Here is a 56,037-nt window from a genome sequence, read left to right on the forward strand (position 1 = left end):
GGCAGGCGAGGCCAAGTAGCCGACGAGCGGGGCGACATGCTCGGGGGCGAGCGGATCCAGCCCCTCGTCAGGCTCGGCGAAGCCGGCGAACACGTCCTCCGTCATACGCGTCCGGGCACGCGGACAGATGACGTTCGCCGTCACGCCGTACTTCGCGAGCGCCAGCGCCGTGGACGTGGTCAGCCCGACGATTCCGCCTTTCGCGGCGGCATAGTTGGGCTGGCCCGCCGAACCCGCGAGGAACGCCTCCGACGACGTGTTCACGATCCGCCCGTACACGGGCCCGTCGACGGTCTTGGAGCGGGCCCGCCAGTGCACGGACGCGAAGTGGATCGTGTTGAAGTGGCCTTTGAGGTGCACCCTGATGACCGAGTCCCACTCGTCCTCGGTCATCGAGAAGACCATCCGGTCGCGCAGGATGCCCGCGTTGTTGACCAGGATGTCGAGCTTCCCGAACTCGGCGACCGCCAACTCGACCAGTGCGCGGGCTTGTTCGTGGTCGGCGACGTCCCCGGTGTGGGCGACGGCACGGCCGCCCGCCGCGCAGATCTCGGCGGCGACCTCCTCGGCGGGTGTGGCCGACGCCTCGCCGGAGCCGTCCCGCCCGGGCTGCCCGTAGTCGTTGACGACGACGGCCGCGCCCAGGCGGGCGAGTTCGAGCGCCTCGGCCCGCCCGAGCCCGCGCCCCGCGCCGGTGACGATCGCGGTCAGCCCTTCAAGTGGCTGTGACATCAAGGTCCTTAGGTCCTGAGGGGTGTGGAGTGTCGCCTGTCGGGTGTGGGGTGTCAGATGTGGCGGGTCAGATCTCGATGCACGTACGCAGGGCGGTGCCGGTACGCATCTGGTCGAGCGCCTCGTTGATCTCGGCCAGCGGCACCCGGTGGGTGATCAGGCCCTCCAGGTCGATACGGCCGGCGCGCCACAGGGCGATGGTCCGCTCGTACGACCGCAGGACGTCCCCACCGCCGTACATCGAGGGCAGGATCCGCTTCTCGTCGAAGAACAGCTCGAACATGTTGAGCTGGAGGAAGTCGTCCATGGCGCCCGCGCCGACGACGACGAGCGTGCCGCCGCGGCGGGTGTGGTCGTAGGCGGTCCGAGCGGTGGCGGACCTGCCGACGACCTCGAAGACGTAGTCGAAACCCTCGCCGCCGGTCACCGACTGCTTGGCGTCGGCGAGTTCGTCCGGTGAGATCGCCTTCGTCGCACCGAACTTGAGCGCGGCCTCGCGGCGTGAGGCGACCGGGTCGACGGCGACGATCTCGGCGGCGCCCTTGAGCCGCGCGCCCTGGATCGCGGAGATGCCGACGCCGCCGCAGCCGATGACGGCGACCGACGAACCGGCCTCCACGTCAGCGGTGTTGAGGGCGGCACCGAGACCCGTGGTCACCCCGCAGCCGATGAGGGCCGCGATGTCGAAGGGCACGTCGTCGGGGATGGGGACCGCGCAGCCCGCGTCGACCACGACCTCCTCGGTGAAGGTGCCCGTGCCCGCGAAGCCGAATACATCGGAAGGGCTGCCGCCGGGGCGCTTGAAGTTGGGCGTGCCCGCGTTCATGAAGCCGGCCAGGCACAGTTCGGTCTGCCCGCGCTTGCAGGCGGGACAGACGCCGCAGGCCGGCAGCCAGCAGACGACGACCCGGTCACCGGCCTTCAAGTGGCCCACCCCGTCGCCGACTTCGACGATCTCGCCGGCGCCCTCGTGTCCGGGCACGAACGGCGCGGGCTGCGGCAGCACGCCGTTCATCGCGGACAGGTCCGAGTGGCACAGCCCGGTGGCCCGCACCCGGATCCTCACCTTGCCGGGCCCGAAGCCCACCGCCTCGACGTCGTCGAGGACTTCGAGCTTGTCCTGGCCTATCTCGTGCTGTACGGCTGCGCGCATGGTGCGGCTCCCCTCGGAAGATCCCCTCGAACGTGCTGGAGTGCTGGGAGTACTGGAGGTACTGGAGGTACTGGAGGTACTGGAGGTACTGGAGGTACTGGAGGTACTGGAGGTACTGGGACTGCTGGAGGTACTGGAGGTACTGGAGGTACTGGGAGTACTGGAGGTACTGGGACTGCTGGAGGTACTGGGACTGCTGGAGGTACTGGGACTGCTGGAGGTACTGGGACTGCTGGAGTATCGGGCTCAGGAGTGTTCGACGATCGTGTCGGCCAGCACCGGCGCGTCGTCCCGCTCCACCGCGCTCACCGCCACCTGGACCCCGCCCTCCCGCCGCCACATCCGGATGCGCAGGGTCTCGCTCGGGAAGACGACACCGGCGAAGCGTGTGGTGTACGAGCGGACGCAGGCCACATCCCCGCCGAGCAGCGTGTCGACGACCGCCTTGAGCGTCATGCCGTACGTGCACAGCCCGTGCAGGATCGGCCGGTCGAACCCGGCGAGCTTGGCGAACTCGGGGTCGGCGTGCAGGGGGTTCCAGTCGCCGCAGAGGCGGTAGAGCAGGGCCTGGTCCTCGCGGATCGGCCGCTCGACGGTCTTGTCCGGTGGGCCCGTCGGCGGTTCGAGACGCGTGGATGGTCCCCGGTCTCCTCCCCACCCGCCTTCTCCTCGTACGAAGATCTGGGCGTCGTTGGTCCAGAGCGGGCCGTCGGCGTCGGCGACCTCGGTGCGCATGACGAGGATCGCGGCCTTGCCCTTGTCGTAGACGGCCGCGATGCGCCCGGTGGCGAGCGCCTTGCCCTCGACCGGGATCGGGCGGTGCAGCCGGAGGGTCTGGCCGCCGTGCAGGACGCGGGCGAGGTCGACCTCGACGCCGGGCATGGAGAGGCCGCTGATCACGCCCGGTGAGCCGGCGCCCGCGACGGTGGCGAAGCTCGGCAGGACGTGCAGCCTGGATTCGAGGGTGTAGCGCAGCTCGTCGGGGTCGGTCGCGGGACTGTGTTTGTCAGGATTCCCGGCCGCGCCCACGCCCAGGTGGTAGAGCTGGACGTCCTTGTGACTCCAGGTGATCTCTCCGGTCCGGGGTTCGGCGGCGACGGCCTTGGCGGCGTCAATGGGCATGGGGCTCCTGATCGCTAGAGCGAGAGACCTCGGTGCGGCCGTCCGCACCGTCGGTCGCACCGAGGTCGACACTGGGCCGCGGAACCCGCCCGTTCTAGAACGCGTTCCAGTCCGGCGAACCCCTGTATAGCCCAGCGCCCAGCACTTGTGAAGACTACTGACGCCATGTCAGATCCGTGCGCCGGACCCGTGCACCAGACCCGTGTTGCACCAGACCCGTGCGCCGGACCCGTGCCAGATCCGTGCGCCTATGACATTTGTCCCGGCCGATTGCTGACAAGTGCATCTGCCGGGTCCGGCTCCCCGCTCATAGCGTCGTACCCATGAAACAGACGACTGGGACACCGTCCGCCGTGTCCTTCGCGGGGGCGGTCAAGAGCTTCGGGGACGTGCGCGCCGTGGCGGGGGTGGATCTGGAGATAGGGCGCGGCGAGACGGTCGCGCTGCTCGGGCGCAATGGCGCCGGGAAGTCGACGGCCATCTCGTTGCTGCTCGGCTTGAACGAGCCCGACGAGGGGTCGGTCGCGCTCTTCGGCGGGCGCCCGGAGGCCTCCGTGCGCGCCGGGCGGGTCGGCGCGATGCTGCAGGAGGCGCGGCCGGTGCCGCGCGTCACCGTCCAGGAGCTGGTCTCCTTCGTGGCCGGGCGCTACCCGGCGCCTTTGCCGGTGACCGAGGCGCTGGAGCTCGCGGGCATCGCGGAACTGGCGGGGCGGCGCGTTGACCGGCTCTCCGGCGGGCAGGCACAGCGGGTGCGGTTCGCGGTGGCGCTGGCCGGGAACCCCACGCTGATCGTGCTCGACGAGCCGACCGCCGCGCTGGACGTGGAGGCGCGGCGCGCCTTCTGGGAGTCGATGCGGGCGTATGCGCGACGCGGTCACACGGTGCTGTTCTCCACGCACTATCTGGAGGAGGCCGACGCGCACGCCGACCGGATCGTCGTCATCGACCGCGGGCGGATCGTCGCGGACGGCACCGGCGAGCAGCTCAAGCGGTCGGTGGGCGGCAATCTGGTCTCCTTCGACCTGGCGGGGCGTGGCACGGAGGGGCTGACCCTGCTGCCCGGCGTGGTCTCCGTGGAGGTGCGCGGGGACCAGGCCCGGCTGCGGTCGGACGACTCGGACGCGACGGTGATCGCGCTGGCCGAACTGGGGGCGATACGCGGCCTGGAGGTCGTCCCCGCGTCGCTGGACGACGCGTTCTTGGCGCTCACGTCAAGCGTTCTGGAGACGGTGTGATGCTGGACTATCTGCGGCTCGAAGTGCGCCGGACGCTGCGCGACACCGGATTCGTGATCGGCGGGATCGCGATGCCGGTGATGATGTACCTGCTGTTCACCAACCTCGGTGACGGTGATGACGGCAGCTGGAAGACCGCCTCGATGGTCGGCCTGGCCGCGTACGGCGCGGTGGGCTCGGCCCTGAACACCGGCGGCGGGGTCGCCGAGGACAAGGTGATCGGCTGGCTGCGGCAGCTGCGGGTGACGCCGATGACGCCGCGCGAGGTGGTGCTCGGGCGCGCGCTGACCGGCTCGGTGACCGTGCTGCCCGCGATCGCCGCGGTGCTGGCGGCGGGCGGCCTGGTCAACGGCGTACGCCTCGATGTCTGGCAGTGGGTGGCGATCGCGCTGCTCCTCTGGCTCGGCTCGATCCCCTTCACGCTGCTGGGGCTCGGCAACGGCTACCGGCTGACCGCGCAGACGACGGGCGTCGCCAACATGGTGTGCAACCTGGGGCTCGCAGTGATCGGCGGCCTGTGGTTCCCGCTCGCCCTCTTCCCGCACTGGCTGCGCTCCGTGTCGGCGTACACCCCCACGAACCGCTTCGCGCAGCTCGGCATATCGGTCGCGGACGGCCATGCTCCGGGCCTCGGCGCGGTGGCGGTACTGACGGCCTGGCTGCTGGCGTTCGGTTCGTACGCTGTGGTCTCGTACCGACGGTCCGCACGGACCGTCTGAACGGGGAGCGGGGACATGTCCTGGATACGAGGGGTCACCTGCCAGGTGAACGAGTGGCGGGCGGCGCGGGCGCGCTGGAAGGCCGACATGGAGCGGTTCAAGGCCGAGCAGCGGGCCGCCCGCAAGAGTGGCGGGAAGATGCCCGAGAATCCGGGCCCGCCGCCCACCGGCTTCGCACTGCTGCCGTGGCTGCTGATGGGCATGGGCGCTTTCTCCAACCTCCTCCAGGGCGAGACGCCGCAGCCCTGGATCGGCGGCCTGGGCCTGCTCACCTTCAACTCCCTCTACGTCTATGTGACGTTCCGCGCCTTCGTGAAGGAGACGCGCGAGTCCCGCTCCACGCGGGTGGCACTCGTCCTGATGGGCCTGGTCACCTGCGGGCTGGCCATCGGGTACGGCGGCAGCTGGCTGTACTTCTTCCCGCTGCTGGGGCTCGCCACCGGGGCCGTTCTGCGGGGCCCGTGGCTCGGTCAGATCGGCCTCGGCGTGACCGCGCTCGCGGCGGTGGTCTCCTTCTTCCGGGCAGGCTGGGACGCGGTGAACGTCGCGTACGGCACGTTCCTGTCGACGATGGTGACCGCCGCGATCCTCTCCCTCTCCGAGGCCGTACGCGAACTGCGCGCAGCCCGCGAGGAGTTGGCGCGCCGCGCCGTCGAGAAGGAACGGATGCGCTTCTCCCGCGACCTGCACGACCTGCTGGGCCACACGCTCTCCGTCATCGTGGTGAAGTCGGAGGCGGCCCGCCGGCTGGCCCCCCGCGACATGACGGCGGCACTGACGCAGATCACCGACATCGAGTCGGTCGGCCGCCAGGCCCTCACGGAGATCCGCGAGGCGGTCACCGGCTACCGCGAGGGCAGTCTCGCCACGGAACTGGACCGCGCCCGCTCGGCCCTGTCCGCGGCGGGCGTCGAGCCGGTCGTACGGCAGTCGGGCCCGCCCCTCGTCCCCCAGGCCGAGGCCCTCCTCGGCTGGGTGCTCCGCGAGGCGGTCACCAACGTCGTACGCCACAGCGCTGCGACCCGCTGCGACATCACCGTCGACGGCACCCCCGAACGCGTCCGCCTGACCATCAGCGACAACGGCACCGGCACCTCCACCGCCGAGCCCGTGGAGGGCATCGGCGGCACCGGCCTCAAGGGCCTCACCGAACGCCTCACCACGGCGGGCGGCTCACTGGAAGCGGGCCCGGTTGCCCGCGGCGGCTTCCAGGTGCGGGCGGAACTTCCGGTGGACGCGGCGGATGCGGCGGACATTTCAAGATCCCTCAGCCGAGACCTGCCTCACTCCGTCCACAACCTCTCCGGACAGAACACCTAGCCCGCTTGCCGGTCCCGCACTTCCTCGGCCACGGACGCGGCGGCGCGGACGAGCGCCGCCGTGGCCGTGGAACGGGACTGCTGCGGCCAGGCGATGACGAGGACCGAGGGCGGTGCGTCCGGGACCGGCCGATAGACGACGCCCGGGCGCGGATAGCGGGCGGCGACGGAGGCGGGCAGCAGCGGGACGACGTCGCCCAGTCCGACGAGCGTGAGCAGTTGGGCGAGGTCGCGGCCCTCGCCGCGGATCTCGTCCAGGTACCGGTGCACGTCGCCGGGGCGCAGACCGAGGTCGGCGAGGGTCAGACGGTCCCGGGCGGCGAGCGGGTGGGCGGCGGCGAGGGCCGCGACGCGCGGTTCGGCCGCCAGCGTCTCGGTGTCCAGGCCGGTGCGGTCGAAGGGCTCGTGGACCAGGGCCGCATCGGCTTCCCCCCGGCGCAGGAGTCGCGGCTGTTCCTGCCAGCCGCACAGCCGGACGGCGACCGGCACAGCCGCCGGCTCGGACGCGAAGCGCGCCAGGATCGGCTCCAGCAGTCCCGCGTCCCCGTCGGCCTTGACGGCCAGGACCAGCTTCGGCTCCGGGGCGGCCGCGCGCTGGGCCCGCCGCCCGGCGGCCTGCAGAGCGTCCAGGGCGATCCTCGCCTCCGCGAGGAGCACCGTTCCGGCCGGGGTCAGCGCCACGCTGTGGGTATTCCGCTCGAAGAGGGTGACGCCCATCTCCGTCTCCAACTGGCGGATCGCGCGGGACAGGGGCGGCGGGGAGATGCCCAGCCGCTCGGCGGCGCGGGCGAAGTTGAGCTCCTCGGCCACGGCGACGAAGTAGCGCAGCGGGCGGGATTCCACGCTCTCCCCCTCTCGTCGGCATTGCCCTGAGGGTAACCACTCAGTATTACCCTCAGGGTAACAATTGGGAGCGGATCGATCCTTCAGTTCGGGCGCGCCAAGCAGCAGGCTCGACGACATCCGTTGAAGCATCCCTCTTGGAGTTGTTCATGATCGTCGTCACCACCCCGACCGGCCAGATCGGCCGGCAGGTCCTCGACCGCCTCCTCGACGCCCCGGACGACACGGCGGGGATCCGGGTGATCGCCCGCGACCCAGCTCGCCTCTCCGAGCGGGTGCGCGAACACGTCGAGGTCGTACGGGGATCGCACGCCGATCCCGCCGTGCTGAAGGAGGCCTGCGCGGGAGCCGACCGCCTGTTCTGGCTGGTGCCCCCGACACCCGGGGCCTACAGCGTCGAGGGTCACTTCCGCGACTTCACCGAGCCACTGCGCGAGGCGATCGGGCGCCAGGGCGTCGAGCGAGTCGTCGGCGTCTCGACCCTGGGGCGCTCAGTGGCGAAGAACGCCGGGCAGATATCTGCGTCGCTCGCCATGGACGAGGCGATCGCGGCGACGGGTGTGCACTACCGGGCGCTGTGCCCGCCGTTCCTGATGGAGAACCTGCTGGGCCAGGCCGACTCCATCCGGAACGCGGGCGTGTTCTTCCTGGCGACGGCGGAGGACCGCGTTCTGCGCACCTGCGCCACCCGCGACATCGCCGCCACGGCGGCCCGGCTCCTGCTCGACGGCTCCTGGACCGGGCAGGACGACGTCCCGCTGGTCGGACCCGACGACCTGTCCCCCGAGGGCATGGCACGCGTCGTCTCCGAGGTGCTGGACCGCCCGGTGCGCGTCCAACGGACCAGCAGCGCGGACTACAAGGCGACGGCGCTGCGCTTCGGGGCGAGCGAGGCCTGGGCGCAGGGACTGGCCGACATGGTGGAGGCCCTGAACGACCAGGGCTTCTACGGTGCCGTCGAGCCGAGCACCCCCAAGTCCGCGCCCACCGGCTTCCGCCAGTGGTGCGAGGACGTACTCAGGCCGGCCGTCCTGGCCTAGGGCTCGCGGATCGGGCCGGCTCCAAGACGCGGATCGGGCCGGCTCCGAGACATGGCGCGCGACCACAACAACCGGCGTCGTCCTGGACACCACCGGCGGAGGCAACCCGGCCATCGGCCGCTGAACTCCAGTGCCGGCCCGCCGATGCGGACCACCAAGGGTGGGCAACCATGCACAGGCGGGCGGGGACTTCCGCTCCCCAACAACCCACCGCACCCACATCGGCAGCGGCCACCGCGACCTACCCTTGCCCCGTGAACGAGATGCCCCAGGACCACCGGCCCGCCAAGTCCATTCGTGTCCTGCTTGCCGAGGATCAGGGAATGATGCGGGGCGCGCTCGCTCTGCTGCTCGGGATGGAGGCGGACATCGAGGTGGTCGCGCAGGTGTCCGCGGGCGACGCGATCGTGGACGCGGCGTTGACGCATCGGCCGGATGTGGCGTTGCTGGACATCGAGTTGCCCGGGATCAGCGGTCTGGACGCCGCCGCCGAACTGCGCGAACAGGCGCCCGACTGCCGGGTGCTGATCCTCACCACCTTCGGGCGGCCCGGGTATCTGCGGCGGGCCATGGAGGCGGGGGCCGCGGGGTTCCTGGTCAAGGACGGGCCCGTGGAGGAGCTGGCCGAGGCGATCCGGCGAGTGCTGACCGGGGAGACGGTCATCGACCCGGCGCTCGCCGCGGCCGCGCTGAGCGCCGGGCCCAATCCGCTCACCGCCCGCGAGTGCGACGTACTGAAGGCCTCCGCGGACGGCGCCACCGTCGCCGACATCGCCGCCAAGCTCCACCTCTCCGAGTCGACCGTCCGCAACTACCTCTCCTCCGCCATCGGCAAGACGGGCACCCGCAACCGCATGGAGGCGATGCGGGAGGCCCGCCAGCAGGGGTGGCTGTAGCCCACGGCCGGCCTCAGGGGCCCGGCGTCGGAGCCGGGCTGCCCGCCCTCTCACTCACCTCACCCCGTCACCTTCACCGACTTGAAGGTCTTGCCCTCCGGCGCGAGGCACACGAACCAGTTGGGCTGGGAGCCCTCGACCGGGCGGATCATCGGCTTCAACTCCTGGCTGAAACCGGCGCCTTCGGGTGCCCTCGGGACCTGGGTCGTCGTGCCGTCGTCCCAGGTGCAGGTGACCTGCCGGGCGGTCGGGGCGACATCACCGATCACCAGCCGCTGGGGTGCGCCGGCCTTGGCGGAGTCACCCGTCGGCAGCGTCATCGCGGCGGACGTGAGGTCCGTGCTCGCCAGCTCGTCGCCCTTCTTGAACTCGCCCCACATCACCGTCTCCGCGTCGTCACCCACGATCCGGTGCACAAAGTGCCAGTCCTTGCCGATCAGGCCCTTGGCCTCCTTCACTCCCACCGGCCGCACCTGGTACTCGCCCATCGCCTCCCACTGGCGCTGTGCCTCCGCCTCGTTCTTCGGCGCCCCCCACACATCGATGGTGATGCTCCAGTCCTTGCCGTTGTCGCGTGCCCGCGCCAAGAGCGTTCGCTGCGGTGCGTACACATGCCGCTGCTCGGCCGTCGGCGGCTGGGTGGCGACCGGCGCGACACGCTTGCCGTCACCGCCCATCGCCCCGGCCAGCGCCAGCGTCCCCGTCGAACCGGCGATCACCAGCGCCGCGGCGGCCGCGACCGCCCAGCGGCGGGCCTTGCGGCGCCGTCCGCCGCGGACCACCGCCTGGTAGGGGGCTATACCGATCTCGACCTCGTCCGCGGCCTCGGCCAGCAGAAAGGCGATGTCCCTGTGTGTCGCCATGTCGTGGTTCGTCTCCCGGTCCGCGCTCATCACTTCCGCCCTCCGTACGTCACCATGTCGGCCAGGCCCGGTATGGCGCGGAGTTTCGCGATGCCCTTGGCCGCGTTGCTCTTCACCGCGCCCACCGAGCAGCCCATGGCCTGCGCCGCCTGGCTTTCGCTCAGGTCCTCCCAGTAGCGAAGGACCACCGCTTCGCGCTGGCGCGCGGGCAGTTGGGCCAGCGCCTTCAGCAGCGCGCTGCGGTCGTCGGCCTGGGCGATCCGGTCACCGCTGTCGGGCAGCTCGTGCGTGAGGCCCGAGTCGTCCTTCGGCGCGAGGAACTCCTTGAGCCTTCTGCGGTGTTTCCGGGCATGCGCGTTGATCATCACGCGCCGTACATACGCCTCCGGGTCGTCGGCCGCGGCGACTCTGCGCCAGGCCACGTACACCTGCTCCAGCGTCGACTGGACCAGGTCCTCCGCGGCGTGCTGCTCCCCCGCAAGGAGAAATGCCGTACGCATCAACCGCGGCCAGCGGCCGATGACAAAGCTCTGGAACTGCTCGTCCCGAGCCTGCTTCCGATCCCCCATGGGCACCTCCTAGATGTTCAAAGGAGTCCACGAGGATCGGATTTCGTTGCCCCGATTCCGGAAAATCCCGGAACTCAGCGCCGGGCCGTCTTCCGCGGCAGCCACGCCAGCATCACCACCGCCCCGCCCAGCAGCAGGACCCCGCTCGTGCGGAACGCCAGCGCGTACCCGGCCGTCAGGGCCTCCCCCGACGCGCTGTCCCCCGTCCTGGCCGCCGCGATCGTGGACATGACCGCCAGCCCGAGCGAACCGCCCATCGTGCGAGAGGTGTTGACCAGACCCGACACCAGCCCGGCGTCCCCCGGCGCCGCGCCCGAGGTCGCGAGCGAGGCCAGCGGTGTCGCGGCCAGGCCCCCGCCCGCCATCATCAGGATCCCCGGGAACATGATCGCCGTCAGATACGAGCCGTCCGCCGTCATCGTCGACTGCCAGCCGAAGCCCGCCGCGGCCACCAGCGTGCCGAGGACCGCCACATTGCGCGCCCCGACCACCGGCATGAAGCGCGGCGCCAACTTCGAGCCGAGGACCACCGCGAGCGAACTCGGCACCAGCGCGAGCCCGGCGCCCAGTGGCGTGTAGCCGAGCACGTTCTGCGCGTACAGCGTCATGAAGAACCACATACAGAACATCGCGGAGCCGCAGATGAACATGGCCGCGTTCGCCGACGACACCGCCCGCAGCCGCAGCAGCTTCAGCGGCATCAAGGGTGCCTTCGTCCGCGCCTCGACGACCAGGAAGAGTCCGATCAGGGTGAGGCCGGCGAGCAGCGGCACCAACGTCTCCGCCGCCGTCCACCCCTCGGACTCCGTCTGCACGATCCCGTATGCCAGGGTCGCCAGCCCCGCCGTCACCAGCAGCGCGCCCGGCAGGTCCAGGCGGCGCCCGTCCCCGGCCCGGCTCTCCACCAGCCAACGGGCGGCGCCGGTCAGCACCACCGCGCCGATGGGCACGTTGATGAGCAGCACCCACCGCCACGACAGCCCGTCGACCAGCAGGCCGCCGACGAGTCCGCCCGCCGCTCCGCCCCCGGCGCCCACGGCGGTCCAGGTCGCGATGGCCCGCGCGCGGGCGGCGCCTTCCGGGACGGCCGAGGTGAGGATCGTCAGCGTCGAGGGGGCGAGTACGGCGGCGCCCAGCCCCTGAACCGCCCGTGCGACCAGCAGCTGCCAGCCTTCCTGGGCCAGGCCGCCGCCGAGCGAGGCCAGCGTGAAGAGCGCCAGCCCCACCAGGAACATTCGCTTGCGCCCGTACAGATCGCCGGCGCGGCCGCCGAGCAGCATGAAGCCGGCGAAGGCGATCGAGTAGGCGTTCACCACCCACTGCAGGCCTGGGGCGCTCAGGTCGAGGTCGGTGCGCATGGACGGTAGCGCTACGTTGACGACGGACACGTCGAGTACGACCAGGAACTGGCCGGCGCACGCGAGCGCGACCACTACCCAGGTGGGTGGTGCGGTGCGTCCGGATATACGGGTGTCTTCGGCGGCTCGGAGCATGGGTGTCATGCTCTCAACCGGGTTACGGTCCTTGCACGGGATTTCGTCGGGATCCCCGATCCGGGGTCCGGGGTCCAGGGTCCAGGGTCCAGGGTTGGGTGTCTGGCTCGGGTGTCGGGCTCGGGCAGAAGCCGTTTTCGCCCCCTCCGCCCCTACCCGACCCGTACCTGGGGGCTCCGCCCCCAGACCCCCGTATCGGCCTAACGGCCTCGTCCTCAAACGCCGGACGGGCTAAGAATCCGCCGCAGCAACGTCACCACCGCCGCCCCGCCCAGTCCGATGTTGTGTGCGAGGCCGACCTGCGCGCCCGCCACCTGGCGGGCCCCCGCCTCGCCCCTCAACTGCCATACCAGCTCGGCCACTTGCGCGATTCCGGTCGCTCCCAGTGGATGGCCCTTGGAGATCAGTCCGCCTGAGGGGTTGACGACCCAGCGGCCGCCGTATGTCGTGGCGCCCGATGCGACGAGCTTGCCGGACTCGCCCTCTGCGCACATGCCGAGGGCCTCGTAGGTCAGCAGTTCGTTGATCGAGAAGCAGTCGTGCAGTTCTATGACGTCCACGTCCTCGATGCCGAGTCCGGACCGCTCGTACACCTGGCGGGCGGCCTCCCTCGACATGGGCTGTCCGACGACGTCGACGCAGGAGCCGGAGGCGAAGGACTCCTCGGTGTCGGTGGTCATCGCCTGGGCGACGATCTCGACGGCCTGGTGCGCCAACTCGTGCCGCTCGACGAACCGTTCGGAGACGACGACGGCCGCCGCCGCTCCGTCCGAGGTGGGTGAGCACTGGAGTTTGGTCAGCGGCCGGTGGACGGTCCGGGCGGCGAGGATCTCGTCGACGGAGTACACGTCCTGGAACTGGGCGTACTGGTTGTGCGCGGAGTGCCGGTGGTTCTTGGCGCCGACGGCCGCCAACTGCGCCTCCGTCGTCCCGTACTTCTCCATGTGCTCACGCGCCGCGTCGCCGAAGATCTGCGCGGTGGGCGGGGACATCTCGAAGCCGTGCCGGGCCGCCATCACGGCGTAGTGCCTGGCCACGGGGGAGGTCGCGAAGTCACCGCCGTCGGCCCCTCCCCCGAGCGCCCCCCGCTTCATCTTCTCGAACCCCAGCGCCAGTACGCAGTCGGCGCCACCGCCCTCGACGAACTGCCGCGCCAGCATCAACGCGGTCGATCCGGTCGCGCAGTTGTTGTTCACGTTGTAGACGGGCACGCCGGTCAGGCCCAGTTCGTAGGCGGCTCGCTGGCCCGCGGTGGAGGCCTGGAAGCAGTAGCCGACGGGGACCTGTTCCACATCGGCGTACGAAATCCCGGCGTCGGCAAGGGCGTTGGTGCCCGCCTCCTTCACCATGTCCCAGTACTGCCACTCCCGGGTCTCCGGCTTCTCGAACCTTGTCATGCCGACCCCGACGATGTACGCCTTCATGTGTTCCCTCTCAGTCCCTGGGCAGGCCGAGGATGCGCTCGGCGACGACATTGAGCTGGACCTGGGTGGTGCCGCCCGCGATGGTCAGGCAGCGGGAGAGCAGGAAGCCGTGCACGGCGCGCTCACCCGCGCCCTCGCGCAACGCTCCCGCCGGGCCGAGGAGTTCGAGTCCCAGCTCGGCGACCTTCTGCTGGTGCGCGGTCTGCACCAGTTTGCGTACGGAGGCGCCCGCGCCCGGCTCCACGCCGGACACCTGGCGCAGGGTCGTGCGCAGCCCGATGCAGGCCAGTGCGTGCGCCTCGGCGAGGAGAGCGCCGAGGCGCGCTCCCTCGATCTCGTCCGCCCGTGCGATCAGCGCCTCCAGACCGGAGTCGAAGGTCAGCTGGTCGGCCATGTGCACGCGTTCGTTGCCGAGCGTGTTGCGGGCGACGCGCCAGCCGTCGTCGACCTCGCCGACGACCGCGTCCGCGGGCAGCAGTACGTCGTCGAAGTAGACCTCGTTGAAGAGGGAGTCCCCGGTGATCTCCTTCAGGGGGCGGATGTCGATGCCGTCCGTGTTCTTCATGTCGACGACGAAGTAGGTGAGTCCCTTGTGCTGGGGAGCCGCCGGATTCGTCCGCGCGAGGAGGATCCCGTAGTCGGCCCACTGCGCCGAACTCGTCCACACCTTCTGCCCGTTGACTCGCCACCGTCCGTCGGCGGTCCGCTCGGCCCGGGTGCGCAGCGAGGCGAGGTCGGACCCGGCGCCCGGCTCCGAGAAGAGCTGGCACCAGAGCAGTTCCCCGCGCAGGGTGGGCAGCAAGTAGCGCTCCTGCTGCGCGGCGGTCCCGTACGCGATGAGGGACGGTACGACCCAGGTGGCGATCCCCAGATCGCTGATCCGTACGTCCGCCGCCGCCAACTCCTGCTGTACGGCGAGCTGTTGGACGGGACCGGCGCCCAGTCCGTACGGCGGGGGCAGGTGCGGGGCGGCGTACCCCGTGGGCGCGAGCAGCCGCCGTACGGCCGCCGATTCGAGCCCACGCGCGCCTTCGATCACCTCGCGGGCCTCCGCCCGGTACGCGGACGCCTGCTCCGGCAGCTCCAGGCGCAGCTCCCGTCGTACACCGTCCCGTGCGAGCCGGGCGGCCCGCCGCAGGTGTACGTCCCCGGCCCCGAGCAACTGCCGTGCCACCACCGCCCGGCGCAGATACAGATGGGCGTCGTGCTCCCAGGTGAACCCGATCCCGCCGAGGATCTGGATGCAGTCCTTGGCACAGGAGTACGCGGCGTCGAGCGCTACGCCGGCCGCGAGCGCGGACACCAACTCCCGTACATCAGCGGGCTCTCGCGCCGCCCTGGCCGCGTCCCACGTGAGCGCCCGTGCCTGTTCGAGCCGTACGAGCATGTCGGCGCACAGGTGCTTGACGCCCTGGAAGCGGCCGATGGGCCGGCCGAACTGTTCGCGGGCCTTGGCGTACTCGGCGGCGGTGTCCAGCGCCCACGCGGCGGTGCCGCAGGCGTCGGCGGCGAAGAGGACGGCGGCGAGGTCGCGGACCAGCGCCGCGTCGACGGCGAGGACGCGGTCGGCGGGGACCCGTACCCCTTGCGCCCGGACCTCGGCGGTGGCCCGCGTGGGATCAGCGCTCTCGTGGGGCCGTACGGCGAGATCGGTGGCGTCCACGGCCAGCCATACGGTCCCGTTCGCGCTCGAGGCCGCCAGGATCAGGAGGTCCGCGTCGGCGCCGGACAGCACGGGCGGCGCCGTCCCGTCGAGCACGTACCCGCCGTCCGCCGCGACGGCGGTCAGGGCCCCCTCGCCGAACGCCACGGCCGCTACGCGCTCCCCGCACCCCAGCGCCCGTACGAGATCGCCCGACCCCGCCGGCACCGACCCCGCCGGCACCGACCCCGCCAGCACCGCCGACGCCAGCACGCTCGCCACGTACGGCCCCGGTAACGCGGCCCGCGCGGCCTCCTCCGCGACGACGGCGAGGTCGACGAGATCGCCGCCGCCACCGCCGTACGCCTGGGGAAGGTGCACGGCGAGCAGCCCCTGCGCGGCGAGGCCGTCCCAGTACGACGGTCTGCCGCCGCCCGGCGCGTCGAGCAGTTTGCGGACTTCGTCGGGTGGCACGGCGCGCGCGATCCAGCCGCGTACGGCCTCGGCCAGTTCCCGCTGCTCCGGTGTGATCCCGATGCCCATGCGCGCCTCCCGAAGGCCCAAGGTTGGCCAAGGTGCGCGTCAGACTAGAACACGTTTCATTCTGACGGTAGGTCAGATTCTCACGAGAAGGTCAAGAATTCGTTAGTACGCCGAAGCATCGGAATAGTTGCCCGGGCGCACCGGGTTCACCTTGCACGTATCCCGCACGCATCGTCCCTCCCTCTTGCTCCTTGCTCCTTGCTCCTTGCTCCTTGAGCGCTTCTCCTTCCGGCCTGGAGGCCCCACGCAATGACGCACACGACGACCGACCAGCCCACGCGGAGGCCGAGCGGCGCGACCGTGCCGGTGCTCGCCTTCGCGGGCATCGTTGTCGCGGTGATGCAGACCCTGCTCGTCCCGGTCATCAAGGACCTGCCGACGCTGCTGAGCACGGCGCCCAGCAACGCCACCTGGGTGCTGACCTCGACTCTGCTCTCGGGCGCCGTGGCCACGCCGATCATGGGGCGCCTCGGCGACCTCTTCGGCAAGCGGCGCATGCTGATCGCCAGCCTCTCGGTGATGGTGGTCGGCGCCCTGATCAGCGCGGTGACCAGCTCACTGATGCCGATGATCGCGGGCCGTACGCTCCAGGGCTTCGCGATGGGCGCGATCCCACTGGGCATCGGTCTGATGCGCGACATGCTGCCCCGCGAGAAGCTCGGCTCGGCGATGGCCCTGATGAGCTCCTCGATCGGCGTCGGCGGCGGACTCGCGCTGCCCGCCGCGGCCCTGGTTGCCCAACACGCGAACTGGCACGCCCTCTTCTACGGCGCCGCCGGCCTCGGCGTCCTCTCGATCGTCCTCACCCTCCTCGTCGTGCCGGAGTCCCCGATGCGCGCCGAGGGCACCTTCGACGTCCTGGGCGCGCTCGGCCTCTCCGCCGGTCTCGTCCTCTTCCTGCTGCCGATCACCAAGGGCAGCGACTGGGGCTGGACCTCGGGCACCACGCTCGGCCTGTTCGCCGCCGCGGCGGTCGTGCTCGTCCTGTGGGGCGTGATGGAGCTGCGCGTGAAGGCCCCGCTGGTGGACCTGCGCACCACGGCCCGTCCCGCGGTCCTCTTCACCAACCTCGCCTCGATCATGGTCGGCGTCTCCTTCTACGTCGTCTCCCTCGTCCTGCCGCAGCTGCTCCAGCTGCCGAAGGCGACCGGTTACGGCCTCGGCCAGTCGATGGTCGTCGCGGGTCTGCTCGTGGCGCCGCTCGGCCTGACGATGATGGTCACGGCGCCCGTCTACGCCCGCCTGTCGGCCAAGTACGGCCCCAAGGTCACCCTGATCCTCGGCATGCTGATCATCGCGATCGGCTACGGCGCAGGCCTCGGCCTGATGAGCGCCGCGTGGCAGAGCCTCGTCATCGCGGTGGTCCTGGGCGCGGGCATCGGCCTCGCCTACTCCTCGCTCCCCGCGCTGATCGTCGGCGCGGTCCCGGCCTCGGAGACGGGCGCGGCCAACGGCCTCAACACTCTGATGCGTTCCATCGGTACGTCGGTGTCGAGCGCCGTGATCGGCATGGTCCTCGCCAACACCGCGCACCACGTGAACGGCGTCGCGATCCCCACCATGCACGGCTTCCGCGTCTCGTTCCTGATCGCGACGGGCGCGGTCGCGGTCGGCCTGCTGATGGCCCTCTTCCTGCCCCGTAACCGCCCGGCGGCCAAGCCGCAGCTGCGCGCGAGCAGCGAGGAGGACGCCAACCTGGCCCGCGCCGAGGAGGTGCTCGGCGGCTTCCGCGGCCGGGTCCTGGACGCCACCGGCACCCCGGTCGCCCGCGCCAAGGTCACCCTGATCGACCGCCGAGGCCGCCAGGCGGGCGCCACGCTCTCCGCCGAGGACGGCAGCTACGCCCTCGCCGTTCCCACCGAGGGCCCCTACGTCCTGGCCGCCAAAGCCACGGGCCACGGCCCCCTCGCCTCGTCGGCGACGCACGCCGGCGACGACCGTCCGGTCGAGGTGGACCTGGCACTGCCCGGCGCGTCGGTTCCGGCCTGACCTGTACACACCCCCGTCGCGCACGCGGCGGGGGTGTGGTGCACGATGGGCGCCCACGGATTCGTACCACCTGGAGGACCCCCATGCCCGCGGCACCCAAGCCGGAGATCCTCGCCGCCTTCGAGGCCGCGAAGGGGTTCATGCCCGTGGGCGAGGGGCTCGCGCTGTACGAGGCCGCCGTCGAGGCCGGGCGGCTCGGGCTGCCCCTCCTCGAGGTCGGCACGTACTGCGGCCGCTCCACGATCCTGCTCGCCGACGCGGCGCGCGAGGCCGGGGTCACGGCGATCACGGTCGACCACCACCGGGGCAGCGAGGAGCAGCAGCCGGGGTGGGACTACCACGACCCGTCCACGGTCGACCCCGAGATCGGCCGCATGGACACCCTCCCCACCTTCCGCCGCACCCTGCACAAGGCGGGCCTGGAGGACCACGTGGTCGCGATCGTCGGCCGCTCACCGCAGATCGCCGCCTTCTGGCAGACCCCCCTCGGCTTCGTCTTCATCGACGGCGGCCACACCGACGAACACGCGAACGCCGACTACGAGGGCTGGGCACCCCACGTCGCCGAGGGCGGCCTCCTCGTCATCCACGACGTGTTCCCGGACCCGGAGGACGAGTTCACGGGCCAGGCCCCGTACCGCGTCTACCTCCGGGCCCTGGAGTCCGGCGCGTTCACCGAGGTCTCGGTGGCGGACTCACTGCGCGTCCTGCGGCGGACGGGAGCGGGGATCTGAGGGCGCCATCGCGGCCCTCAGCCGTCGTGTGCCGCGCGGTTCGGCGATCACCTTGTGACTTCGGAGCCTTCCGGCAGTAGGGCCAGGAGCTGTGCCCTGTGACCGGGCAGCTCCACTTCCGCGAGGCCCGTGAGGAGGTCTCTCAGGGGCACGAGCTGATCGACCAGGACTGCGCCGTGGGACAGAAGCACGGTGGGCACGGGCGTGTCGAGTTCCGCCTCGCTCAGCATCGGTCCGCCGAGTGCGCACAGGGCGTCCCCTTGGAGGCGGATGCGGTCCCGAAGCCCCGCGTTGCCACCGGCGCGCGCGATGACGCGTTCGATGGTCCAGGTGTCGAGTGCCATGCGGTTGTCGTACGTCGTGTTGGCTCCCGAAGCGACACAGGAGACGGCGGCGATGGTGACGGCATTGACGATGGCGACGTGCGCCAGAATCTGGTCGGCGTTCCACTCGCCGGCCGGCGGGACGGCGTTCGCTTCGCCGGAGTCGGCCACTGTGGCCGCGGCGTCCAGCAGTGCACCGTAAGCGTCCCGAAGCGGCGTGGTGTCCATGACGTCTCCTTACCTTCGGCGCACCTTGCTTTCCGCCTAAGCGATTATGCAGGTAATTACCTGCATAATGTCAACGACCGCCATGCCCCTCTGGGCACCATGGACGGCCGCTAGGGTGGCAGGCGTGTCCTACGTAGGCCCTGACTTCGATCCGCCCCAGCCGCGCCGTTCCCGGCGTGGGCCGCTCACCGTCGCGGTGGCGGCGCTCGTGCCAGGTGCGCTGGCCGGGTGGCTGGTATGGCAGGCGGTGGGGGACGACTCCGGTGACGGGGGCGGGTCCGACAAGGCGGGGGCCGCGTCGTCGTCCTCCGCGCCCGGCTCCCCCACAGCGTCCGCGTCGGCTTCAGCGACGGGCGACAGCAAGCCGAGTACGTCACCGCACTCGACCCCCACGTCCTCCGCCTCGAGGCCCGCCGCCTCCGGGCCCCTCAAGGGCAAGGTCGTCGTCATCGACCCGGGGCACAACCCCGGCAACTTCCAGCACGCGGCCGAGATCAACCGCAAGGTGAACATCGGCACGAACTGGAAGGAGTGCGACACGACGGGCACGTCGACCAACTCCGGTTACACGGAGGCCCAGTTCACGCTCGACGTCGCGCACCGGATGCGTACGCTCCTCGAACAGCAGGGCGCCACGGTGAAGTTGACCCGGGACGGCGACCGGTCCTGGGGTCCGTGCGTCGACGAACGGGCCGAGATCGGTGACAAGGCTCACGCCGACGCCGTCGTCTCGGTCCACGCGGACGGCTCGGCGGCCGGCAACCGCGGCTTCCACGTGATCCTGCCCGGGTCCGTGCACGCGGGCGCCGCCGACACCCGTCCGATCGTCGCTCCCTCCCGCGATCTCGGCGAGCGCATCGCGGGCCTGTTCGTCCGCGAGACGGGCAGCGCACCCTCCAACTACGTCGGTGACGGCACCGGGCTGGTGGTCCGAAAGGATCTCGGCGGTCTCAATCTGTCAACGGTTCCTAAGGTGTTCATCGAGTGCGGCAACATGCGCGATAGCAAGGACGCGGCGTTGCTGACCAGCGGCGCGTGGCGGCAGAAGGCGGCGCGTGGGATCTCTGAGGGAATCGTGAGTTTCCTGCGGGGGTAGTGATCGGCGGGTCTAACCCGACGGACACCCTGGTCGGACGGGCGATAGTGTCGTCCGTACGATGAGGGGCCACCCCCGCGCTTCGCACCAGGGCCTGACGGCGACATGGTGACAGCGATGCCTCCACCGATGACGAGACGACTGACGAAGGACCTGAAGTGAATATCCGCTCCCTCACTCGAGGCGACGGCGTGGTGATCGGAGCAGCGGTGTTGCTGTTCATCGCCTCGTTCCTCGACATCTATTCCATCGACGGGGCCCCTGACAGCTACGACCTCCCGAATGCCTGGGGGAGCGGTCCGGTCCTGATGGGTGTCACCCTCGCAGGCATCATCGGCGCTGCGCTCATCGTCGTCGCCCGCGGCCTGCCCCAGGCCCCCAAGGTGGCCGGTCTCGACCTCGGCCAGTTCGGCATCGCCTTCACGGTCTTCTCCGCCTGGAGCGCGCTCGGCAACATCTTCGACCCGTCGGGTGGCTACGACAACGTGAGTGGGGGCTCCAACGGCCCCGACGCCGGCAGCGGTCTGATCCTCAGCCTCGTCGCCGCTCTGGTCCTCGCCGGCGCCGCCGTCGCCACCCCCCTCGTCCCGGCTCTCAAGGCCGCCCTCGTCGGCGCCCCCAGGCCGGCCACCCCCCAGCCCTACGGCGGCCAGCCGCAGGGTAGTTACGGCTACCCGGGCGCCCAGCAGCCGGGTGCCCAGCAGCCGGGCCAGCCCTACGGCACTCAGCCGCAGCAGGGACAGCCGTTCGGTGGTCCGTCGCAGCCTCAGCCGCAGCCGGCGGGGGCTCCGCAGGCGCAGCAGCCCGCCGCTCAGGACTTCTCGCCGTTCTGGTTCGCCGTGCCGGTGCCGCGTCCGCTGTTCGCGGAGGACGGTTCGCAGGCGCCGATCGCCGAGCTGGCGCCGGGCACCTGGTACCTGGCGGTCGAGCAGCGCGGTGCCACCCTGGTGGCGCAGACGCAGGACGGCCGTCGCGGTGTGCTGCAGGACACGTCGGGGATCCAGCGCGGCTGACGCCCGCTTCCCGTACGGCCCCTCGCCCTTCCGGGCGGGGGGCCGTTGTCGTACAGTCCCCAGCCGGTGCACAACTGACAGACCGTCAGACATCTACGCCTGGAGGGGACATGCGGCTAGGTCTCGCACTCGGCTACTGGGGGCGCGGCCCCTCGGCGGACCACGTCCCGCTCGCCCAGGAGGCGGAGCGGCTCGGTTACCACTCCGTGTGGACCGCCGAGTCCTGGGGCTCCGACGCCTTCACCCCGCTCACCTGGATCGCCGCGCGGACGTCCCGTATCCAACTCGGCACGGCCGTCGCGCAGATGGCCGCCCGCTCCCCCACCACCACCGCGATGCACGCGCTCACGCTCGACCATCTCTCGGGCGGGCGCATGATGCTCGGCCTCGGGCTGTCAGGACCGCAGGTCGTCGAGGGCTGGTACGGGCGACCGTTCCCGAAGTCGCCGCTGACCGCGACCAGGGAGTACGTCGATGTCGTACGCCAAGTCCTCAGGCGCGAGGCCCCCGTTGAGCTGGACGGGCGCTTCCACTCCCATCCGTACCGGGGCGCCGACGGCACCGGCCTCGGCAAGGCCCTGAAGCCGATCACGCACCCCCTGCGCGCCGAACTGCCCATCCTGCTCGGCGCCGAGGGCCCGAAGAACATCGCGCAGACGACCAGGATCGCGGACGGCTGGCTGCCGCTGTACTGGTCGCCGACGCGCCCGCAGGCGTACGAGGCGTCACTGACCGATCTGCCCGAAGGCTTCCTCATCGCCCCCATGGCCCGCGCCCACGTCTGTGACGACGTCGCCGAAGGGCTGCTGCCCGTCAAGGCGATGCTCGGCTTCTACATCGGCGGGATGGGGCACGCCGCGCGCAACTTCCACGCGGATCTGATGGCGCGCATGGGCTACGGGGAGGAGGCGCGCAGGATCCAGCGACTGTTCCTCGAAGGGCGTCGGGAGGAGGCCGTCCTCGCCGTCCCGGACGCCTTCGCCGACGAGATCTCGCTCGTCGGACCGCGCGAACGTATCGCCGAGCGGCTGGAGTTGTGGCGCAAGGGTCCGGTGACCGACCTCCTGGTCCTGTCCCCGGACCCCCACACGCTACGGGTCCTCGCGGACCTCAACGCCTAGCCGACCAGCCCACTGGTCCGCAGGTCCGCAGGTCCGCTGGCCCGCTGGCCCGCAGGCCCGCTGGCCCGCTGGCCCGCTGGCCCGCTGGCCCGCTGGCCCGCAGGTCCACTATCCGCCCGTGAGCTGGGACGCCGACGGCACCTGGTCCTTGACCTCGGCGCCCGCACTCTTCCCCGCGTCCTTCACCTTGTTGATGACGTCCTCGAAAGAGCTTGCGGCGGCGTCGATCGAGTCGCCGTTGCGCAGCTTGGAGGGCTGGTCTTTGAGGGCGTCGATGTCAGCCGTGAGCGGGGCGATGGCCTTGGAGAGCGTGGGGTCGCCCTTGGCGTTCTTCGCGGCCGCCTTGAGCCGGTTGTACACGAACCCGCCCGCGAGCCCCGCCGTGACCAGGGCGAGCTTGCGTCCCTCCGCGCCCTTCTTGAACTTGCCGTCCTTCCAGGGCTTGACGATCCACTCGTAGGTGGCCCCGGCCGCGAGCCCCGCGTTCGCCACGAAGCGGCTCTTGGCGAACTTCTGCTTCTCCGCGGAGCTGGTCGGGGTCGGCGTCGGGGTCGGCGTCGCCGGCATCGCGACGGCGGTGTCCTCCGTGGTGCCGCCACTGCCACAGGCGGTGGCACCGGCGAGCAGGGCGCAGCTGAGAGCGAGCGCCACGATCAGGCGCCGTATCGGTACGGGCACGGGGTCCTCCGGGAAGGGAACGGTTCTCCCTGGCCAGGGGCACAGCTCTCCCTGGTCGGGGTCACGGTTCTCCCTGGTCCCGGGAGAACACGGCTCTCCCGGCAGCCTCGCCCCGCCCCGGCGACTGCGCCACTTGAGCGAATCCGTTCGGGTTTCACCCGCGCCGCGCTGGCTACCCGCCAGGCATGTCCCCTCGCTATCGACACGGTTCCAACCAGGCGGGGACGGTCATCGCGATCGTCGCCGACGTGATGGCCGTCATCCTCGGCCTCTGGATCCTGATGTATCTGCTGGACGCCAACCGCGCCAACGACCTGGTGCAGTTCGTCCATGACGCGGCCACCTGGCTCGCCGGCTGGTCACGCGACCTGTTCACCTTCGACGAGGCGTGGGCGCGCGTCGTGGCGGGCTACGGCCTCGCCGCCGTCGTGTACCTCTTCGTCGGCCACGCAATCGCCAACCGCATGCACCGCCACTGACCCACCGAAAGCCCGCCACCGAAACATCCACCAGGCCACGACACGGCAACCAGGCCCCCGGCTGGTCGCGCGATCCGGGGGTCTGGGGGTACCCCCCAGAAAGCACAGCACCATCGACGAGGCGTGGGCGCGCGTCGTGGCGGGCTACGGCCTCGCCACCGTCGTGTACCTCTTCGTCGGCCACGCAATCGCCAACCGCATGCACCGCCACTGACCCACCGGCCGCAGGCTGTCCGCGGCGGTCGGGGTCCGGGTTCTACGGGAGCTAGTCGCAGCAGTCGGGGTCCAGGCCCCGCGGGAGGCGTTCGCCGCCGAAGACCGCGCAGGTGGGCTCGTCGCCGCCCAGCGCGGCGACGGCCAGGAGCAGGGAGCCCGCCGTCCAGGTGGTGAGTTCCTCGGGCCAGATGGCCTGGTCCTCGAAGACATAGCCCGTCCAGTACAGGCCGGTCTTCGGGTCACGCAGGTGCTGGATGGACTGGAGGATCTCCAGGGCGCGGTCGGACTCGCCCACGACCCAGAGGGCGAGGGCGAGTTCGGCGGATTCGCCGCCGGTCACCCACGGGTTGGGGACCACGCAGCGGACACCGAACCCGGGGACCACGAAGCGGTCCCAGCCCTCCTCGATACGGGACTTGGCCTCGGCGCCGGTCAACGCGCCGCCGAGCACCGGGTAGTACCAGTCCATCGAGTAGCGGTCCTTGTCGAGGAACCGCTCGGGGTGGAGCCGGATCGCGTGCCGCAGCGCGCCGACCGCCAACTCCCAGTCGGGCTGTGGCTCTTCCCGCTGCTCGGCGATGGCGAGCGCACAGCGCAGCGCGTGGTGGATCGACGAACTCCCGGTCAGCAGCGCGTCGTCGACCGCCGTGCCGTCGTCCTCGCGCTTCCAGCCGATCTGCCCGCCGGGCTGCTGGAGCCTGAGCACGAACTCCACGGCCGCGTAGACGGCCGGCCACATCCGGTCCAGGAACGTGTCGTCGCCGGTGGCCAGGTAGTGGTGCCAGACGCCGACGGCGATGTACGCGCAGAAGTTGGTCTCGCGGCCCCGGTCGGTGACGTCGTCGTGGTCCCCGTCGGCGTAGGCCGCGTACCAGGAGCCGTCCTCGTTCTGGTGCCTGGCCAGCCACTCGTACGCCCGCTCGGCGGCCTCGTGCTCGCCCGCCGCGTCCAGCGCCATGGCCGCCTCGGTGTGGTCCCACGGGTCGAGGTGGTGCCCACGGAACCACGGTATGGCGCCGTCCGGGCGCTGCACCCCGAGGATCCCGCGCACCGTGGCGGCAGCCTGCTCGGCGGTGAGGACCCCGGGCAGGACGAGGTGTTCTGTCCGGGGGGTGGTCACCGGGCGGCCGCCTCAGCAGCGGCGACGGGCAGGTGCGGCTTGGTCGCGTACGCCACGAAGCTCTTGCCGATCAGCGGGTTCAGCGCCTGCTCGGCGACCCGCGTGGCCAGGGGTTTCTTCATGATGTCCCAGACCAGCAGCTTGTGGTACGCCCGCACGGGCAGCGCCTTGTCGTTGTCGACGCCGAACGCGCACTTCAGCCACCAGTACGGCGAGTGCAGCGCGTGCGCGTGATGCGTGCCGTACGGCTTGAGGCCGGCCTCGCGGATCTTGGCCAGCAGCTCGTCCGCCTTGTAGATGCGGATGTGGCCGCCCTCGACCTCGTGGTACGCGTCGGACAGCGCCCAGCAGACCTTCTCGGGGCCGTAGCGCGGGACGGTGATCGCGATGCGGCCACCGGGCTTCAACACCCGGACCATCTCGGCGAGTACGCCCTTGTCGTCCGGGATGTGCTCCATGACCTCGGAGATGATCACGACGTCGAAGGACTCGTCGGGGAAGGGCAGCGCCAGGGCGTCGCCCTCCATGGCCGTCGCGGTGGCCCCGGCGGGCGCCTCGCCCGCTTCCTTCATCGCCGCGAACCACTTGGCGACCTCGCGGATCTCCTCGCCGTTCTGGTCCAGCGCGACGACCTGGGCGCCGCGCCGGTAGCACTCGAACGCGTGCCGGCCGGCCCCGCAGCCGAGGTCCAGGACGCGGTCGCCCGGGGCGAGCGGGAACCGGGAGAAGTCGACGGTCAGCACGTGGCCCTGCTTTCGCGGTTGGCTACAAGTAGTTCTTCGGCGGCGTCTGTGGCGGGGGCACCCTGGGCGGCCGCGGAGCGGTCGGGAGGCGTGGGCGCGGAGCGCTGGGGGCCCGCCGCGGAGCGATCAGGAAGCGTGGGCGCGGAGCGGCGGGAGTCTGTGGGCGCGGAGCGTCCAGCAGCGCCCGCGGAGCCGGCCCCCATTGCCTCGCGGTAGTGCGCCACCGTGCCCTCGGCGGCGCGGGCCCAGGTGAAGCGCTGCAGTACCCGCTCGCGGCCGGCGGCGCCCAGGCGTACCCGGAGCTCCGGGTCGCCGAGCAGTCGGCTCAGCGCGGCGGCCAGAGCGCCCGAGTCGCCGGGCGGTACCGCCAGACACGTCTCGCCGTCGGGTCCGGCGACCTCCGGGATCGCCCCGCCGGTGGTGGCGACCAGTGGCGTACCGGTCGCCATGGCCTCCGCCGCCGGCAGGGAGAAGCCCTCGTACAGCGAGGGCACGCAGGCGACCTCCGCCGAGCGCACCAGGTCGACCAGTTCGGCGTCCGAGATGCCCTTGACGAACTCGACGGCGCCGTCGAGCCCGTACCGCTCGATGGCCTGGGCGACGGGCCCGTCCTCGGCGCGCTTGCCGACGACGACGAGGTGCGCGCCGGGGTGCTCGGTGCGCACCTTGGCGAGCGCCTCGACGAGGAAGATGAGCCCCTTGAGCGGGACGTCCGCGCTGGAGGTGGTCACGATGCGGCCCGGCACCTGACGTACCGCCGGATCCGGCGAGAAAAGGTCGGTGTCCGCGCCGATGTGCACGACGTGGATGCGGTCCTGAGCGACACCCAGGTGGTCGACGATCTCCTGGCGGGACGTGCCGGAGACGGTGAGCACGGACGGCAGGCGGCGCGCGACCCGCTTCTGCATGCGGGTGAAGGCATACCACCGGCGTACGGACGCGCGGCGCCGCCAGCCCTCGGCGGCGTCCAGCTCCAGCTGCCGGTCGACGGTGATGGGGTGGTGGATGGTGGTCACCAGCGGGGCGCCGACATCCCCCAACAGGCCGTAGCCGAGGGTCTGGTTGTCGTGGATGACGTCGAAGTCGCCGCGGCGCGCACGGAGGTGGCGGCGGGCGCGCAGCGAGAAGGTCAGCGGCTCGGGAAAGCCCCCGGTCCACATGGTGCCGACCTCGAGGGCGTCGATCCAGTCCCGGTACTCGTCGCGCTTGGGCGTACGAAAGGGGTCGGGCTGGCGGTACAGGTCGAGGCTGGGCAGCTCGGTGAGGCTCAGCTCGGGCAGTCCCTCGTCCAGCACGGGATACGGCTGGGAGCCGATGACCTCGACCCGGTGGCCGAGGCGGGCGAGCTCGCGCGAGAGATGCCGTACGTACACGCCCTGGCCGCCGCAGAACGGGTTTCCCTTATACGTGAGGAGCGCGATGCGCAGGGCTCGGTCCCCGTCGGCGGCCGCGCCCTCCCCGGGGCCCGCCTCCATGGCCTCAGCGGTCACTTACGGCCCCCTTCTCCCTGCATTTTCCCGCGAGATTACGCCGGGACGCTAATCTAGAACAAGTTTCAGACTTGACCGTTCAAGGAGAACTGAATCTACCGGCAGGTAGCGCCGCTGTGAGCGGTGGATCGGGTGATTCACGCCACGACGGAATGGCGGGGTCCGATGATTCGCACGGCAGCCCAAGCCCTGCCATGCTGACTCGTCGCTCCCTCTCGCTGTCACGGAACGGACCCATGCCTGCGGAAGCCAAGGCGGACTCGAAGAACGCGCGACCGGCGTCGCCCTCGTCCACGCCCCCCTCCACGCCGCACTCCACCGCGCACCCCGCCTCTCCCCCGCTCACCGAGCGGCAGGAGGCGCGCCGCCGCCGGATCCTTCACGCGAGCGCGCAGCTGGCCAGCAGGGGCGGATTCGACGCGGTCCAGATGCGTGAGGTCGCGGAGTCGTCGCAGGTCGCCCTGGGCACGCTCTACCGCTACTTCCCCTCGAAGGTCCATCTGCTGGTCGCCACGATGCAGGACCAGCTGGAGCACATGCACGGCACCCTGCGCAAGAAGCCGCCGGCCGGGGACACGGCGGCGGAGCGGGTGGCGGAGACCCTGATGCGGGCGTTCCGCGCCCTGCAGCGCGAGCCGCATCTCGCCGACGCCATGGTCCGCGCGCTCACCTTCGCGGACCGCAGCGTCAGCCCCGAGGTCGACCAGGTCTCCCGGCAGACCACGGTGATCATCCTCGACGCGATGGGCCTCGACGACCCCACGCCCGCCCAGCTCTCCGCCGTCCGCGTCATCGAGCACACCTGGCACTCGGCCCTGATCACCTGGCTGTCCGGCCGCGCCTCCATCGCCCAGGTCAAGATCGACATCGAGACGGTCTGCCGCCTGATCGACCTGACGGACCCCGACGCACAGGGCTGACGGACCCCAACGCGCAGGACTGGGGGTCGACGGTGCGCGGGCACGCAAAAACCTACGAGACGGGTTCCCTTCGCCGGCATTACCCGGATCAGGTAATGGGGGTCGCCTTCCGGTCTAACTGCTACCTTCCGGCCTCTCAGCCCGACCGTCGACGTCGGCCTCAGCGGATGCCGAAGCGTCTCGCCAAAGTCGGCTACTCCGGTTGGACTCCCTCACTCGCCCCGTAGGCATCTTTCAGGATAGAACGCCTATCAGTGAATAGAACACCCTTAATCTGATTTTTTTACCGAAATCGAGGAAGACTAGGGGCGTAAGTGACTATTGAGACATAAGTGAAAGGTGAGGCCCATGCCGAAGTACCTCTTCAGAGTCAAGATGACCGTGGACGGACTGAAGGGCGTGCTCAAGGAAGGCGCCACCGCGCGGCGCGAGGTCGTCGAACGCATGGTCCAGGGCCTGGGCGGCCGGCTCGAATCGCTGTACTGGGCCTTCGGTGACGACGACATCTACGTCACGGTGGAACTGCCGGGCAACACCTCCGCCGCGGCCCTCGGCCTGGTCACCTCGGCGGCCGGCGGCGTCCGCACGAGCACGGTCACCCTGCTGTCGCCCGAGGAGATCGACGAGGCGATCCGGCTGAAGGTGGAGTACCGGGCACCCGGCAGCTGACACCTACTCCTCCGGTGGGAACAGGAACACCGGCCACCGCTCCGGTGGGAACACCGGCTACTCCTCCGGTGGGAACACCGGCTCCCCGCTCCCCAGCAGCGTGATCATGATGGCCTCCACCGGGCAGCCCTCCGCCGCCTCCAGGATCTTCTCGTTGGCGTCGGTCTCCGGTTCGACCGGGTGGGACTGCATGCCGCTGTCGAGACGGAAGGCACCCGGGGCCTGGTGGACGCACTGGGCCGAGCCGATGCACACCGAGCGGTCGACCTCGACCTGCCAGCGGTCGCCCATCCTCACGCCTCCCAGCCGGCCGGCAGGTGGATCATCTTGTGCTCCAGGAACTCGCCGTACCCCTCGGGCCCGAACTCCCGGCCAAGACCCGAGCTCTTGTAGCCGCCGAAGGGGCCGAGCATGTCGAGGCTGAAGGTGTTGACGGAGTAGGTGCCGGTACGGACCTGGCGGGCGATGTCGATGCCATGGGCGACGTCGGCCGTCCAGACGCTTCCGCTCAGCCCGTAGTCCGAGTCGTTCGCGATCTTCACGGCCTCCGACTCCTCCCCGTACGGGAGCAGACAGATCACCGGGCCGAAGATCTCCTCCCGCGCAATCCGCATGGAGTTGTCGACATCGCCGAAGAGGGTCGGCTCGACGTACCAGCCGCGGTCGAGGCCGTGCGGACGGCCGCCGCCCGAGAGGATCTTGGCGCCCTCCTCCTGGCCGATGCGGATGTAGTCGAGGTTGCGCTGCTGCTGCCGCCTGGCGACCAGCGGGCCGACCTGGGTCGCCGGGTCGAGCGGGTCGCCGACCACCAGCGCGCTCGCCGCCGCCGCGAAGGCGTCCGCGAACTCGTCGTAGCGCGAGCGGGGCAGCAGGATGCGGGTCTGGGCCACGCACGCCTGGCCGTTGTTCATCCAGGCCGCCGAGACGATGCCGGGCACCGCTGTCCCGATGTCCGCGTCCGGGAGCACCACGGCCGCGGACTTGCCGCCCAGCTCCAGGGTCACACGCGAGAGGTTGCGCGAGGCGACCTCCATCACGCGCTTGCCGGCCGCGACCGAGCCGGTGAAGGAGACCTTGTCGATGCCGGGGTGTCCGACCAGGTACTCGCTGACCTCGCGGTCCGCCGGGAGGATCGACAGGACGCCCTCCGGCAGCCCGGCCTCCCGCGCGATCTCGCCGAGCAGATACGCGTCCAGGGGCGACTCGGGCGACGGCTTCAGTACGACGGTGCAGCCGGTCAGCAGCGCGGGCGCGAGCTTGGCCGCCGCCACGAACTGCGGGACGTTCCACGGCACCACGGCCGCGACCACGCCCACGGGCTCCCGGCGCACGAGGATCTTGCCGAGGACTCCGTCGCGCGTCTCCTCGTACGTGTAGTTCCGCGCGACCGTGATCGCCGCGTCCCACACCATCATCGCGCCGAGGGCCTGCGCGAGGACGCTCCAGGAGTACGGGGAGCCGTTCTCGGAGGAGATCACGCGGGCGATCTCCTCGTGGCGCACGGCGATCGCGTCCTTGATCCGGGTGACGACCTCGATCCGCTCGTCGAGGCTCATACGCGGCCAGGGGCCCTCGTCGAACGCCTGGCGCGCGGCGGCGACCGCCCGGTCGACGTCCGCCGTCGAAGCGTGCGGCACCCGTCCGATGACCTCTTCCGTGTGCGGCGAGATCACCTCGATGACGTCCTTGCCCAGGGGATCCGTCAACTCCCCGCCTATGAACAGCTGTCCGTGTTCCACGAGCTCGGTCATGGCCGACTGCCTCCCGGGGGGCGCGTTCTCTGACGATCCATCAGATACCAGAACTGATACCAGCTCCTGCCGGCGGAGTCCACGGGTGGGACTTCCCTCCGAACGGTCGACTTGGGCTCCCATCGAAACTTGTTCTAGTTATACTCGGGCTGGCCCGGCGACATCCCCGCCGGTCACCGCGGCCGACCTGCTTTTCCGGCTGGGGGTCCGGGGGTCATCCCCCGGAATGATGCAGCAGTGGCCGGAACGCGGCGATTGGGGAGCCCATGGCGCAGGTGTCCGACCACGGCGGAGGCGTACGGTCCATCGAGGTCCCCATCCCGGACAATCCCCTCGGCCACACGCTGGTGTACGTCGTCGACACCGACCGCGGGCCGGTGCTGATCGACACGGGCTGGGACGATCCCGACTCCTGGGACACCCTCGCCGAGGGACTGCTCGCGTGCGGCACCCGGGTGAGCGAGATCCACGGGGTCGTCATCACTCACCACCACCCCGATCACCACGGCCTGTCGGGCAAGGTGCGCGAGGCGTCCGGCGCCTGGATCGCTATGCACGCGGCGGACGCCTCGATCGTGCGGCGGACGCGGGAGAACCGGCCCGAGCGCTGGTTCGCGTACATGGCCGCGAAGCTGGCGGCCTCGGGCGCGCCCGAGGAGCACGTGGCGCCGCTGCGCGAGGCACGGACGTCCGTACGCCGCCCCAGCACCCTCCCCGGCTTCACCCCCGCGCTCCCCGACCGCGAGATCGTCCCCGGCGAGCTCCTCGCGCTGCCGGGCCGCCGCCTGCGCGCGATCTGGACCCCCGGCCACACACCCGGCCATGTCTGCCTCCACCTGGAGGAGGACCATCCCGACCGGCTCCCGGGCCACGGCCGGCTGTTCTCCGGCGACCACCTGCTGCCGAGGATCACCCCGCACATCGGCCTGTACGAGGATCCGGACGACGCCACGGTCACCGATCCCCTCGGCGACTACCTCGACTCGCTGGAGCGCGTCGGCCGTCTCGACCCCGCCGAGGTGCTCCCGGCCCACCAGCACACCTTCGCCGACGCCTCGTCCCGCGTACGGGAGCTGCTCGCCCACCACGAGGAACGCCTCACCGGCCTGCTCTCCCTCCTCTCCACCCCGCTGACCCCCTGGCAGCTCGCCGAGCGCATGGAGTGGAACCGCCCCTGGGACCAAATCCCTTACGGATCACGGAACATCGCGGTCTCGGAGGCCGAGGCCCATGTGCGGCGGCTGGTGAAGCTGGGGCGGGCGGAGGCGGTGGCGGGGAGCGATCCGGTGACGTACATCGCCGTATGAGCGGGTCGAGCGTCGTCGTATGAACGGGTCGAGCATCGCCGTATGAACAGGTCGAGCATCGCCGTATAAACAGGTCGAGACCGTGGCCCGGGGCTGGTATCAACAAGTCCATGGACCCCCTCGAAGAACTCCTCGCCGAGCGTGCCTGTGAGCGGCTCGTCCTCGACTTCGTCCGCCGTCTCGATCTCGGTGAACCGCCCTCCGTGGCCGAGCTGTTCACCGAGGACGGCACCTGGGCGTGGCCGGAGGGCGACCGGCTCATCAAGGGGCGCGAGGCACTGCGGAAGTACTTCGGCGGCCGGCCCGCGGACCGGCTCTCGCGCCGCGTGATGACGAACGTCCTCGTCACCCTGACCTCGCCGACGACGGCCGGCGCCACCTCGTACTTCACGACCTACCGCGTCGACGGCCACACCGGAGGCATGGTCCCGGCCGGGCCGCCCGTCCAGGTCGGGCACTACGAGGACACCTTCCGCCGGGTCGCCGGCACCTGGCAGCTCGACTCGCGCACCCTCTTCCTGCCCTTCGGTGGGCCGACCCCCCGTCAGTGACCCCGCGTCAGTGACCGTGCGTGGCGTAGTCCAGCCCCTCCTCGTACGGCATGGCGAGGCCCTCCTCGTACGCCTTCTCGTACTCCGCGTCGCCGATCTCCTCGCGGACGCGGAGTTCGTGCGCGCGGCGGGTGGCGATCAGGTCGGGTGAGTTCATCTGGGCGCGTCCGGTGAGTTCCCAGACGCGTTCGCCGATGCCGAGGAGGCGGGCCGCGCGGTGGCCGTCGCCGGCCGCGACGACGCCGGCGGCGAGCACGTCGAGGGCCATGGCCGCGCCGACGGTGTTGTGCAGCAGCCCGTGCCCGGCCAGGGCGGTACGGGCGTTGCCGACCGCCGCGCGGACGTCGCCGCGGGCCAGGTCCGCCTGGGCCACGATCCCGTCGGCGAAGGCGCCCGCCCACGACTCGCCACACGCCACGCTGGCCGCGCGGACCTCCTCGGCCACCGCACGCGCCGCCTCGTGGTCACCCCGCAGCATGTACGTGAAGGCGAGCGCGACCCGGACCTGGAGCTGGGCGGCCCCGAATCCGTCGGGCTGGACGGGGAGTCGGGGAGTGCCGGACAGCACGTCGATCGCCTCGGACAGCTTGCCGCTCAGGGCCAGTTGTCCGCCGGTGAGGTACGCGGCGGCCACCATCGCCACCGGATCCCCCTGCTCCCGCGCCGCGTCGGTGCACCGCACCGTCCAGTCGGCCGCGACCTCCAGGTCGCCCTGGAGCAGCGCCACCGCGCCGCGCGCCCACAGTGCGCGGGTGCGGTCGGGTCCCGGTGCCGGGTCGGTGGCGAGCGCCAGGTCGAGGCAGTGCTGGGCGTCGCGCAGATAGCCGCAGTGCCGCCAGAGGAAGCCGACGTCGGCCGCCATCTCCAGGGCGACGCGTCCGTCGGGTTCGGTGAGCGCGCAGTCCATGGCGGCGCGGAGGTTGGCGTGCTCGGTGAGGGTGCGCTCGCACCAGGACACCTGCCGTCCGGTGTTCCACTCGGCGCAGCCCTCGCGGGCCAGGCGCCGGTAGTGGTCGCGGTGGCGCAGCCGTACGGCGCGTTCCTCGCCGAGCGCGCGCAGCCAGTCGGCGCCGAACTCCCGTACGGTGTCGAGGAGTCGGAAGCGGGCCGGGTCGGTGCGGTGGCGGCGCACGATGGACTGCTCGACGAGCCGGGCGAGCAGGCCGGCGATCCGTCCGGCGGGCAGCGGGCCGCCCGCGCAGACCTCTTCGGCGGCGCGCACGCAGAAGCCGCCCGCGAAGACCGAGAGGCGGGCCCACAGCAGCCGTTCCAGCGGTGCGCACAGTTCGTGGCTCCAGCCGATGGCCGTACGCAGCGTCTGGTGGCGCGGCGGTCCCTCGCCGTCGCGCGCGGCGAGCAGGTCGAGCCGGGACGGCAGGCGTTCGCCGAGGCGGCCGTGCAGCTGTTCCAGGGAGAGTTCGGCGAGCCGGACGGCGGCGAGTTCGATGGCGAGCGGAATGCCGTCGAGGCGGCGGCAGACGGCTTCCACCACGGCACGGTTGGTGGCGTCGAGGGTGAATCCGGTGGCGGCCGCGCGTTCGGCGAACAGGGCCACCGCGTCGCCGGCGACCGGCAGCGGGTCCAGATACAGCACGCGTTCGCCCGGCAGTCCGAGCTGCTCACGGCTGGTGACGAGGATGCGCAGCCCCGGCAGGATGGGCAGCAGCGCCTCCGCGAAGGCCACGCAGTCCGCGAGGACGTGCTCGCAGGAGTCGAGGACCATCAGCAACCGCTTGCTCGCGGCCCATTCGGCGACCACCTCGGTGACCGGCCCGGTCGACTGGTCCGCGAGCCGCAGCGCCTCCACGACGGCCAGGCCCACCAGGCTCGCGCTGTGCAGCGGGGAGAGCTCCACCAGCCAGACCCCGTCGGGGTACGCGTCCCGGACCCGGCCCGCGGCCCGCAGCGCCAGCCGGGTCTTGCCGACCCCGCCGACCCCGACCAGACTCACCAGCCGGTCGATGCCGACTGCCGGATCCAACTCCCTGCCCAGCCAGTCGAGTTCGTCGCGCCGCCCGACGAAGCTCCGCGTCTCTGGGGGCAGATTGCCGGGCCGCCCACCGGTCGTCTCGTCGGACACGCCGACCAGTGTGACCGGCGCGCACCCCCGCGTAGCCCCGCTGGTGCAACTCGGACAGAAGGGTCGCGGCACCCCGTCACTTCCGGACACGTATCGATGCGATGCGACGGGAAACGATGAGAAACGATCAACTCCCTGTTGACGAGGGCAGGAAGGGCGATATTCGGAGATTGTCAGGTGATGGGCGAGAGGGACCGGGGGGAATGGATGGCCGCCAGGGGCGGGGGCGGGCACAGTGACGGCGACACGGTCACGGGGGACGGCGACATGGACGCGGGTGACGGCGACACCGCCGTGGGTGACTGCGACAAGGGCGCGGGTGACGGCGACACGGCCTCGGGTGTGGGTAGGCGCGGTGACGGGGACGTGGCCGCAGGGGTCGGCAGGCGCGGTGCGGGCCACCCCGCCACGGGGGTCGGCAGGTACGGCACGGGCGACCCCGCCACAGGTGTGGGCAGGAACAGTGACGGGGACATCGTCTCGGGCGTCGGGCGGCAGGTGCGGTGGCTGGTGCTGGTGCCGCTGGTCGCCTGTCTGGCGATCGCCGTGCCGGATCTGCTTGTCGACCGGGTGCCGCCGCTCATCGTCCTCCTGCTCATCGGCCCGCTGCTGGCCTGCGTCCGGCTCGACGTCCGGCACACCGTGCTGGCCTGCTGCTGGTCCGCGGTGCTGGGTCTCGCGATGGGGCTCGGTGACGGCACCGTGCGGTCCTTGGCGTTCGCCGTCCACTGGAGCGCACTGCTGGTCGGCTGCGCGCTCACCGTGTACGCGGCCCGGCAGCGCGAGCGGCTCGTCGCGACGCTCGCCCAGGCCCGCGAGGTCGCCCGGATCACCCAGGAGGCGATCCTGCGGCCCATCTCCCGCACGCTGGGCGGCACTCAGGTGTGCACCCGCTACCACTGCGTCGCCGGTGAGTCGACCGTCGGCGGCGATCTGTACGACGTCGCGCTGACACCGTACGGACTACGCGTTCTCGTCGGCGACGTCCGCGGGCACGGCCTCGACGCCCTCCGGCTGGCCGCCGAGACGATCACCGGTTTCCGCGAACTCGCCTACACCGCACCCGACTTGACGACCCTCACCGGCGGCCTCGACGCGCGGCTCACCCCGGAGCTGGGCCCCGAGGACTTCGTCACCGCCGTGCTCGCCGAGTTCGCGCCCGGCGAGGTGCGGCTGGTCAACTGCGGCCATCCGGCACCCCTGCGCGCCGGCCACCGCATCGAACTCCTCGAACCCCTCGTCCCCACATCCCCGTTGGGGCTGCGCCCCGACCCGCGCCAGTACCGCGTACGGCTCCAGCCCGGCGACCGGCTGCTCCTCTACACCGACGGCCTGACCGAGGCCCGCGACCCCGAGGGCGCCCCCTTCCCCCTCCTCGGCGAGGCCGCCCTCGCCCTGCGCGAGCCGCTCCCCGAGGCGGCCCTGCACACCTTGTACGCCCGCCTGATCGCCCACACCGGCACGGCCCTCGCCGACGACCTCGCCCTGGTGCTCTGCCAGCCGGTGCAGGCGCCGCTCCACATCCCCGTACCCATGCCGTGAAGTACGGTCGCTGCCCCTGTTGTGCGAGGAGGCCCGAGTGCTCATGCCCGGGATGCAGCGAGCAGGACCTAGGCGAGCAGCAGCGTACGGATCAACTGCTCGGCCTCGCCCAGGACTTCGACCTCGCGCGCACTCATCGTCGGATTGGCCGCCCGCCGCCGTCTCGCCTCGGCGAGCCCGTCCTCCGTCACGCCGGGCGCGCCCTCGCCGAGCAGCGCGGCCAGCGTCTCGCGCGCACCCTCCGCGTACGGCTCGCCGCCGACGGCGACCTGGGCGAGGATCACGGCGGACATGCCCCAGTCCAGGCCGGGCGCGCCCTCCTCGGCGTTGGCCCAGTCGATGACCTTCGGGCCGTCCGGAGTGAGCATCACGTTGTCGGGGTGCAGGTCCAGGTGCAGGACGCGGACGGCGGGGTCGGCGGAGACCCGTGCGGGCACGGCGTGCAGCGCGCGCAGCAGCCCGGCGAGGATGGCGCCGCCCTCCCGGGGGCCGATCCGCCCCGCGCCGAACGCCTCCAGCATGGTCGGCCCGGACAGCCGCTCCATCACCAGGTCGGTTCGGGACGCCGCCCGCACGCCCGGCACCGGATAGCCGTGCCCGCGGACGTGCTCCATCACCGCGGCCTCGGCGGTGGCGTCGCCCCAGCCCTCCCGGTCCCGCCGCAGTACCCACGCCTCGTCGATCTCGTAGACGTCCGCCGAACGCCCCGAGCCGAGCAGTCTCCCCGTTCGCATGGCCCGAACCTAGCCGTGCCCCTGCTAAGCCTCATAGGTGGCCCTCAGGTGCTTCCCTACGGGCCGGTAGAGTGAGCGCGTCGTCATCACACCCGTACGGGGGGAAGCCGGTGCAATTCCGGCGCTGACCCTTCCCCAAGTTCTCGGCTTCGCTCGAACAGGGGAGACCCCAATCGTGAGCCGCCCACCAGGTGGTGAGCCGGATCGCCCCGCGCAGGACGTGACCGGCTCGCGCCATCGGCAGCCCGCCGCTGGCCGGCACCGTCGAGGGATACGGGGCCGGAGCCGCCCGGTGCTTGAGCGTGCCCGGTGCTGCCCGGCTCCCCGCAGGGAGAGTCATGATTGTTCGCCGCAGCGCCGCGGTACTGGCCGCCCCCGTCGTGATCGGTACGGCCCTCGCACCGGCAGCCTTCGCCGCCGACGCGTCCCCCTCTCCCTCCCAGGCGATCCCGTCCGGGCTGTACGGCTCCACCGACCCCACGTACGACGGCGTCTGGCGGCAGTCGCTCGCGCTGCTCGCCCAGCACACCGTGGGCGTCAAGCCCGCCGCCAAGGCCGTCGACTGGCTGACCGGGCAGCAGTGCGCGAGCGGGGCGTTCGCGCCGTACCGCGCCGACGCCACCGCCAAGTGCGACGCCAAGACGATGGTCGACACGAACAGCACGTCTGCCGCCGTGCAGGCCCTCGCCGCGCTCGGCGGGCACGACACCGAGACGGGCAAGGCCGTCGCCTGGCTGAAGTCCGTGCAGAACAAGGACGGTGGCTGGGGGTACGCGGCGGGCGGGGCCAGCGACGCCAACTCGACGTCGGTGGTCATCGGCGCGCTGATGGCCGCGGGCGAGAAGCCCGGTGACGTCTCCAAGGACGGCAAGTCCCCGTACGACGCCCTGCTGAAGCTCTCGATCCCGTGCGCCGAGGACGGCGGGGGCGCCTTCGCCTACCAGCCGGACAAGAAGGGCAAGCTGGCGGCGAACGCGGACGCGACGGCGGCGGGGGTGCTCGGCGGCCTGGGCAAGGGGTTCGTGACGGAGGCCGGCCAGGCGTCGAAGGGCTCGAAGTGCACCGGCGGTGACTCCCTCGGCCCCGAGGACGCGGCGCACAACGGCGCCGCCTACCTGGCCGAGTCGCTGAAGGACACCCCCTACCTGAAGTCCGCTCTCGCCGGTGCGAAGGACCAGCCCGACTACGGCAACACCGCGGACGCGGTCGTGGCGCTGTCCGCCACGGGAGCGACGTCGGCGGCGAAGGAGCCGCTCGCCTGGCTGGAGAAGAACTCCGGCGCCTGGGCGGCGAAGGCCGGTCCGGCCGCGTACGCCCAGCTGATCTTCGCCGCGCACGCCACGGGGACGGATCCGCGTGACTTCGGCGGCGCGGACCTCGTCAAGCAGCTGGGCGCCACGGGACCGGCGACGGACGCGTCCGACTACTCGGCCGCCCCGAGCGAGAAGAAGAAGGACGAGAAGAAGAAGGACGACGACAAGGGGCTCGGCGTCTGGTGGATCGTCGGCGTCGGTCTCGTCGCCGGTATCGGCATCGGCTTCCTGCTCAGCGGCCGCAACAAGAAGCAGCAGCTGTGAGCCGCCGTCGGACGACCGCGCCGGCCCTGGCGCTGGCCCTGCTGCTCCTCGTACTCGGCGTACTCGGCGTACTCGGCGGCGCGGGGCAGGCCCAGGCCGTCGGCTACCGGTACTGGTCCTTCTGGGACCTGACCGGCGGGAAGTGGACGTACGCGACACAGGGTCCGTCGACCGCGCGGCCGTCCGACGGCGATGTCCAGGGCTTCCGCTTCGCGGTCAGCGAGGACTCGCAGGACGCCTCGAGGCCGCGCGGGACGGCGGACTTCGCGTCCATATGCGCGAAGACGCCCGCCCAACAGGGCAAGAAGCGGGTCGCTCTCGTCCTCGACTTCGGCACCACGGCGGACGCGCCGTCCGGCGAGACGCCGCCCCGGCCGCGTACGGCCTGCGCCCGCGTCCCCTCGGACGCGACGACCGCCGACGCCCTCGCCTCCGTCGCGAAGCCCCTCCGCTACGACACCAACGCCCTCCTGTGCGCCATCGCGGGCTACCCGCGGACGGGCTGCGGCGACCAGGTCTCGGCCGCGAAGCCGGCGGCCTCGGCCCGCCCGCACGCGAAGGCCGACCAGCACGGCCCGTCGGTCGGCCTGCTCGCAGGCGTCGCCGCGATCGCCCTCCTGGGCACAGCAGCCATCTGGCAGACACGCCGCCGCCGGGCCTGAGGCGGGGGTGGAAACGATGACGCCGGACCACAAGGAACCCGCTGCTGCTGTGGGCAGTCGTCCCGCAGGGCGGGACCGGTGGGCACAGCCTGCAGCTTCGGGTGCCGTTGCAACCAAGGTCCGGCGACAGCGTCGTAACCTCACGCCGGAGGCGAACCGGAGCAACGCCGTGCACGCCGGCGCCTGGTGGATCTGGGCCCTGGGCCTCGGCACCGCCGCCTCCCGCACCACGAACCCCCTCCTCCTGGCCCTCCTGATCGCCGTAGCGGGCTACGTAGTGGCCGCCCGCCGCACGGAGGCCCCCTGGGCCCGCTCCTACTCCGCCTTCGTCAAGCTCGCCGCAGCCGTCCTCGCCATCCGCCTCGCCTTCGCCGTGTTCCTGGGCTCCCCCATCCCCGGCACCCACCTCATCGTCACGCTCCCCGAACTCCCCCTCCCCCACTGGGCCCAGGGCGTCCACATCGGCGGCCGTGTCACCGCCGAGGGCCTTGTCTTCTCGCTGTACGACGGTCTGAAACTGGCCACGCTCCTCGTCTGCGTAGGCGCCGCGAACGCCCTCGCCAACCCGGCCCGCCTGCTGAAGTCGCTGCCGGGAGCGCTGTACGAGGCGGGCGTGGCGGTCGTCGTCGCGCTGACCTTCGCCCCGAACCTGATCGCCGACGTACAGAGACTGCGCGCCGCGCGGAGGCTGCGCGGCCGCCCCGACCGGGGCCCGCGCGGCCTGCTGCACGTCGGACTCCCGGTCCTGGAGGGCGCGTTGGAGCGTTCGGTCGCCCTCGCGGCGGCGATGGACGCGCGCGGCTACGGCCGCACCGCCCAGGTCCCGCCCGCCGTCCGCCGCACCACCGCCGTCCTGACGCTGGGCGGTCTGCTCGGCGTCTGCGCGGGCACGTACGGCCTGCTGACCGCCGAGGGCGGCAGCTACGGACTGCCGGTGCTGCTGGCCGGGCTGGCCGCGGCGCTCGGTGGCCTGTGGCTGGGCGGCCGGCGCTCGCTGCGGACGCGGTACCGGCCGGACGTGTGGGGCGCCCGGGCGTGGCTGGTCGCGGGATCGGGTGTCACCGTCGCCGCCCTGCTGATCGTCTCCGCCACGTACGACCCGGCGGCGCTGCGCCCCGGCGTCGTCCCCCTCGTGGCCCCCGCCCTCCCGCTCTGGCCGGCCGCGGCGATCCTGCTCGGCCTGCTCCCCGCCTTCGTCGCCCCCGCCCCGCACACCAAGGAGCCCTCATGATCCGCTTCGAGGATGTCTCCGTGACGTACGACGGGGCGGCCGAACCCACCGTCCGGGGCGTGGACTTCGAGGTGCCCGAGGGCGAACTGGTGCTACTCGTGGGGCCTTCCGGGGTCGGCAAGTCGACGATCCTCGGCGCGGTCAGCGGTCTCGTCCCGCACTTCACCGGCGGAACGCTCCGCGGCCGGGTCACGGTCGCCGGACGCGACACCCGCACCCACAAGCCGCGCGAACTCGCCGACGTGGTGGGCACGGTGGGCCAGGACCCGCTGTCCCACTTCGTGACGGACACGGTGGAGGACGAACTCGCGTACGGCATGGAGTCGTTGGGCCTCGCGCCGGACGTGATGCGCCGCCGGGTGGAGGAGACCCTGGACCTGCTGGGCCTGGCGGACCTGCGCGACCGTCCGATCGCGACCCTCTCCGGCGGCCAGCAGCAGCGCGTGGCCATCGGCTCGGTCCTCACCCCACACCCCAAGGTCCTGGTCCTCGACGAGCCCACGTCCGCCCTGGACCCCGCCGCCGCGGAGGAGGTCCTCGCCGTCCTCCAACGCCTCGTCCACGACCTCGGCACCACGGTCCTCCTGGCCGAGCACCGCCTGGAACGCGTCATCCAGTACGCCGACCAGGTCGCGCTCCTCCCCTCCCCGGGCGCCGCCCCACTCCTCGGCCCCCCGTCCGAGGTCATGGCCGTCTCCCCGGTGTACCCACCCGTCGTGGACCTGGGCCGCCTGGCCCACTGGTCCCCCCTCCCCCTCACCGTGCGAGACGCCCGCCGAAGGGCAGGCTCCCTGCGGGACCGGCTCGCGGCACACGCGGCGACCCCCGCTCCACCTCCCGCCCCCGGCGTCGAGCCGCCCCGCCCCGCCCTGACCCCGGCGGGGCCGGTGCCGGGCAGGGCGTCGACGAGAGGCCCGCGCTTCCTGCGCAGGCGCACCCCCGCAACCACCCCGCCACCCCCGCAAACAGTGACGGTCGAATCCCTCGCCGTCCGCCGCGGCCGAGTCGAAGCGCTCCGGAGCGTCGATCTCACGGCCGCCCCTGGCGAGACCATCGCGCTGATGGGCCGGAACGGCGCCGGGAAGTCCACGCTGCTCGGGGCCCTGGTCGGGCTGGTGGAGCCCGCCGCCGGATCCGTCCGGGTCGGCGGGGCGGTGCCGCACCGGACGGCGCCGCGCGAGCTCGTACGGCGCGTCGGCCTCGTACCGCAGGAACCACGGGATCTGCTGTACGCCGACACGGTGGCCGCCGAGTGCACGGCCGCCGACCATGACGCGGGCGCCGAGCCGGGCAGCTGCCGGGCGCTGGTGTCCGAGCTGCTGCCGGGGATCGCCGACGACACGCACCCCCGGGACCTGTCGGAGGGCCAGCGCCTTGCGCTCGCGCTGGCCGTCGTGCTGACGGCCCGCCCTCCGCTGTTGCTCCTCGACGAGCCGACCCGCGGCCTCGACTACGCGGCGAAGGCCCGGCTGGTCACCGTGTTGCGCGGCCTGGCCGCCGAGGGCCACGCCATCGTCCTGGCCACCCACGACGTGGAACTCGCCGCCGACCTCGCCCACCGCGTCGTGATCCTCGCCGACGGCGAGATCGTCGCCGACGGCCCCACCGCCGAGGTGGTCGTCGCGTCCCCCTCCTTCGCCCCCCAGGTCACAAAGGTGCTGGCCCCACAGCCATGGCTGACCGTGGCCCAGGTCAGGAACGCCCTCTCATGACGTCGCCCGAAGCCCGGACCCAGGCCCACGCCCAAGTCCAAGCCATCCGCCTCGGCCCCCGCTCCACGGCCGCCCTCGCCCTCGTCAGCGCCACCGGCGTCGCAGGGTTCGCCTGGCCGCTCTTCGCGGGGCCCGGATCACAGGTCAGTGCGCATGCGCAGGACGCTCCGTGGCTGTTCGCGGGGCTTCTCGTGCTGCTCGTCGCGGTCGTCGCGGCGACGATCTCGGAGTCGGGGCTCGGGCCGAAGGCCGTCGCCATGCTCGGTGTGCTGGCCGCGACCGGCGCGGCACTGCGGCCGATCGGCGCCGGGACCGCCGGGATCGAGCCGATGTTCTTCCTGATGGTGCTGAGCGGGCGGGTGCTCGGGCCGGGGTTCGGGTTCGTGCTGGGGTCGGTGACGATGTTCGCGTCGGCGCTGCTCACCGGTGGGGTGGGGCCGTGGATGCCGTTCCAGATGCTCGCCATGGGGTGGTTCACCATGGGCGCCGGGCTGCTGCCGGGCCCCGACCGGCTGCGCGGGCGGGCGGAGCTGGTGATGCTCGCCGCGTACGGCTTCCTCGCCGCGTTCGCGTACGGCACCGTCATGAACCTGGCCGGCTGGCCCTTCATGGACGCGCTGGCCTCCAACGTCGCCTTCGACCCGCACGCCACCGTCCCCGCCAACCTGACCCGCTTCCTCGCCTACTGCCTGGCCACCTCCCTCGGCTGGGACCTGGGCCGGGCGCTCGTCACCGTCGTCCTGACCCTCACGCTCGGCGCGACCCTGCTCAAGGCGCTCCGCCGGGCCACGCGGCGGGCCGCCTTCGAGACGGCGGTCACATTCGACCCGCCCACCAGGTGACCGCTGGGTGATTCCCCGTGCGCGGACCGTCAGTGGCCCGGTGAAGCACCCCACATGACGCACGTCACCTACTAAGCAGGACCGTAGCGCGACTTGTCCGATATATCCGTCGGTGCACCCCTCCTGACCTGCGCTTTGAGAGCCAGCTCACACAAGCGACCTTTCTCCTCGATTCGGCCACAACTAGTAAAAGGGGTCATTGCGGACGGGTTCTCGGCCTGTTTCTCTGGACGACGTCGCCAGGCGCCACGAGCCCACCCGGGCCGCGGCGCCGACATATGCCCCACCACGCACCGCGTGACTCCGGCATACGGGCGAGCTCTTGTCCCCGAAGAAAAAGGTTCTCCGTGTCCGTCTCCGTCATCCGCCGCGTCATCGCCTCCCCGAAGAAGGTCCTCACCGGTGCCGCCGTGGCCGCCGCCACCACCGGCATGGTCCTGGCCGCGGCCCCCGCCCAGGCCGCCCCCGCCACCACCACCTCGACCTCCTCCGCCCAGGCGATCGCACACCAGATGATCCCGGACGCCGCGCAGTACAACGCCTTCAGCAAGATCGTCGAGCACGAGAGCGGCTGGAACCCCAGCGCCACCAACGCCTCCTCCGGCGCCTACGGCCTCGTCCAGGCCCTCCCCGCCTCCAAGATGGCCTCCGCCGGCCCCGACTGGAAGACCAACCCCGCCACCCAGATCAAATGGGGCCTGGACTACATGAACTCCCGCTACGGCAGCCCCGTCGCCGCCTGGAGCTTCTGGCAGGCCAACGGCTGGTACTAAGACACCAGCCAGCAAGAACAGCCCCCTCACACGAAGGCGGCGACCCCTGATCCCCGGGGCCGCCGCCTTTGCCATGCCCTATCTACTGGGGCCGAGCGTTTCCCTCAGGACGGAATGAACCCCGGCCACAATTGGTGACGGGGAGCGGATGCGGGTCCGAGTTCGTGTTCAATCCCCTTGTGATGCCGCGCTCCGGGCCACGACAGGGGCGGCGTGGCAGGCGGAGGAAAGCGATGCTTGAGACGGTGTTCCGGACCGAGGACGTGCCCGCGGCGGACCGGTTCGACGCCTGGCGTGAACATGTCATCAAGACCCATGTGCCCGTGGAGCTCTCGAGCGAGTATGCGTCCGACTTCCGCGTGACCGATCGCGTGCTGAACCTCGGGAGCGTGGCGGTCAGGTCAGTGCATGCCCCATCGGTGACCCTGCGGCGGACACCGAAGCTCGTCCGGCAGTCCGATCCCGAGGCGTATCAAGTATCGCTCCTGCGCCAGGGCAGCATCGATGTCGTCCAGCAGGGCCGGGCCGATCGGCGGAGCACGCACTACCCGTACGATCTCGTGCTGCTGGACACCTCGCGGCCCAACGAGATCCGCGTGACGACAGAAGAGGGTGACGAGAGCCTGACCGGGTTCGGGGTCCTCGTCCCCAAAGCGCTGCTGTCAGTGCCGACCGACAGCGTCGACAGGCTCCTCGCACGGCGCATGCCCGGCGGCGAGGGAATCGTCGCCCTGCTCTTTGGGTTCATCGCCCAGCTGACCGCGGACACCACTCCCTACGGACCGGCCGACGGCCCCAGGCTGGGGACCGTCGTGGTGGATCTGCTGTCGGCGGTCCTCGCCAAGGTGCTGGAGATGGAGGACAACCTCACTCCAGAAGCCCGTCGGCGGACGCTGACACTGCGCATCGAGGCTTTCATCCACCAGAACCTGCGCGACCCTCGGCTCACGCCGGAAGTGGTGGCGGCCGCCCACCACATATCCGTCAGCCATCTGCACCGCCTCTTCCAGGAACGGGGCACCTCGGTGGCCGCGTCGATCCGCCGCCGACGCCTTCAGCACTCTTGCGCCGACCTGGCCGCCCCCGCGATGGCCACCGTGCCCGTCCACGCCATAGCCTCCCGATGGGGTTTCACGGACACCGCCCACTTCAGCCGGACATTCCGCCGCGAATACGCAATGACGCCGCTGGAGTACCGCAGAAAGGAATGCCCCGCCATCGTGTAGACGCAATGGCGAGATACGTGTGCACGCGCTGGCGATGACGCGCCCCCAGACAGTCCCGCACCCTGGCGAAGCCACACTTCCGCGAAGGACGGGGCGGGCATGCTGCCTCGGTATCCCTGTCCCGCGGACAACGAGCTGTTGCTCCGGAGGAACAACGGGAGGATTTTCTGTGAAGCGCATCAAGCGTGTGCTCGGGGTCGTCACCCTCACGGCCTCACTGGCGGTCGGGGGCGGCATGGCCCTGGCCCCTGGCGCGACCGCCGCCACCGCCGCGGTCGGCAGCAGCGCATGCAACGGCCATTACGGCAACGGCGACAGCCGGGCTCTGAAGGTCACCGCCAGCGGCGTCAACCTGCGCACCGGGCCCGCGACCAGCTACGGCTCCAAGGGCCTGCTGAACAAGGGCGACACGGCTTCCGGCGTGTGCTGGAAGACCAAATCCGGCAGGACCTGGCTCTATGTGAAGCTGTCGAAGAAGACCAAGAGCGGCCTGCCGAAGGGTACCTACGGCTGGGTCTACTCCTCGTACGTCAAGGAATCCTGACGTCGCACGCCCGCACGCCCGCACGCGGAGGCGGTGGTGCGGTGGAGAAGGCGGGGCAGAGGAACGGGCTCGCCCTCGTCATCGCCGATCAGGCGGGGATGACCTCCCACTCGCTGATCCGAGCTCAGAAGCCGTCCGCTTTCCTGGAGACGGACCAGGAGTCCAAATCAATGCATTCGGCTACGAAGAGGAGCCACTCGAAGTGAGAATTCAGGTTAAGAGACTTGGTGCCGTGCTCGCCGCGTCGATGGCTGCCGTCGGCATCATCACTACAGTGTCCGCCCCTGCTCAAGCGGCCGGAACGGAGAGGTATCACGCGTATGCCTATGATCCCGCCTACCCGGTGGGTGCGGTCATGACCGGGGACGCGCAATTCGCCAGCATTAACGACCACTTCTGGCTCACGGACGATACTTTTGACGGCCACGGTGTCGTGCTGCACATCAACCTCAGCGACGATGCGGGTGAGACCTACCACCGTTGGAAGAACCTTTACAACGGCGACGAACGAACCGAAGGCGTTCTCAGGTACAAGGTATGGGATTTCGACGCCGAGTTCAGCGAAGGGCGTTACTTCGCGTTCCAGGTCTGCCGCCAGGACGGTATCAACCAGGAGTCCTTCCACTGCGGGGACTGGGTGAAGGGAACCGCGTGACCTGAGTTCAGAGCCCGCTCTTGAACCGACGAGCGGGTCACCGTCCGTTGGGTGCGTACGCCCCGGGGTTGTACGTCCTTGACCTCGGTCTCGTTGCCGTCGCTGCGGCCAGCCGAACTGGACGCGAGGGACGGCGCATTGCGGCGGGCGGTCGAGCGACACGGGATGGCCGCCCTCGTGACGACCCGGCTGACGGCCGAAGGACAGCCTGCGCCTGTCAACTTCGCGTTGGCATCTATTCGTTCAGTCAACTACGGGGGTCTCCCACGCATGTCCACACCACCACCGCACTACCAGAATCAACCGCCGTACGGGCAGCCGCAGGCGCCGTACGGATACCCGCAGCAGCCGCAGCCGCCGCGCGGGCCGCAGCAACCGCGGCCAGGGGGCGGGTTGCGGGCGCTGAAGGCCGCCGTCGTCGTCATCGCGGTCATCGGCGGCGTGGGCTATTACGTGTGGAATTACAACACCAGCCCCACCGGCGGCAAGGCCAAGGCGGAGGCTTCGCAGTCCGCGCAGGTCGAAGAGAACAAGACGCACGACCCGGACGTCGGCGACTGCGTCAAGGTCGAGGACCCTGACGGCGAGCCACTGCCGACGGTCGTCGACTGTGACGCCGCCGAGGCCGAGTACAAGACGGGTGACAGGCTGTACGGCCCCGACAAGAAATGCGGGTCGGAGTACGACTACGGCATTGAGTACTCGAACAGCCGAGGCGCCGACTACACGTTGTGCTTCACCAAGGTCTGACCTTCGGCTCGCTTTCCGGTCGCCGTCCGCAGGAGCGGGCGGCGACCGGTTCTGTGCGCGGCACCTGATCAGCTCGATCACCAGAAAGGCGCCCTGACTTCTGTAGCGGATACGATCCAGACACTCGCACCCTCGCAGGTCAGCGGCACCTTTCTGCTATCGAGGCATCAGACTGCGCAATTCCGCTGAATACCCGGGGTTAACCGTCACAGCCGCCCCGGCACTCGAACCACACCGTCTTGCCGCGCTCGGGCCCAGGATCCACACCCCACTTGTCGACCACCGCTTCCAGCAGGGCGAGCCCTCGGCCGCCCTCCGCCTCCGGCGACAACTCGTCGGGCACGCACGGCAGTTGACGGCAGCCGTCCGCGACCTCCACGCGCACACCCGACGCCTGCCGCAGCACCAGCACCGCACACCGCCGGTCCGGGACATGCCGTACGACGTTGGCGACCAGCTCGGTCACGCCCAGTTCTACGGCGTCGGTCAGCTCCGCCACGTCCCATTCTTCCAGCAGCGAGCGGACGATCCGCCGGATGTGCCGCGCCGAGTGCGCGCCGACCGTGAGCCGCATGCCGTACTGGGCGGGGCGGGGGCCCAGGAGCGTGGGGGGAAAGTATTCGTTCACACTACGAGGCTGACCTCCCGCGACTACCCTCGGCTACGGAACGGATACAACTGGTCCCGTAGTGGGCCGAGTTGGGCGAGAGGGGACTCCGCGTGACCCACATCAACGTCCTCGACCCGGGCGCTTCACCACTCGACTACTACGGCTTCGAGCTACGGCGCTACCGCGAAGGCGCCGGGCTGACACAGAAACAGCTCGGCGACATCGTCAACTACACCGGCTCCCTGGTCGGCCAGATCGAAACCGCCCGCAAGCTGCCGACACCGGAGTTCAGCGAACGCGCGGACGCGGCGCTCGGCACAGGCGGCTTACTCTCCCGGCTCGTCGAGCTCGTGATGCGTAGTCAACTTCCGGCCTGGTTCCAACAGGTGGCGGAGTTGGAGGCACGGGCCATCGAGATCTGCACCTTCCACACTCACATGGTGCATGGCTTGCTCCAGACCAAGGCGTACGCGCGTGCCGTACTCGGGGTAATGAACCAGGCCGGCCTCGACGACCGCACCGCCGTACGACTGGCCCGCCAGCGCATCTTCGAGAAGGCCGAACCCCCGGTCTTCTGGGCGATCCTGGGGGAAGCCGCGCTGTACCAGGAGATCGGCGACCCGGAGACCATGCGAGGGCAACTGGCCCACCTGTTGTCGTTCAAGGACAATCCTCGGATCAACATCCAGGTGCTGCCATACGCCGCCGGAGCACATGCGGGCCTGACTGGCCCGTTCGACCTCTTCCGCTTCGCGGGCGACCCGACCATCGTCTACACCGAGGGCTACGGAAGCGGGCATCCAACTGCCAACCCGGACACGGTCAAGAACTGCTCACTCCGTTACGATCATCTTCAGGCCGCCGCTCTCTCCCTCAAGGACTCGGCGGATTTGATCCGGCGCGTAATGGAGGAACGCTATGGGGAACACCGCGATTCCGTCGGGGATCCAGTGGCGTAAGTCCAGCTACAGCAGCGATCAAGGCGGCGAGTGCATCGAATGCGCGGCGCTCGGCCCCCTGGCCTGGCGTAAGTCCAGCTACAGCAGCGACCAGGGCGGCTCCTGCGTAGAGATCGCCGAAGCCCCCAACGCCACCATCGCCATCCGCGACTCGAAGAACCCGGCGGGACCGATCCTCACCCTGGACCCCGCCGCGTTCACCACCTTCGTCGACTGGACGACTACAACCGCTGCCTGAGCGACCCCGGTCACACTCGGGCCCCGGCGACGTGCGACCCCGGTCACATTCGACGCACCCGCTGCGTGATCCCGCGCGCACGGATCGTTGCGGGACCGGTGAAGCACCCCACATGACGCACGTTACCTACGAGGCGGGATCGTAGCCCAGCTTGTCCGATATGTCCGTGGACATATCCCCTCTGACCTGCACTTTGAGAGCCAGCTCACACCAGGGACTTTCCTCACCGATTCGGCCACAACTAGTAAAAGGGGTCATTGCGGACGGGTTCTCGGCCTGTTTCTCTGGACGACGTCGCCAGGCGCCACGAGCCCACCCGGGCCGCGGCGCCGACATATGCCCCACCACGCACCGCGTGACTCCGGCATACGGGCGAGCTCTTGTCCCCGAAGAAAAAGGTTCTCCGTGTCCGTCTCCGTCATCCGCCGCGTCATCGCCTCCCCGAAGAAGGTCCTCACCGGTGCCGCCGTGGCCGCCGCCACCACCGGCATGGTCCTGGCCGCGGCCCCCGCCCAGGCCGCCCCCGCCACCACCACCTCGACCTCCTCCGCCCAGGCGATCGCACACCAGATGATCCCGGACGCCGCGCAGTACAACGCCTTCAGCAAGATCGTCGAGCACGAGAGCGGCTGGAACCCCAGCGCCACCAACGCCTCCTCCGGCGCCTACGGCCTCGTCCAGGCCCTCCCCGCCTCCAAGATGGCCTCCGCCGGCCCCGACTGGAAGACCAACCCCGCCACCCAGATCAAATGGGGCCTGGACTACATGAACTCCCGCTACGGCAGCCCCGTCGCCGCCTGGAGCTTCTGGCAGGCCAACGGCTGGTACTAAGACACCAGCCTGTAAGAACAGCCCCCCTCACACGAAGGCGGCGGCCCCTGATCCCCAGGGCCGCCGCCTTTGCCGTACCCACTGCCGGAGTCCGAAAACGATCTTCAACAACCGTTCCTGTTCGCCCCGTTGACACCGTGCACACCCCCTCTTAGGGTCACGCCAGCATTCCGACCATGTGTCGATATTTCGAACGGTTGAAAGGCAAGTGCCCTGCGCATCACCGGAATCAGCACACACCTGGCCGCAACGCCGTGGCGCAGCCTGACGTACGCACAGGTGCCCACCGGCAAAGGGATCACGAGAGCGGCTACGTGCGGATCTACGAGGTCGCCGAGCTGATCCGCCGCGGCGCACCGCTCCGCCTGAAGTTCGGTCTGTCCAGGGCGCCCGAGATCTCCCCGTACGGCACCCATCTGCGGGACCTGGCCCTGGACACCGTCCGGGAGCGGGTACGGCGCGTCCGACTCGCTCTCGACCCGCTCGCCGGCTGCCCGGCCCACCGCACCGCCTCCCCACCGACGGCTGATACGCCGTCATCCTCTCAACGACGAGAAGAACGAGGAACGAACACCATGCGCAACCGAAGAGCCGTCCTCGCCGCCATCGCCGGAGCCGCCTCCCTCGCCCTCACCTTGTCCGCATGCGGCCAGAACAGCGAGGGAAGCTCCCAGAGCAGCTCCAAGGGCGGCACCATCGGCATCGCCATGCCGACCCAGGCCTCCGAGCGCTGGATCACCGACGGCAAAAGCGTCGTCGAGGACCTGAAGGCCAAGGGGTACAAGACCAAGCTGGTCTACGGCGAGGACGACCCGAAAACCCAGGTCTCACAGATCGAGAACCTGATCAAGCAGGGCGTCGATGCACTGATCATCGCGGCCATCGACAACAAGTCGCTGAACGACGTGCTCCAACAGGCCGCCGACGCGGACATCCCGGTGATCTCCTACGACCGGCTCATCCTCGGCACCAAGAACGTCGACTATTACGTTTCCTTCGACAACGAGATGGTCGGCCGGCTCCAGGCCCGCTACATCATCGACAAGCTCGGCCTGGAGGACGGCAAGGACGGCCCGTTCAACATCGAGCTGTTCGCCGGCTCCCCCGACGACAACAACACCAAATACTTCTTCAACGGTGCGATGGCGCTCCTGCAGCCATACCTGGACAGCAAGCAGTTGGTCGTCCAGTCCGGCCAGACCGCGCTCAACCAGGTCACCACCCTGCGCTGGGACGGGCCCACCGCGCAGAAGCGCATGACCGGCATCCTCACCAAGTCGTACCAGAGCCAGAAGGTCGACGCGGTCCTGTCGCCGTACGACGGCATCTCCATCGGCATCCTGTCTGCGCTGAAGTCGGACGGCTACGGCTCCGGCAGCAAGCCCCTCCCGGTCATCACCGGTCAGGACGCCGAACTGGCCTCGGTGAAGTCGATCATCGCGGGTGAGCAGTCGCAGACCGTCTACAAGGACCTCCGCCACCTCGCCGAGGTCGCCTCGAACATGGCCGACGACCTGCTCAAGGGCAGGTCGCCGAAGGTAAACGACACCATGGCCTACAACAACGGCGCCAAGGCCGTGCCCGCCTACTTGCTGCAGCCGACGAGCGTCGACAAGACCAACTACAAGGATGTTCTGGACGACTACTACACCGCCGCCGAGCTCAAGTAGCCGCACGCGAACCCAGTCGACCCGCCCGGCATCCCTCACACGAAGGCAGCGGCCCCGTGGCGCCGCGCGACACCGGCCGCGGCGTGCCCGTGGCCGCTGTGGCGACCGGGGCTGCCGCGAGCCCCGCCAGGAGGGCGGACGCACGGTTCGCGTCGACATCCGAGAGTCCCCCACGTCCGTGGTGGACTTGGGGCCACCGTGCCCGTCCTGCTGACCGGAGGCTCCATGACCACGCAGACGGAGAAGACACGCGACCCGGAGGCGCGCGGAGTGCGGCTGGTGGCGGTGCTGTTGGGGATGACCGTGGTCAGCGGGCTCATCGACGCGGTGAGTTATCTGGGCCTCGGGCATGTCTTCACGGCGAACATGACCGGCAACGTGGTGGTCCTGGGCTTCGCCGCGGCGGGCGCACCGGGCTTCTCGACCCGGCATTCGCTGGTGTCACTGGTGTCGTTCCTGGCAGGCGCGGCGGCAGGCGGACGCGTCGGGAAGCGGATGGGCGGGAGTTCGCGCCGCACCTGGGTACGCGCCACGCTCGGCGCGGAGGCGGCGCTGGTCGGCGCGTCGTCGCTGGTCGCCTTCGCCGCGCCCGGCGCGACCGGCACCCTCTACACCCTGATCGCCCTCACCGCCTTCGCGATGGGCCTGCGCAACGCGACCGTCCGCAAGCTGGGCGTCCCCGACCTGACGACCACCGTCCTGACGATGACTCTGACGGGCCTGGCCGCCGAATCCCGCCCGGGTGGCGGCGCGGGCAGACGCTCCCCACGCCGTACGGCGTCGGTGTTCGCGATGCTGGCGGGGGCGTTGCTCGGCGCGTGGCTGGTGCTGCATCACGGGCTGGGCATCCCGTTGCTCATTGCCGCGGCGGCGGCGGGGGTGCTGGCGGTGACGGCGTCCGGGAAGGAGTAGCAGCACAGCCCCGGGCCGCCGGCGAAGGCCGCCGCGGGCAGGTGCAAGTACGCGCGCGGGCAGGTGCAAGTACGCGGCGCCGAACAGCTATTCCCATACCCGGTATACCGGGCACAGGACGCTCAGGCACACTTCATTCGTTGCTGTCCACCACCAAGAGGATCACGCATGATCACGCTCACGAAGGAAGACGGTCCGGCAGATCTGGACGGGGTGACCCATCTGTCCATCGGGGTGTCCTGGGACCCCACCGCCGGGAGCAGTGGCGGGCTGATGGGGAAGATCCGCCGGAACGTCGGCACCGACCTCGACCTGATCGCCATCGCGATGCAGGATTCGGACCCGGTACGGCTGGCGGGCCTCGACTCCCTGGACCCGATGGGCAATGGCTCACTGACGCACAGCGGTGACAACCAGACCGGACGCGGGGAGGGGGACGACGAGACGGTGACCGTCGAGTTCGGCCGGATACCGCCGAACATCACGTCGATCGTGTTCGTCGCCGCCGCGTACAAGAAGGGCAGCGCCTTCCAGAAGGCGCGGAACATCAGCTTCAAGGTCTACGACGCGACCGGGGGCAGCACCCAGCAGGTCGCCGACATCTGGCCGAGCCTGCTCACCAACGACAACGGCTGCGCCGTGGCCAAGGCGATCCGGGTCGGCGGGAGTTGGAAGCTCCAGGTCATCAACGAGACGGGGAAGATCAAGCAGGGGGACGAGCGGGACCTGATGCGCTTCGCGGTGCGCAAGTAGCACACGCCGGGGCTGGGGCTGACGGTCACGTCAGCCCCGCACCCCTTCGGCCCGGCACGCGAGTCGAGGGCAGCCGTCCGCGACCTGCACCCGGACAACCCGGCGGGGCCATCCTCAGCCTCGACCCCGCCGCGTGCACCACCTTCGCCGGCTGGACGACTACAACCGCTGAATGATCGTGCCGGTGGCCAGCGCCCCGCCCGCGCACATCGTGATCAGCGCGAACTCCTTGTCCCTGCGCTCAAGTTCGTGCAGGGCGGTCGTGATGAGCCGGGCTCCCGTCGCCCCCACGGGGTGGCCGAGCGCGATCGCGCCCCCGTTCACGTTCACCTTCTCCAGGTCCTGCTCGAAGACCTGGGCCCAGCTCAACACCACGGACGCGAAGGCCTCGTTGATCTCGACGATGTCGATGTCCTTCAGGGACATCCCGGCCTTGCCCAGCACGGCCCGGGTCGCGTCGATCGGCCCGTCGAGGTGGAAGTGCGGGTCGGCACCGACCAGCGCCTGCGCCACGATCCGCGCGCGCGGTCGCAGCTTCAGCGCCCGCGCCATCCGCTTGGACGCCCACATGATGGCCGCCGCACCGTCGGAGATCTGCGACGAGTTGCCCGCCGTGTGCACCGCCGTCGGCATGACCGGCTTCAGCTTCGCCAGCGCCTCCATGGACGTGTCGCGCAGGCCCTCGTCCCGGTCCACGAGCCGCCACATGCCCTGCCCGGCGCGTTGTTCGTCCTCGGTGGTCGGCACCTGTACGGCGAAGGTCTCGCGCTTGAAGCGCTCCTCGGACCAGGCGATGGCGGCGCGTTCCTGTGAGATGAGCCCGAGCGAGTCGACGTTCTCGCGCGTCAGCCCGCGATTCCGGGCGATCCGCTCGGCCGCCTCGAACTGGTTGGGCAGGTCCACGTTCCACTCGTCGGGGAACGGCTTCCCGGGCCCGTGCTTGGACCCGGATCCCAGTGGCACTCGCGACATCGCCTCGACGCCGCACGAGATCCCGACATCGATCACGCCGGCCGCGACCATGTTGGCCACCATGTGCGACGCCTGCTGCGAGGAGCCGCACTGGCAGTCCACCGTCGTGGCCGCCGTCTCGTAAGGCAGCCCCATGGTCAGCCACGCCGTCCGCGCGGGGTTCATGGACTGTTCGCCGGCGTGGGTCACCGTGCCGCCGACGATCTGCTCGACGCAGTCGGCGTGGATGCCGGTGCGGCCGAGGAGTTCACGGTAGGTCTCGCCCAGGAGATAGGCGGGGTGGAGGTTGGCGAGCGCGCCGCCGCGCTTGCCGATGGGGGTGCGTACGGCTTCGACGATCACGGGTTCCGCGGCCATGGGGGATGGGTCCTCTCCTCGGGTCACCCGCGCGGCGCGGGCGTCCCGGCCCACCCGCCACGCAGAACTAGTACGCGTTCTAGTTCTGTTTGCAGTCTGCTGACAGCATGTCCACCACCGCAAGGGTCTTGCAGGCTCCGAAGTTGCGATCTGCACGAATTCCGCACGCAATTCGGGGCGCCGTACCCCTTGCCACTTGTAGAACCCGTTACTACCTTCACGGCATTCCTGATGGACCGTCAGAACACGGCTGGAGTCACCCATGCCCTGTCCAGCGCTGCCCGACGGGTTCGATTTCACCGACCCCGATCTGCTCCATCACCGCGTGCCCCTCCCGGAGTTCGCCGAGCTGCGCCGGGCCGAACCGGTCCGCTGGATCCCCCAGGCGGACAACGTCGCCGGCTTCCAGGACGAGGGCTACTGGGCGGTCACCCGGCACGCGGACGTCAAGTACGTCTCCACGCACCCGGAGATCTTCTCCTCCTACCTCAACACGGCGATCATCCGCTTCAACGAGCACATCGAGCGCGACGCGATCGACGCCCAGCGGCTGATCCTGCTCAACATGGACCCGCCCGAGCACACCCGGGTCCGCCAGATCGTGCAGCGCGGCTTCACGCCGCGCGCCATCCGCGCGCTGGAGGAGCGGCTGCGCGACCGCGCCCACGCGATCGTGGAGAGCGCGCGCGCCCACTCCGGCCCCTTCGACTTCGTCACCGAGGTCGCCTGCGAACTGCCCCTGCAGGCGATAGCCGAGCTGATCGGCATCCCGCAGGAGGACCGCACCAAGATCTTCGAGTGGTCCAACAAGATGATCGCGTACGACGACCCGGAGTACGCCATCACGGAGGAGGTCGGCGCCGAGTCGGCCACCGAGCTCATCGCGTACGCCATGAACATGGCCGCCGACCGCAAGCAGTGCCCGGCCAAGGACATCGTCAGCACGCTGGTCGCGGCCGAGGACGAGGGCAACCTCGGCTCCGACGAGTTCGGCTTCTTCGTGCTGATGCTGTCCGTCGCCGGCAACGAGACCACCCGCAACGCCATCACCCACGGCATGCACGCCTTCCTCACCCACCCCGCGCAGTGGGAGCTGTACAAGCGGGAGCGCCCCGCGACCGCCGCCGAGGAGATCGTGCGCTGGGCCACCCCCGTCGTCTCCTTCCAGCGCACGGCCACCCAGGACACCGAACTCGGCGGCAAACAGATCAAGAAGGGCGACCGGGTCGGCATCTTCTACTCCTCCGCCAACCACGACCCCGACGTCTTCGAGAACCCGGACACCTTCGACATCACCCGCGACCCCAACCCCCACCTCGGCTTCGGCGGCGGCGGTCCGCACTACTGCCTCGGCAAGTCCCTGGCCGTCCTGGAGATCGACCTCATCTTCAACGCGATCGCCGACGCCATGCCGAACCTCACCCTGACCGGCGACCCGCGCCGACTGCGCTCCGCCTGGATCAACGGCGTCAAGGAACTCCAGGTCAGCGCCGGCTGAGTCACCCTGCGACTCTGCGCGAGTCGAGTCACTCGAACTCGGGCCGGCGGCCTCCCGGTACCGTCGGCCCGTCTCGCGGGAGGCAGGGGCATCCCCCCTACGCTCCGCCCCTGCCTCCCCCGAGGCGCTCATGCTTCCTCGGTCCCCGATGAACGCTTCCGGTCCGTTTCGCGTCTTCACTCGTGGCACAGCACACCCACACCTTCGAAGACTTCGAACGGAAAAGCCGAGCCGTGGTCTCTGCCGAACTGACCGATCTGACCCCCGTCCGGCAAGACCGCGAGGCAGCGCCCCGGAACCATCCCGTCCGGACGTTCCCGCGCCGCCACCGCCTCCCGCTCCTGGCGACCGTGCCGATGCTCCCGCTGTACGCGGTGTGGTGGGCGTTCCTCGCCACTGGAGGCGGTGATCTCGCGGCCCAGGAGGCCTGGGCCGAGTTCGTGTCCCGGCACGGCGGATCGGCGTACAACCTGTTCTGGTACGGCGGGATGCACACCGCCAACTACAGCCTGATATCGCCGTATCTGATGGCCGCGCTCGGCGTGCGCACGGTGACGGTGGTCTCCGGGCTCGCCGCCTCCTGGCTGGCCGCCGTGCTGATCGAACGCACCGGGATACGACGGCCGGTGGGCCCGGCGCTCCTCGGCTCCCTCGCGCTGTGGTGCAACGTCGCCTCGGGGCGCACGACCTTCGCGCTCGGCGTCGCCCTGGGCCTCGCCGCCTGTGTGCCGCTGGCCCGCGAGCGGCGCGTGCTGCTGGCGGTGGCGTACGCGACGCTCGCGACGATGGCGAGCCCGGTGGCCGGGCTGTTCCTCGCGGTGGTGGGGGCCGCGTATCTCGTCGTACGGGACCGGGTGCGGGGCTTCGCGCTGCTGGTGCCGCCGTGTG

At 70.7% G+C, this 56,037-nt stretch carries 54 protein-coding genes and 1 riboswitch (2 of these 55 only partly in view); of the genes, 34 read left to right on the forward strand and 20 right to left on the reverse strand.

All coding sequences use genetic code 11. The annotated features are described in order from the left end of the window. The 3 genes from ACFY0T_RS03450 to ACFY0T_RS03460 all read right to left on the reverse strand — a co-directional run. Positions 1-732, reverse strand: the 5' portion of a protein-coding gene (locus ACFY0T_RS03450) for a 3-oxoacyl-ACP reductase (protein ID WP_388864319.1). 207 nt of this gene lie to the left of the window's left edge; only the first 732 of its 939 coding nucleotides appear in the window; it begins with the start codon at positions 730-732; its stop codon lies off the left edge, out of view. 67 nt (positions 733-799) lie between these two features. After that, positions 800-1,885 (reverse strand): Zn-dependent alcohol dehydrogenase, encoded by a 1,086-nt coding sequence (locus ACFY0T_RS03455; protein WP_388864320.1) that lies wholly within the window; start codon positions 1,883-1,885, stop codon positions 800-802. 246 nt (positions 1,886-2,131) lie between these two features. Then, complete coding sequence (locus ACFY0T_RS03460) at positions 2,132-3,007, reverse strand: MaoC/PaaZ C-terminal domain-containing protein (RefSeq protein WP_388864321.1); 876 nt, start codon at positions 3,005-3,007, stop codon at positions 2,132-2,134. Positions 3,008-3,330: 323 nt separating this feature from the next. Between ACFY0T_RS03460 and ACFY0T_RS03465 the strand changes: the two genes are divergently transcribed. The 3 genes from ACFY0T_RS03465 to ACFY0T_RS03475 are packed head-to-tail and all read left to right on the forward strand — an operon-like array spanning position 3,331 to position 6,281. After that, positions 3,331-4,242, forward strand: coding sequence for an ABC transporter ATP-binding protein (locus ACFY0T_RS03465; protein WP_388864322.1), 912 nt, complete (start codon positions 3,331-3,333; stop codon positions 4,240-4,242). Further along, a complete protein-coding gene (locus ACFY0T_RS03470; protein WP_388864323.1) occupies positions 4,242-4,961 on the forward strand; it encodes an ABC transporter permease in 720 nt (239 codons plus the stop codon). Before ACFY0T_RS03465 ends, ACFY0T_RS03470 begins: the two co-directional genes overlap by 1 nt. A 15-nt stretch (positions 4,962-4,976) precedes the next feature. Then, positions 4,977-6,281 (forward strand): sensor histidine kinase, encoded by a 1,305-nt coding sequence (locus ACFY0T_RS03475; RefSeq protein WP_388864324.1) that lies wholly within the window; start codon positions 4,977-4,979, stop codon positions 6,279-6,281. Here the strand turns inward: ACFY0T_RS03475 and ACFY0T_RS03480 are convergent. After that, complete coding sequence (locus ACFY0T_RS03480) at positions 6,278-7,123, reverse strand: LysR family transcriptional regulator (protein WP_388864325.1); 846 nt, start codon at positions 7,121-7,123, stop codon at positions 6,278-6,280. The genes ACFY0T_RS03475 and ACFY0T_RS03480 overlap by 4 nt on opposite strands. Positions 7,124-7,272: 149 nt before the next feature. Here ACFY0T_RS03480 and ACFY0T_RS03485 point away from each other — a divergent pair, with 149 nt between their 5' ends. Next, the gene (locus ACFY0T_RS03485) at positions 7,273-8,163 is read left to right on the forward strand and encodes an NAD(P)H-binding protein (protein WP_388864326.1); all 891 of its coding nucleotides are present in this window, start codon (positions 7,273-7,275) and stop codon (positions 8,161-8,163) included. A gap of 263 nt (positions 8,164-8,426) precedes the next feature. Next, positions 8,427-9,059 carry a response regulator gene (locus tag ACFY0T_RS03490; RefSeq protein ID WP_388864728.1) on the forward strand — a complete coding sequence of 211 codons (633 nt, stop codon included), beginning with the start codon at positions 8,427-8,429 and terminating at the stop codon, positions 9,057-9,059. A gap of 59 nt (positions 9,060-9,118) precedes the next feature. Here the strand turns inward: ACFY0T_RS03490 and ACFY0T_RS03495 are convergent, their stop codons facing one another. The 5 genes from ACFY0T_RS03495 to ACFY0T_RS03515 form a co-directional block, all read right to left on the reverse strand. Beyond that, positions 9,119-9,952 (reverse strand): hypothetical protein, encoded by an 834-nt coding sequence (locus tag ACFY0T_RS03495; RefSeq protein ID WP_388864327.1) that lies wholly within the window; start codon positions 9,950-9,952, stop codon positions 9,119-9,121. Continuing rightward, entirely contained in the window at positions 9,952-10,491 is a 540-nt protein-coding gene (locus tag ACFY0T_RS03500) for a SigE family RNA polymerase sigma factor (protein WP_388864328.1), read from the reverse strand. Before ACFY0T_RS03500 ends, ACFY0T_RS03495 begins: the two co-directional genes overlap by 1 nt. A 74-nt stretch (positions 10,492-10,565) precedes the next feature. After that, positions 10,566-11,984, reverse strand: coding sequence for an MFS transporter (locus tag ACFY0T_RS03505; protein WP_388864329.1), 1,419 nt, complete (start codon positions 11,982-11,984; stop codon positions 10,566-10,568). Positions 11,985-12,199: 215 nt separating this feature from the next. Beyond that, positions 12,200-13,408 (reverse strand): lipid-transfer protein, encoded by a 1,209-nt coding sequence (locus ACFY0T_RS03510; protein ID WP_388864330.1) that lies wholly within the window; start codon positions 13,406-13,408, stop codon positions 12,200-12,202. Positions 13,409-13,418: 10 nt separating this feature from the next. After that, a complete protein-coding gene (locus ACFY0T_RS03515; RefSeq protein ID WP_388864331.1) occupies positions 13,419-15,593 on the reverse strand; it encodes an acyl-CoA dehydrogenase in 2,175 nt (724 codons plus the stop codon). A gap of 249 nt (positions 15,594-15,842) precedes the next feature. Here ACFY0T_RS03515 and ACFY0T_RS03520 point away from each other — a divergent pair, with 249 nt between their 5' ends. After that, a complete protein-coding gene (locus tag ACFY0T_RS03520; RefSeq protein ID WP_388864332.1) occupies positions 15,843-17,582 on the forward strand; it encodes an MFS transporter in 1,740 nt (579 codons plus the stop codon). An 83-nt stretch (positions 17,583-17,665) separates the two neighbouring features. After that, positions 17,666-18,316 carry a class I SAM-dependent methyltransferase gene (locus ACFY0T_RS03525; protein WP_388864333.1) on the forward strand — a complete coding sequence of 217 codons (651 nt, stop codon included), beginning with the start codon at positions 17,666-17,668 and terminating at the stop codon, positions 18,314-18,316. Positions 18,317-18,363: 47 nt separating this feature from the next. On the opposite strand, the gene ACFY0T_RS03530 is transcribed toward ACFY0T_RS03525, so the two are convergent. Beyond that, a complete protein-coding gene (locus ACFY0T_RS03530; RefSeq protein WP_388864334.1) occupies positions 18,364-18,867 on the reverse strand; it encodes a hypothetical protein in 504 nt (167 codons plus the stop codon). Between the two features lie 124 nt (positions 18,868-18,991). Here ACFY0T_RS03530 and ACFY0T_RS03535 point away from each other — a divergent pair, with 124 nt between their 5' ends. The 3 genes from ACFY0T_RS03535 (at position 18,992) to ACFY0T_RS03545 (ending at position 22,097) form a co-directional block, all read left to right on the forward strand. Further along, positions 18,992-19,963, forward strand: coding sequence for an N-acetylmuramoyl-L-alanine amidase (locus ACFY0T_RS03535; RefSeq protein WP_388864335.1), 972 nt, complete (start codon positions 18,992-18,994; stop codon positions 19,961-19,963). Between the two features lie 158 nt (positions 19,964-20,121). Continuing rightward, positions 20,122-20,976 carry a hypothetical protein gene (locus tag ACFY0T_RS03540; RefSeq protein WP_388864336.1) on the forward strand — a complete coding sequence of 285 codons (855 nt, stop codon included), beginning with the start codon at positions 20,122-20,124 and terminating at the stop codon, positions 20,974-20,976. Between the two features lie 110 nt (positions 20,977-21,086). Further along, positions 21,087-22,097: an LLM class F420-dependent oxidoreductase gene (locus ACFY0T_RS03545; protein WP_388864337.1), complete on the forward strand. Its 1,011-nt coding sequence runs from the start codon at positions 21,087-21,089 to the stop codon at positions 22,095-22,097. A gap of 108 nt (positions 22,098-22,205) precedes the next feature. Here the strand turns inward: ACFY0T_RS03545 and ACFY0T_RS03550 are convergent, their stop codons facing one another. Then, positions 22,206-22,775: a hypothetical protein gene (locus ACFY0T_RS03550; RefSeq protein ID WP_388864338.1), complete on the reverse strand. Its 570-nt coding sequence runs from the start codon at positions 22,773-22,775 to the stop codon at positions 22,206-22,208. Positions 22,776-22,960: 185 nt separating this feature from the next. On the opposite strand from ACFY0T_RS03550, the gene ACFY0T_RS03555 reads away from it, so the two are divergent. Further along, the gene (locus ACFY0T_RS03555; protein ID WP_388864339.1) at positions 22,961-23,254 is read left to right on the forward strand and encodes a hypothetical protein; all 294 of its coding nucleotides are present in this window, start codon (positions 22,961-22,963) and stop codon (positions 23,252-23,254) included. Between the two features lie 265 nt (positions 23,255-23,519). Here the strand turns inward: ACFY0T_RS03555 and ACFY0T_RS03560 are convergent, their stop codons facing one another. From ACFY0T_RS03560 to ACFY0T_RS03570, 3 genes are read right to left on the reverse strand one after another with little or no spacing between them, the layout of a single operon-like run. Further along, positions 23,520-24,590 carry a prenyltransferase/squalene oxidase repeat-containing protein gene (locus ACFY0T_RS03560; RefSeq protein ID WP_388864340.1) on the reverse strand — a complete coding sequence of 357 codons (1,071 nt, stop codon included), beginning with the start codon at positions 24,588-24,590 and terminating at the stop codon, positions 23,520-23,522. Next, a complete protein-coding gene (locus tag ACFY0T_RS03565) occupies positions 24,587-25,333 on the reverse strand; it encodes a class I SAM-dependent methyltransferase (RefSeq protein WP_388864341.1) in 747 nt (248 codons plus the stop codon). Before ACFY0T_RS03565 ends, ACFY0T_RS03560 begins: the two co-directional genes overlap by 4 nt. Beyond that, positions 25,327-26,823: a glycosyltransferase family 4 protein gene (locus ACFY0T_RS03570; RefSeq protein WP_388864342.1), complete on the reverse strand. Its 1,497-nt coding sequence runs from the start codon at positions 26,821-26,823 to the stop codon at positions 25,327-25,329. Before ACFY0T_RS03570 ends, ACFY0T_RS03565 begins: the two co-directional genes overlap by 7 nt. A 236-nt stretch (positions 26,824-27,059) precedes the next feature. Here ACFY0T_RS03570 and ACFY0T_RS03575 point away from each other — a divergent pair, with 236 nt between their 5' ends. Together ACFY0T_RS03575 and ACFY0T_RS03580 are read left to right on the forward strand one after the other, a co-directional pair. Continuing rightward, a complete protein-coding gene (locus tag ACFY0T_RS03575) occupies positions 27,060-27,743 on the forward strand; it encodes a TetR family transcriptional regulator (RefSeq protein ID WP_388864343.1) in 684 nt (227 codons plus the stop codon). 48 nt (positions 27,744-27,791) lie between these two features. Next, positions 27,792-27,967, reverse strand: a riboswitch (TPP riboswitch). Between the two features lie 124 nt (positions 27,968-28,091). After that, positions 28,092-28,412: a GYD domain-containing protein gene (locus ACFY0T_RS03580; RefSeq protein WP_388864344.1), complete on the forward strand. Its 321-nt coding sequence runs from the start codon at positions 28,092-28,094 to the stop codon at positions 28,410-28,412. A 57-nt stretch (positions 28,413-28,469) separates the two neighbouring features. Here ACFY0T_RS03580 and ACFY0T_RS03585 read toward each other — a convergent pair whose 3' ends face one another. Both ACFY0T_RS03585 and ACFY0T_RS03590 read right to left on the reverse strand, forming a co-directional pair. Further along, positions 28,470-28,703: a ferredoxin gene (locus tag ACFY0T_RS03585; protein ID WP_388864345.1), complete on the reverse strand. Its 234-nt coding sequence runs from the start codon at positions 28,701-28,703 to the stop codon at positions 28,470-28,472. A gap of 2 nt (positions 28,704-28,705) precedes the next feature. Then, positions 28,706-30,163 (reverse strand): aldehyde dehydrogenase, encoded by a 1,458-nt coding sequence (locus tag ACFY0T_RS03590; protein ID WP_388864346.1) that lies wholly within the window; start codon positions 30,161-30,163, stop codon positions 28,706-28,708. A gap of 266 nt (positions 30,164-30,429) precedes the next feature. Here ACFY0T_RS03590 and ACFY0T_RS03595 point away from each other — a divergent pair, with 266 nt between their 5' ends. Together ACFY0T_RS03595 and ACFY0T_RS03600 are read left to right on the forward strand one after the other, a co-directional pair. Further along, the gene (locus tag ACFY0T_RS03595; protein ID WP_388864347.1) at positions 30,430-31,470 is read left to right on the forward strand and encodes an MBL fold metallo-hydrolase; all 1,041 of its coding nucleotides are present in this window, start codon (positions 30,430-30,432) and stop codon (positions 31,468-31,470) included. A 110-nt stretch (positions 31,471-31,580) separates the two neighbouring features. Then, the gene (locus ACFY0T_RS03600; protein WP_388864348.1) at positions 31,581-32,021 is read left to right on the forward strand and encodes a nuclear transport factor 2 family protein; all 441 of its coding nucleotides are present in this window, start codon (positions 31,581-31,583) and stop codon (positions 32,019-32,021) included. A gap of 7 nt (positions 32,022-32,028) precedes the next feature. On the opposite strand, the gene ACFY0T_RS03605 is transcribed toward ACFY0T_RS03600, so the two are convergent. After that, a complete protein-coding gene (locus ACFY0T_RS03605) occupies positions 32,029-34,101 on the reverse strand; it encodes an ATP-binding protein (protein WP_388864349.1) in 2,073 nt (690 codons plus the stop codon). A gap of 207 nt (positions 34,102-34,308) precedes the next feature. On the opposite strand from ACFY0T_RS03605, the gene ACFY0T_RS03610 reads away from it, so the two are divergent. After that, positions 34,309-35,643, forward strand: coding sequence for a PP2C family protein-serine/threonine phosphatase (locus ACFY0T_RS03610; RefSeq protein ID WP_388864350.1), 1,335 nt, complete (start codon positions 34,309-34,311; stop codon positions 35,641-35,643). A 68-nt stretch (positions 35,644-35,711) separates the two neighbouring features. On the opposite strand, the gene ACFY0T_RS03615 is transcribed toward ACFY0T_RS03610, so the two are convergent. Next, positions 35,712-36,377, reverse strand: coding sequence for a phosphotransferase (locus ACFY0T_RS03615; RefSeq protein ID WP_388864351.1), 666 nt, complete (start codon positions 36,375-36,377; stop codon positions 35,712-35,714). A 338-nt stretch (positions 36,378-36,715) separates the two neighbouring features. On the opposite strand from ACFY0T_RS03615, the gene ACFY0T_RS03620 reads away from it, so the two are divergent. The 10 genes from ACFY0T_RS03620 to ACFY0T_RS03665 all read left to right on the forward strand — a co-directional run bounded on the left by ACFY0T_RS03620 (position 36,716) and on the right by ACFY0T_RS03665 (position 46,349). After that, entirely contained in the window at positions 36,716-37,954 is a 1,239-nt protein-coding gene (locus ACFY0T_RS03620) for a prenyltransferase/squalene oxidase repeat-containing protein (protein ID WP_388864352.1), read from the forward strand. Further along, complete coding sequence (locus tag ACFY0T_RS03625) at positions 37,951-38,616, forward strand: SCO2322 family protein (RefSeq protein ID WP_388864353.1); 666 nt, start codon at positions 37,951-37,953, stop codon at positions 38,614-38,616. The genes ACFY0T_RS03620 and ACFY0T_RS03625 overlap by 4 nt, the downstream gene beginning before the upstream one ends. A gap of 16 nt (positions 38,617-38,632) precedes the next feature. Further along, positions 38,633-39,847 carry a CbiQ family ECF transporter T component gene (locus ACFY0T_RS03630; protein WP_388864354.1) on the forward strand — a complete coding sequence of 405 codons (1,215 nt, stop codon included), beginning with the start codon at positions 38,633-38,635 and terminating at the stop codon, positions 39,845-39,847. Further along, positions 39,844-41,559, forward strand: coding sequence for an ABC transporter ATP-binding protein (locus tag ACFY0T_RS03635; protein WP_388864355.1), 1,716 nt, complete (start codon positions 39,844-39,846; stop codon positions 41,557-41,559). The genes ACFY0T_RS03630 and ACFY0T_RS03635 overlap by 4 nt, the downstream gene beginning before the upstream one ends. Further along, positions 41,556-42,401: an ECF transporter S component gene (locus ACFY0T_RS03640; RefSeq protein ID WP_388864356.1), complete on the forward strand. Its 846-nt coding sequence runs from the start codon at positions 41,556-41,558 to the stop codon at positions 42,399-42,401. The genes ACFY0T_RS03635 and ACFY0T_RS03640 overlap by 4 nt, the downstream gene beginning before the upstream one ends. Positions 42,402-42,748: 347 nt before the next feature. Beyond that, complete coding sequence (locus ACFY0T_RS03645; RefSeq protein ID WP_388864357.1) at positions 42,749-43,174, forward strand: transglycosylase SLT domain-containing protein; 426 nt, start codon at positions 42,749-42,751, stop codon at positions 43,172-43,174. A gap of 233 nt (positions 43,175-43,407) precedes the next feature. Then, positions 43,408-44,400, forward strand: a complete 993-nt coding sequence (locus ACFY0T_RS03650) for a helix-turn-helix domain-containing protein (protein ID WP_388864358.1) — start codon at positions 43,408-43,410, stop codon at positions 44,398-44,400. Between the two features lie 169 nt (positions 44,401-44,569). After that, a complete protein-coding gene (locus ACFY0T_RS03655; protein ID WP_388864359.1) occupies positions 44,570-44,944 on the forward strand; it encodes an SH3 domain-containing protein in 375 nt (124 codons plus the stop codon). A 232-nt stretch (positions 44,945-45,176) separates the two neighbouring features. Continuing rightward, positions 45,177-45,599 (forward strand): hypothetical protein, encoded by a 423-nt coding sequence (locus tag ACFY0T_RS03660; protein WP_388864360.1) that lies wholly within the window; start codon positions 45,177-45,179, stop codon positions 45,597-45,599. Positions 45,600-45,869: 270 nt separating this feature from the next. Then, positions 45,870-46,349 (forward strand): hypothetical protein, encoded by a 480-nt coding sequence (locus tag ACFY0T_RS03665; protein ID WP_388864361.1) that lies wholly within the window; start codon positions 45,870-45,872, stop codon positions 46,347-46,349. 199 nt (positions 46,350-46,548) lie between these two features. Here the strand turns inward: ACFY0T_RS03665 and ACFY0T_RS03670 are convergent, their stop codons facing one another. After that, positions 46,549-46,977, reverse strand: coding sequence for an ATP-binding protein (locus tag ACFY0T_RS03670; RefSeq protein WP_388864362.1), 429 nt, complete (start codon positions 46,975-46,977; stop codon positions 46,549-46,551). A gap of 92 nt (positions 46,978-47,069) precedes the next feature. Here ACFY0T_RS03670 and ACFY0T_RS03675 point away from each other — a divergent pair, with 92 nt between their 5' ends. The 6 genes from ACFY0T_RS03675 (at position 47,070) to ACFY0T_RS03700 (ending at position 52,322) form a co-directional block, all read left to right on the forward strand. After that, entirely contained in the window at positions 47,070-47,918 is an 849-nt protein-coding gene (locus ACFY0T_RS03675) for a helix-turn-helix domain-containing protein (protein WP_388864363.1), read from the forward strand. Next, positions 47,878-48,156, forward strand: a complete 279-nt coding sequence (locus ACFY0T_RS03680) for a DUF397 domain-containing protein (protein WP_388864364.1) — start codon at positions 47,878-47,880, stop codon at positions 48,154-48,156. The genes ACFY0T_RS03675 and ACFY0T_RS03680 overlap by 41 nt, the downstream gene beginning before the upstream one ends. Positions 48,157-48,561: 405 nt before the next feature. Next, positions 48,562-48,987, forward strand: a complete 426-nt coding sequence (locus ACFY0T_RS03685; protein WP_388864357.1) for a transglycosylase SLT domain-containing protein — start codon at positions 48,562-48,564, stop codon at positions 48,985-48,987. A gap of 575 nt (positions 48,988-49,562) precedes the next feature. Further along, complete coding sequence (gene chvE / locus ACFY0T_RS03690) at positions 49,563-50,657, forward strand: multiple monosaccharide ABC transporter substrate-binding protein (RefSeq protein ID WP_388864730.1); 1,095 nt, start codon at positions 49,563-49,565, stop codon at positions 50,655-50,657. A 225-nt stretch (positions 50,658-50,882) separates the two neighbouring features. Next, positions 50,883-51,569 carry a YoaK family protein gene (locus ACFY0T_RS03695; protein WP_388864365.1) on the forward strand — a complete coding sequence of 229 codons (687 nt, stop codon included), beginning with the start codon at positions 50,883-50,885 and terminating at the stop codon, positions 51,567-51,569. 168 nt (positions 51,570-51,737) lie between these two features. Beyond that, on the forward strand, positions 51,738-52,322 hold the full coding sequence (locus ACFY0T_RS03700) for a TerD family protein (RefSeq protein ID WP_388864366.1): 585 nt from the start codon (positions 51,738-51,740) through the stop codon (positions 52,320-52,322). Positions 52,323-52,481: 159 nt separating this feature from the next. On the opposite strand, the gene ACFY0T_RS03705 is transcribed toward ACFY0T_RS03700, so the two are convergent. After that, on the reverse strand, positions 52,482-53,651 hold the full coding sequence (locus tag ACFY0T_RS03705) for a steroid 3-ketoacyl-CoA thiolase (RefSeq protein ID WP_388864367.1): 1,170 nt from the start codon (positions 53,649-53,651) through the stop codon (positions 52,482-52,484). Positions 53,652-53,913: 262 nt separating this feature from the next. On the opposite strand from ACFY0T_RS03705, the gene ACFY0T_RS03710 reads away from it, so the two are divergent. Together ACFY0T_RS03710 and ACFY0T_RS03715 are read left to right on the forward strand one after the other, a co-directional pair. Further along, positions 53,914-55,149: a cytochrome P450 gene (locus ACFY0T_RS03710; protein ID WP_388864368.1), complete on the forward strand. Its 1,236-nt coding sequence runs from the start codon at positions 53,914-53,916 to the stop codon at positions 55,147-55,149. Between the two features lie 233 nt (positions 55,150-55,382). After that, on the forward strand, positions 55,383-56,037 hold the beginning of the coding sequence (locus ACFY0T_RS03715) for a hypothetical protein (RefSeq protein ID WP_388864731.1). The gene runs 980 nt beyond the window's last position; only the first 655 of its 1,635 coding nucleotides appear in the window; the start codon lies at positions 55,383-55,385; the stop codon falls past the right edge of the window.

Origin of the sequence: Streptomyces sp. NPDC001530, assembly GCF_042894545.1 — a bacterium.
GTDB lineage: Bacteria > Actinomycetota > Actinomycetes > Streptomycetales > Streptomycetaceae > Streptomyces.

Excerpts from the sequence above, each read along its gene's own strand:
- ACFY0T_RS03455 (WP_388864320.1), bottom strand. The coding sequence starts at position 1,885 with ATGCGCGCAGCCGTACAGCACGAGATAGGCCAGGACAAGCTCGAAGTC.
- ACFY0T_RS03460 (WP_388864321.1), bottom strand. The coding sequence starts at position 3,007 with ATGCCCATTGACGCCGCCAAGGCCGTCGCCGCCGAACCCCGGACCGGA.
- ACFY0T_RS03465 (WP_388864322.1), top strand. The coding sequence starts at position 3,331 with ATGAAACAGACGACTGGGACACCGTCCGCCGTGTCCTTCGCGGGGGCG.
- ACFY0T_RS03470 (WP_388864323.1), top strand. The coding sequence starts at position 4,242 with ATGCTGGACTATCTGCGGCTCGAAGTGCGCCGGACGCTGCGCGACACC.
- ACFY0T_RS03475 (WP_388864324.1), top strand. The coding sequence starts at position 4,977 with ATGTCCTGGATACGAGGGGTCACCTGCCAGGTGAACGAGTGGCGGGCG.
- ACFY0T_RS03485 (WP_388864326.1), top strand. The coding sequence starts at position 7,273 with ATGATCGTCGTCACCACCCCGACCGGCCAGATCGGCCGGCAGGTCCTC.
- ACFY0T_RS03490 (WP_388864728.1), top strand. The coding sequence starts at position 8,427 with ATGCCCCAGGACCACCGGCCCGCCAAGTCCATTCGTGTCCTGCTTGCC.
- ACFY0T_RS03495 (WP_388864327.1), bottom strand. The coding sequence starts at position 9,952 with ATGAGCGCGGACCGGGAGACGAACCACGACATGGCGACACACAGGGAC.
- ACFY0T_RS03500 (WP_388864328.1), bottom strand. The coding sequence starts at position 10,491 with ATGGGGGATCGGAAGCAGGCTCGGGACGAGCAGTTCCAGAGCTTTGTC.
- ACFY0T_RS03505 (WP_388864329.1), bottom strand. The coding sequence starts at position 11,984 with ATGCTCCGAGCCGCCGAAGACACCCGTATATCCGGACGCACCGCACCA.
- ACFY0T_RS03510 (WP_388864330.1), bottom strand. The coding sequence starts at position 13,408 with ATGAAGGCGTACATCGTCGGGGTCGGCATGACAAGGTTCGAGAAGCCG.
- ACFY0T_RS03515 (WP_388864331.1), bottom strand. The coding sequence starts at position 15,593 with ATGGGCATCGGGATCACACCGGAGCAGCGGGAACTGGCCGAGGCCGTA.
- ACFY0T_RS03520 (WP_388864332.1), top strand. The coding sequence starts at position 15,843 with ATGACGCACACGACGACCGACCAGCCCACGCGGAGGCCGAGCGGCGCG.
- ACFY0T_RS03525 (WP_388864333.1), top strand. The coding sequence starts at position 17,666 with ATGCCCGCGGCACCCAAGCCGGAGATCCTCGCCGCCTTCGAGGCCGCG.
- ACFY0T_RS03530 (WP_388864334.1), bottom strand. The coding sequence starts at position 18,867 with ATGGACACCACGCCGCTTCGGGACGCTTACGGTGCACTGCTGGACGCC.
- ACFY0T_RS03545 (WP_388864337.1), top strand. The coding sequence starts at position 21,087 with ATGCGGCTAGGTCTCGCACTCGGCTACTGGGGGCGCGGCCCCTCGGCG.
- ACFY0T_RS03555 (WP_388864339.1), top strand. The coding sequence starts at position 22,961 with ATGTCCCCTCGCTATCGACACGGTTCCAACCAGGCGGGGACGGTCATC.
- ACFY0T_RS03575 (WP_388864343.1), top strand. The coding sequence starts at position 27,060 with ATGCCTGCGGAAGCCAAGGCGGACTCGAAGAACGCGCGACCGGCGTCG.
- ACFY0T_RS03580 (WP_388864344.1), top strand. The coding sequence starts at position 28,092 with ATGCCGAAGTACCTCTTCAGAGTCAAGATGACCGTGGACGGACTGAAG.
- ACFY0T_RS03585 (WP_388864345.1), bottom strand. The coding sequence starts at position 28,703 with ATGGGCGACCGCTGGCAGGTCGAGGTCGACCGCTCGGTGTGCATCGGC.
- ACFY0T_RS03590 (WP_388864346.1), bottom strand. The coding sequence starts at position 30,163 with ATGACCGAGCTCGTGGAACACGGACAGCTGTTCATAGGCGGGGAGTTG.
- ACFY0T_RS03595 (WP_388864347.1), top strand. The coding sequence starts at position 30,430 with ATGGCGCAGGTGTCCGACCACGGCGGAGGCGTACGGTCCATCGAGGTC.
- ACFY0T_RS03600 (WP_388864348.1), top strand. The coding sequence starts at position 31,581 with ATGGACCCCCTCGAAGAACTCCTCGCCGAGCGTGCCTGTGAGCGGCTC.
- ACFY0T_RS03610 (WP_388864350.1), top strand. The coding sequence starts at position 34,309 with ATGGCCGCCAGGGGCGGGGGCGGGCACAGTGACGGCGACACGGTCACG.
- ACFY0T_RS03615 (WP_388864351.1), bottom strand. The coding sequence starts at position 36,377 with ATGCGAACGGGGAGACTGCTCGGCTCGGGGCGTTCGGCGGACGTCTAC.
- ACFY0T_RS03620 (WP_388864352.1), top strand. The coding sequence starts at position 36,716 with ATGATTGTTCGCCGCAGCGCCGCGGTACTGGCCGCCCCCGTCGTGATC.
- ACFY0T_RS03630 (WP_388864354.1), top strand. The coding sequence starts at position 38,633 with ATGACGCCGGACCACAAGGAACCCGCTGCTGCTGTGGGCAGTCGTCCC.
- ACFY0T_RS03635 (WP_388864355.1), top strand. The coding sequence starts at position 39,844 with ATGATCCGCTTCGAGGATGTCTCCGTGACGTACGACGGGGCGGCCGAA.
- ACFY0T_RS03640 (WP_388864356.1), top strand. The coding sequence starts at position 41,556 with ATGACGTCGCCCGAAGCCCGGACCCAGGCCCACGCCCAAGTCCAAGCC.
- ACFY0T_RS03650 (WP_388864358.1), top strand. The coding sequence starts at position 43,408 with ATGCTTGAGACGGTGTTCCGGACCGAGGACGTGCCCGCGGCGGACCGG.
- ACFY0T_RS03665 (WP_388864361.1), top strand. The coding sequence starts at position 45,870 with ATGTCCACACCACCACCGCACTACCAGAATCAACCGCCGTACGGGCAG.
- ACFY0T_RS03680 (WP_388864364.1), top strand. The coding sequence starts at position 47,878 with ATGGGGAACACCGCGATTCCGTCGGGGATCCAGTGGCGTAAGTCCAGC.
- chvE (WP_388864730.1), top strand. The coding sequence starts at position 49,563 with ATGCGCAACCGAAGAGCCGTCCTCGCCGCCATCGCCGGAGCCGCCTCC.
- ACFY0T_RS03695 (WP_388864365.1), top strand. The coding sequence starts at position 50,883 with ATGACCACGCAGACGGAGAAGACACGCGACCCGGAGGCGCGCGGAGTG.
- ACFY0T_RS03700 (WP_388864366.1), top strand. The coding sequence starts at position 51,738 with ATGATCACGCTCACGAAGGAAGACGGTCCGGCAGATCTGGACGGGGTG.
- ACFY0T_RS03705 (WP_388864367.1), bottom strand. The coding sequence starts at position 53,651 with ATGGCCGCGGAACCCGTGATCGTCGAAGCCGTACGCACCCCCATCGGC.
- ACFY0T_RS03710 (WP_388864368.1), top strand. The coding sequence starts at position 53,914 with ATGCCCTGTCCAGCGCTGCCCGACGGGTTCGATTTCACCGACCCCGAT.